Origin of the sequence: Pseudomonas pisciculturae (assembly GCF_015461805.1) — a bacterium.
In the GTDB taxonomy this organism is placed as follows: domain Bacteria; phylum Pseudomonadota; class Gammaproteobacteria; order Pseudomonadales; family Pseudomonadaceae; genus Aquipseudomonas; species Aquipseudomonas pisciculturae.
The window spans coordinates 110,932-165,783 of the sequence record NZ_JACVZE010000010.1 but is presented as its reverse complement, the minus strand read 5'-3'; the positions used below and the strand labels follow the sequence as shown (position 1 = coordinate 165,783).

At 59.9% G+C, this 54,852-nt stretch carries 60 protein-coding genes, 1 tRNA gene and 2 pseudogenes (1 of these 63 only partly in view); 34 read left to right on the top strand and 29 right to left on the bottom strand.

From position 1 onward, the window contains the following. Positions 1-97: 97 nt before the first annotated feature. Complete coding sequence (locus ICY20_RS24740; protein WP_159957476.1) at positions 98-592, bottom strand: hypothetical protein; 495 nt, start codon at positions 590-592, stop codon at positions 98-100. Between the two features lie 174 nt (positions 593-766). Here ICY20_RS24740 and ICY20_RS24735 point away from each other — a divergent pair, with 174 nt between their 5' ends. Further along, positions 767-1,459, top strand: coding sequence for an aspartate/glutamate racemase family protein (locus ICY20_RS24735; RefSeq protein WP_159957474.1), 693 nt, complete (start codon positions 767-769; stop codon positions 1,457-1,459). On the opposite strand, the gene ICY20_RS24730 is transcribed toward ICY20_RS24735, so the two are convergent. Beyond that, positions 1,456-1,968: a GNAT family N-acetyltransferase gene (locus ICY20_RS24730; protein ID WP_159957472.1), complete on the bottom strand. Its 513-nt coding sequence runs from the start codon at positions 1,966-1,968 to the stop codon at positions 1,456-1,458. The two genes, ICY20_RS24735 and ICY20_RS24730, sit on opposite strands and share 4 nt — an antisense overlap. Before the next feature lie 137 nt (positions 1,969-2,105). Here ICY20_RS24730 and ICY20_RS28195 point away from each other — a divergent pair. Continuing rightward, a pseudogene (locus tag ICY20_RS28195) lies at positions 2,106-2,213 on the top strand (hypothetical protein); the annotation flags it as partial. A 61-nt stretch (positions 2,214-2,274) separates the two neighbouring features. Next, positions 2,275-3,386: pseudogene (locus ICY20_RS24725) on the top strand (class II histone deacetylase). Here ICY20_RS24725 and ICY20_RS24720 read toward each other — a convergent pair. After that, complete coding sequence (locus ICY20_RS24720) at positions 3,376-4,524, bottom strand: glycerate kinase (RefSeq protein ID WP_194938849.1); 1,149 nt, start codon at positions 4,522-4,524, stop codon at positions 3,376-3,378. The pseudogene ICY20_RS24725 and the gene ICY20_RS24720 sit on opposite strands and share 11 nt — an antisense overlap. Before the next feature lie 106 nt (positions 4,525-4,630). Beyond that, positions 4,631-5,737 carry a sugar diacid recognition domain-containing protein gene (locus ICY20_RS24715; RefSeq protein WP_194938848.1) on the bottom strand — a complete coding sequence of 369 codons (1,107 nt, stop codon included), beginning with the start codon at positions 5,735-5,737 and terminating at the stop codon, positions 4,631-4,633. Positions 5,738-5,897: 160 nt separating this feature from the next. Here ICY20_RS24715 and ICY20_RS24710 point away from each other — a divergent pair, with 160 nt between their 5' ends. Then, entirely contained in the window at positions 5,898-7,208 is a 1,311-nt protein-coding gene (locus ICY20_RS24710; RefSeq protein WP_159957467.1) for an MFS transporter, read from the top strand. 112 nt (positions 7,209-7,320) lie between these two features. Here the strand turns inward: ICY20_RS24710 and ICY20_RS24705 are convergent, their stop codons facing one another. Continuing rightward, positions 7,321-8,025 carry an SDR family oxidoreductase gene (locus tag ICY20_RS24705; protein ID WP_194938847.1) on the bottom strand — a complete coding sequence of 235 codons (705 nt, stop codon included), beginning with the start codon at positions 8,023-8,025 and terminating at the stop codon, positions 7,321-7,323. 101 nt (positions 8,026-8,126) lie between these two features. Between ICY20_RS24705 and ICY20_RS24700 the strand changes: the two genes are divergently transcribed. The 3 genes from ICY20_RS24700 (at position 8,127) to rarD (ending at position 11,205) form a co-directional block, all read left to right on the top strand. Next, complete coding sequence (locus ICY20_RS24700) at positions 8,127-9,029, top strand: LysR family transcriptional regulator (RefSeq protein WP_194938846.1); 903 nt, start codon at positions 8,127-8,129, stop codon at positions 9,027-9,029. A gap of 81 nt (positions 9,030-9,110) precedes the next feature. Beyond that, positions 9,111-10,121, top strand: coding sequence for an aldo/keto reductase (locus tag ICY20_RS24695; RefSeq protein WP_194938845.1), 1,011 nt, complete (start codon positions 9,111-9,113; stop codon positions 10,119-10,121). Positions 10,122-10,323: 202 nt separating this feature from the next. After that, on the top strand, positions 10,324-11,205 hold the full coding sequence (gene rarD, locus ICY20_RS24690) for an EamA family transporter RarD (RefSeq protein ID WP_159957459.1): 882 nt from the start codon (positions 10,324-10,326) through the stop codon (positions 11,203-11,205). Between the two features lie 57 nt (positions 11,206-11,262). Here the strand turns inward: rarD and hppD are convergent, their stop codons facing one another. Both hppD and ICY20_RS24680 read right to left on the bottom strand, forming a co-directional pair. Next, positions 11,263-12,339 carry a 4-hydroxyphenylpyruvate dioxygenase gene (gene hppD / locus ICY20_RS24685; protein ID WP_159957457.1) on the bottom strand — a complete coding sequence of 359 codons (1,077 nt, stop codon included), beginning with the start codon at positions 12,337-12,339 and terminating at the stop codon, positions 11,263-11,265. Positions 12,340-12,584: 245 nt separating this feature from the next. Continuing rightward, positions 12,585-13,508, bottom strand: coding sequence for a DMT family transporter (locus ICY20_RS24680; protein ID WP_194938844.1), 924 nt, complete (start codon positions 13,506-13,508; stop codon positions 12,585-12,587). Positions 13,509-13,584: 76 nt separating this feature from the next. Between ICY20_RS24680 and ICY20_RS24675 the strand changes: the two genes are divergently transcribed. The 3 genes from ICY20_RS24675 (at position 13,585) to ICY20_RS24665 (ending at position 16,643) form a co-directional block, all read left to right on the top strand. Next, on the top strand, positions 13,585-14,496 hold the full coding sequence (locus ICY20_RS24675) for a LysR family transcriptional regulator (protein WP_194938843.1): 912 nt from the start codon (positions 13,585-13,587) through the stop codon (positions 14,494-14,496). Positions 14,497-14,548: 52 nt separating this feature from the next. Further along, the gene (locus ICY20_RS24670; protein ID WP_194938842.1) at positions 14,549-16,108 is read left to right on the top strand and encodes an EAL domain-containing protein; all 1,560 of its coding nucleotides are present in this window, start codon (positions 14,549-14,551) and stop codon (positions 16,106-16,108) included. A 169-nt stretch (positions 16,109-16,277) separates the two neighbouring features. After that, positions 16,278-16,643, top strand: a complete 366-nt coding sequence (locus tag ICY20_RS24665; RefSeq protein ID WP_194938841.1) for a histone-like nucleoid-structuring protein, MvaT/MvaU family — start codon at positions 16,278-16,280, stop codon at positions 16,641-16,643. A 111-nt stretch (positions 16,644-16,754) separates the two neighbouring features. Here ICY20_RS24665 and ICY20_RS24660 read toward each other — a convergent pair whose 3' ends face one another. Continuing rightward, a complete protein-coding gene (locus ICY20_RS24660; protein ID WP_194938840.1) occupies positions 16,755-17,291 on the bottom strand; it encodes a DUF4946 domain-containing protein in 537 nt (178 codons plus the stop codon). Positions 17,292-17,474: 183 nt separating this feature from the next. On the opposite strand from ICY20_RS24660, the gene gloA reads away from it, so the two are divergent. Continuing rightward, entirely contained in the window at positions 17,475-17,996 is a 522-nt protein-coding gene (gene gloA, locus ICY20_RS24655; protein ID WP_159957445.1) for a lactoylglutathione lyase, read from the top strand. Positions 17,997-18,058: 62 nt separating this feature from the next. Here the strand turns inward: gloA and ahpF are convergent, their stop codons facing one another. From ahpF to ICY20_RS24640, 3 genes are all read right to left on the bottom strand, one after another. After that, complete coding sequence (gene ahpF / locus ICY20_RS24650; RefSeq protein ID WP_194938839.1) at positions 18,059-19,624, bottom strand: alkyl hydroperoxide reductase subunit F; 1,566 nt, start codon at positions 19,622-19,624, stop codon at positions 18,059-18,061. Positions 19,625-19,756: 132 nt separating this feature from the next. Continuing rightward, positions 19,757-20,320 carry an alkyl hydroperoxide reductase subunit C gene (gene ahpC / locus ICY20_RS24645; RefSeq protein WP_003173835.1) on the bottom strand — a complete coding sequence of 188 codons (564 nt, stop codon included), beginning with the start codon at positions 20,318-20,320 and terminating at the stop codon, positions 19,757-19,759. A gap of 144 nt (positions 20,321-20,464) precedes the next feature. Continuing rightward, the gene (locus tag ICY20_RS24640; RefSeq protein WP_194938838.1) at positions 20,465-21,391 is read right to left on the bottom strand and encodes a site-specific integrase; all 927 of its coding nucleotides are present in this window, start codon (positions 21,389-21,391) and stop codon (positions 20,465-20,467) included. A 170-nt stretch (positions 21,392-21,561) separates the two neighbouring features. Between ICY20_RS24640 and ICY20_RS24635 the strand changes: the two genes are divergently transcribed. Further along, positions 21,562-22,569 carry a DNA-binding protein gene (locus tag ICY20_RS24635; RefSeq protein ID WP_194938837.1) on the top strand — a complete coding sequence of 336 codons (1,008 nt, stop codon included), beginning with the start codon at positions 21,562-21,564 and terminating at the stop codon, positions 22,567-22,569. On the opposite strand, the gene gorA is transcribed toward ICY20_RS24635, so the two are convergent. Both gorA and galU read right to left on the bottom strand, forming a co-directional pair. Continuing rightward, the gene (gene gorA / locus ICY20_RS24630; protein ID WP_159957437.1) at positions 22,570-23,928 is read right to left on the bottom strand and encodes a glutathione-disulfide reductase; all 1,359 of its coding nucleotides are present in this window, start codon (positions 23,926-23,928) and stop codon (positions 22,570-22,572) included. Between the two features lie 108 nt (positions 23,929-24,036). Beyond that, positions 24,037-24,876 carry a UTP--glucose-1-phosphate uridylyltransferase GalU gene (galU, locus tag ICY20_RS24625; RefSeq protein ID WP_003212579.1) on the bottom strand — a complete coding sequence of 280 codons (840 nt, stop codon included), beginning with the start codon at positions 24,874-24,876 and terminating at the stop codon, positions 24,037-24,039. Positions 24,877-25,154: 278 nt separating this feature from the next. On the opposite strand from galU, the gene ICY20_RS24620 reads away from it, so the two are divergent. After that, a complete protein-coding gene (locus tag ICY20_RS24620; protein WP_159957435.1) occupies positions 25,155-25,340 on the top strand; it encodes a hypothetical protein in 186 nt (61 codons plus the stop codon). Positions 25,341-25,483: 143 nt separating this feature from the next. Further along, positions 25,484-25,765 carry a hypothetical protein gene (locus ICY20_RS24615; protein ID WP_122488593.1) on the top strand — a complete coding sequence of 94 codons (282 nt, stop codon included), beginning with the start codon at positions 25,484-25,486 and terminating at the stop codon, positions 25,763-25,765. Between the two features lie 8 nt (positions 25,766-25,773). Here the strand turns inward: ICY20_RS24615 and ICY20_RS24610 are convergent, their stop codons facing one another. Together ICY20_RS24610 and ICY20_RS24605 are read right to left on the bottom strand one after the other, a co-directional pair. Continuing rightward, on the bottom strand, positions 25,774-26,004 hold the full coding sequence (locus ICY20_RS24610) for a hypothetical protein (RefSeq protein ID WP_159957433.1): 231 nt from the start codon (positions 26,002-26,004) through the stop codon (positions 25,774-25,776). 21 nt (positions 26,005-26,025) lie between these two features. Next, positions 26,026-26,376: a hypothetical protein gene (locus ICY20_RS24605; protein ID WP_159957431.1), complete on the bottom strand. Its 351-nt coding sequence runs from the start codon at positions 26,374-26,376 to the stop codon at positions 26,026-26,028. 211 nt (positions 26,377-26,587) lie between these two features. Between ICY20_RS24605 and ICY20_RS24600 the strand changes: the two genes are divergently transcribed. The 4 genes from ICY20_RS24600 to ada all read left to right on the top strand — a co-directional run bounded on the left by ICY20_RS24600 (position 26,588) and on the right by ada (position 28,875). Further along, positions 26,588-26,890, top strand: a complete 303-nt coding sequence (locus ICY20_RS24600) for a DUF1883 domain-containing protein (RefSeq protein WP_122488596.1) — start codon at positions 26,588-26,590, stop codon at positions 26,888-26,890. Positions 26,891-26,915: 25 nt separating this feature from the next. Further along, positions 26,916-27,083: a hypothetical protein gene (locus tag ICY20_RS24595; protein ID WP_167496692.1), complete on the top strand. Its 168-nt coding sequence runs from the start codon at positions 26,916-26,918 to the stop codon at positions 27,081-27,083. Positions 27,084-27,087: 4 nt separating this feature from the next. Further along, a complete protein-coding gene (alkB, locus tag ICY20_RS24590; protein ID WP_159957429.1) occupies positions 27,088-27,753 on the top strand; it encodes a DNA oxidative demethylase AlkB in 666 nt (221 codons plus the stop codon). Positions 27,754-27,828: 75 nt separating this feature from the next. Then, complete coding sequence (gene ada / locus ICY20_RS24585; RefSeq protein WP_194938836.1) at positions 27,829-28,875, top strand: bifunctional DNA-binding transcriptional regulator/O6-methylguanine-DNA methyltransferase Ada; 1,047 nt, start codon at positions 27,829-27,831, stop codon at positions 28,873-28,875. On the opposite strand, the gene ICY20_RS24580 is transcribed toward ada, so the two are convergent. Further along, positions 28,872-29,450 carry a CGNR zinc finger domain-containing protein gene (locus ICY20_RS24580; protein WP_228758563.1) on the bottom strand — a complete coding sequence of 193 codons (579 nt, stop codon included), beginning with the start codon at positions 29,448-29,450 and terminating at the stop codon, positions 28,872-28,874. The genes ada and ICY20_RS24580 overlap by 4 nt on opposite strands. A gap of 174 nt (positions 29,451-29,624) precedes the next feature. Between ICY20_RS24580 and ICY20_RS24575 the strand changes: the two genes are divergently transcribed. The 8 genes from ICY20_RS24575 (at position 29,625) to ICY20_RS24540 (ending at position 37,929) form a co-directional block, all read left to right on the top strand. Beyond that, on the top strand, positions 29,625-30,503 hold the full coding sequence (locus tag ICY20_RS24575; RefSeq protein WP_194938835.1) for an alpha/beta fold hydrolase: 879 nt from the start codon (positions 29,625-29,627) through the stop codon (positions 30,501-30,503). Positions 30,504-30,613: 110 nt separating this feature from the next. Beyond that, on the top strand, positions 30,614-31,678 hold the full coding sequence (locus ICY20_RS24570) for an NAD(P)H-dependent flavin oxidoreductase (RefSeq protein ID WP_159957421.1): 1,065 nt from the start codon (positions 30,614-30,616) through the stop codon (positions 31,676-31,678). 111 nt (positions 31,679-31,789) lie between these two features. Beyond that, entirely contained in the window at positions 31,790-32,542 is a 753-nt protein-coding gene (modA, locus tag ICY20_RS24565; RefSeq protein ID WP_194938834.1) for a molybdate ABC transporter substrate-binding protein, read from the top strand. Then, positions 32,543-33,223 carry a molybdate ABC transporter permease subunit gene (gene modB / locus ICY20_RS24560; RefSeq protein ID WP_194938833.1) on the top strand — a complete coding sequence of 227 codons (681 nt, stop codon included), beginning with the start codon at positions 32,543-32,545 and terminating at the stop codon, positions 33,221-33,223. Positions 33,224-33,228: 5 nt separating this feature from the next. Then, complete coding sequence (modC, locus tag ICY20_RS24555) at positions 33,229-34,308, top strand: molybdenum ABC transporter ATP-binding protein (protein WP_194938832.1); 1,080 nt, start codon at positions 33,229-33,231, stop codon at positions 34,306-34,308. Between the two features lie 63 nt (positions 34,309-34,371). Further along, a complete protein-coding gene (locus ICY20_RS24550) occupies positions 34,372-35,409 on the top strand; it encodes a DNA topoisomerase IB (protein WP_159957405.1) in 1,038 nt (345 codons plus the stop codon). Positions 35,410-35,532: 123 nt separating this feature from the next. Beyond that, positions 35,533-37,155, top strand: coding sequence for an ABC-F family ATP-binding cassette domain-containing protein (locus tag ICY20_RS24545; RefSeq protein WP_194938831.1), 1,623 nt, complete (start codon positions 35,533-35,535; stop codon positions 37,153-37,155). Positions 37,156-37,224: 69 nt separating this feature from the next. Continuing rightward, a complete protein-coding gene (locus ICY20_RS24540) occupies positions 37,225-37,929 on the top strand; it encodes a YoaK family protein (protein ID WP_194938830.1) in 705 nt (234 codons plus the stop codon). A gap of 145 nt (positions 37,930-38,074) precedes the next feature. Here ICY20_RS24540 and ICY20_RS24535 read toward each other — a convergent pair whose 3' ends face one another. Then, positions 38,075-38,428, bottom strand: a complete 354-nt coding sequence (locus tag ICY20_RS24535; RefSeq protein ID WP_159957399.1) for a hypothetical protein — start codon at positions 38,426-38,428, stop codon at positions 38,075-38,077. Positions 38,429-38,572: 144 nt separating this feature from the next. On the opposite strand from ICY20_RS24535, the gene ICY20_RS24530 reads away from it, so the two are divergent. After that, positions 38,573-38,788 (top strand): hypothetical protein, encoded by a 216-nt coding sequence (locus ICY20_RS24530; protein ID WP_159957397.1) that lies wholly within the window; start codon positions 38,573-38,575, stop codon positions 38,786-38,788. Between the two features lie 167 nt (positions 38,789-38,955). On the opposite strand, the gene ICY20_RS24525 is transcribed toward ICY20_RS24530, so the two are convergent. From ICY20_RS24525 to ICY20_RS24515, 3 genes are all read right to left on the bottom strand, one after another. Beyond that, positions 38,956-39,270 (bottom strand): AzlD domain-containing protein, encoded by a 315-nt coding sequence (locus ICY20_RS24525; RefSeq protein ID WP_159957395.1) that lies wholly within the window; start codon positions 39,268-39,270, stop codon positions 38,956-38,958. Then, positions 39,267-39,962 (bottom strand): AzlC family ABC transporter permease, encoded by a 696-nt coding sequence (locus ICY20_RS24520; protein WP_194938829.1) that lies wholly within the window; start codon positions 39,960-39,962, stop codon positions 39,267-39,269. The genes ICY20_RS24525 and ICY20_RS24520 overlap by 4 nt, the downstream gene beginning before the upstream one ends. Before the next feature lie 71 nt (positions 39,963-40,033). Further along, complete coding sequence (locus tag ICY20_RS24515) at positions 40,034-40,249, bottom strand: hypothetical protein (RefSeq protein ID WP_159957391.1); 216 nt, start codon at positions 40,247-40,249, stop codon at positions 40,034-40,036. Positions 40,250-40,389: 140 nt separating this feature from the next. Between ICY20_RS24515 and ICY20_RS24510 the strand changes: the two genes are divergently transcribed. Further along, entirely contained in the window at positions 40,390-41,673 is a 1,284-nt protein-coding gene (locus ICY20_RS24510) for an arsenic transporter (protein WP_194938828.1), read from the top strand. Between the two features lie 82 nt (positions 41,674-41,755). Continuing rightward, complete coding sequence (locus tag ICY20_RS24505; protein ID WP_194938827.1) at positions 41,756-42,373, top strand: LysE family transporter; 618 nt, start codon at positions 41,756-41,758, stop codon at positions 42,371-42,373. Positions 42,374-42,379: 6 nt separating this feature from the next. Here ICY20_RS24505 and ICY20_RS24500 read toward each other — a convergent pair whose 3' ends face one another. Next, positions 42,380-43,078 carry a tellurite resistance TerB family protein gene (locus ICY20_RS24500; protein ID WP_194938826.1) on the bottom strand — a complete coding sequence of 233 codons (699 nt, stop codon included), beginning with the start codon at positions 43,076-43,078 and terminating at the stop codon, positions 42,380-42,382. A 123-nt stretch (positions 43,079-43,201) separates the two neighbouring features. Here ICY20_RS24500 and ICY20_RS24495 point away from each other — a divergent pair, with 123 nt between their 5' ends. Both ICY20_RS24495 and ICY20_RS24490 read left to right on the top strand, forming a co-directional pair. After that, positions 43,202-43,729: a DinB family protein gene (locus ICY20_RS24495; protein ID WP_194938825.1), complete on the top strand. Its 528-nt coding sequence runs from the start codon at positions 43,202-43,204 to the stop codon at positions 43,727-43,729. Positions 43,730-43,854: 125 nt separating this feature from the next. Further along, positions 43,855-44,136, top strand: coding sequence for a hypothetical protein (locus ICY20_RS24490; RefSeq protein ID WP_159957381.1), 282 nt, complete (start codon positions 43,855-43,857; stop codon positions 44,134-44,136). A gap of 124 nt (positions 44,137-44,260) precedes the next feature. Here ICY20_RS24490 and ICY20_RS24485 read toward each other — a convergent pair whose 3' ends face one another. From ICY20_RS24485 to deoR, 8 genes are all read right to left on the bottom strand, one after another. After that, on the bottom strand, positions 44,261-44,935 hold the full coding sequence (locus ICY20_RS24485; RefSeq protein WP_194938824.1) for an HAD-IA family hydrolase: 675 nt from the start codon (positions 44,933-44,935) through the stop codon (positions 44,261-44,263). Between the two features lie 12 nt (positions 44,936-44,947). Continuing rightward, positions 44,948-45,976, bottom strand: coding sequence for an ABC transporter permease (locus tag ICY20_RS24480; protein ID WP_194938823.1), 1,029 nt, complete (start codon positions 45,974-45,976; stop codon positions 44,948-44,950). Positions 45,977-45,980: 4 nt separating this feature from the next. After that, positions 45,981-47,468, bottom strand: coding sequence for a sugar ABC transporter ATP-binding protein (locus ICY20_RS24475; RefSeq protein WP_194938822.1), 1,488 nt, complete (start codon positions 47,466-47,468; stop codon positions 45,981-45,983). Then, the gene (locus ICY20_RS24470) at positions 47,461-48,435 is read right to left on the bottom strand and encodes a sugar-binding transcriptional regulator (protein WP_194938821.1); all 975 of its coding nucleotides are present in this window, start codon (positions 48,433-48,435) and stop codon (positions 47,461-47,463) included. The genes ICY20_RS24475 and ICY20_RS24470 overlap by 8 nt, the downstream gene beginning before the upstream one ends. Beyond that, positions 48,432-49,952, bottom strand: coding sequence for an FGGY-family carbohydrate kinase (locus ICY20_RS24465; protein WP_194938820.1), 1,521 nt, complete (start codon positions 49,950-49,952; stop codon positions 48,432-48,434). The genes ICY20_RS24470 and ICY20_RS24465 overlap by 4 nt, the downstream gene beginning before the upstream one ends. An 81-nt stretch (positions 49,953-50,033) precedes the next feature. After that, entirely contained in the window at positions 50,034-51,050 is a 1,017-nt protein-coding gene (locus ICY20_RS24460; protein WP_324187963.1) for a galactitol-1-phosphate 5-dehydrogenase, read from the bottom strand. A gap of 43 nt (positions 51,051-51,093) precedes the next feature. Next, a complete protein-coding gene (locus ICY20_RS24455; RefSeq protein WP_194938819.1) occupies positions 51,094-52,068 on the bottom strand; it encodes a substrate-binding domain-containing protein in 975 nt (324 codons plus the stop codon). Positions 52,069-52,221: 153 nt separating this feature from the next. Next, positions 52,222-52,980 (bottom strand): DNA-binding transcriptional repressor DeoR, encoded by a 759-nt coding sequence (gene deoR / locus ICY20_RS24450; protein WP_159957367.1) that lies wholly within the window; start codon positions 52,978-52,980, stop codon positions 52,222-52,224. A gap of 142 nt (positions 52,981-53,122) precedes the next feature. On the opposite strand from deoR, the gene deoC reads away from it, so the two are divergent. The 3 genes from deoC to ICY20_RS24435 form a co-directional block, all read left to right on the top strand. After that, a complete protein-coding gene (gene deoC, locus ICY20_RS24445; protein WP_194938818.1) occupies positions 53,123-53,803 on the top strand; it encodes a deoxyribose-phosphate aldolase in 681 nt (226 codons plus the stop codon). Positions 53,804-53,940: 137 nt separating this feature from the next. Beyond that, a tRNA-Leu gene (locus ICY20_RS24440) sits at positions 53,941-54,027 on the top strand. Positions 54,028-54,476: 449 nt separating this feature from the next. Continuing rightward, positions 54,477-54,852: the 5' end (the start) of an ankyrin repeat domain-containing protein gene (locus ICY20_RS24435; RefSeq protein ID WP_159957363.1), read on the top strand. Its footprint extends 1,817 nt past the window's final position; 376 of the gene's 2,193 nt are visible here — the first part of the coding sequence; it begins with the start codon at positions 54,477-54,479; its stop codon lies beyond the right edge, outside the window.

Below are 54,852 nucleotides of genomic sequence, written 5' to 3'. Positions count from 1 at the left end.
GCTCCCACATTTGACCGCATTCTCATGTTGGAGCTCGGGCAAGTGTGGGAGCTGGCTTGCCTGCGATAGCGGCCTATGAGTCGACCAGGTAGTGTGCTTAACCGCGCTCGCGTGGAATCAGCGCCTGCAACTGGGACGCCAGGAAGTTTGCGTCAAAGGCCGAGGTGTCCGGGTCTTTGAGACCGTTGGTTTTCTTCCACACCCAGTCGTTTTTATCCGCTGGCAGCACCAGTGAAACACTCCCATGGCGCGCAGCGGTCAGGCCCATAACCGACACCGAAATCAACCCGCCTGCGCCCATCACCTCCGGCACGAATTCCACGGTCTTGCCAGTGATCTGCACGAGCAGCTTCTCAGTCTTGAAGGTCGAGGTCTCCACCGGCACGCTCGGGCCGCTGGCCACATAGGCTTCTCGATGAACGTCAAGCAACCCCACGCTTTTAACCGGCTCCAGCCAGTGCTCGACCTGCGTGAACAGCTCACCGAGCTTTTGCGCCCAGCGGGCCGACTGTACGGCCAATTGCTGCTTTTTATGCGCTTCGCTGTCGGCGTAGTGACGGAGCATCTCGCCCAGTTGCTGTACATCGTCCATTGCGGATTTCCTCCGGTGAGCCAAGTTGCGAGGGTCGATCATGGCAGATGCACGGGCATGGCGTATGAATAACGCCCGCAAGGGAACTGCTCCGGTCATTTGGTCGGCAACTGCGTATGACTAATCCCTAGTCAATGGGTAAGGTGAGGCGACATTCCTTGTCCGGAGCATCGCATGCGCACCATCGGCTTAATCGGCGGCATGAGCTGGGAGTCCAGCGCCGAATACTACCGCATCATTAATCAGCACGTGCGCGACAGGCTCGGCCCGCTGCGCTCGGCGCAGATAGTGATGTACAGCGTGGACTTTGGCCCCGTCGAGCAAGCCCAACATGCCGGGCGCTGGGACGACGCCGCGCTGATTCTCGAAGACGCCGCGCGCCGCCTGCAAGCTGGGGGCGCCGACTGTGTGGTGCTGTGTACCAACACCATGCACCGGGTGGCGCCGCGTATCGAGGCGGCAGTGTCGATCCCGTTTTTACATATCGCGGATGCGGCCGGGTTGGCCGCTGTCGAGGCGGGCACGCTGACGGTCGGTCTGTTGGGTACGGCGTTCACCATGGAACAGGACTTTCTTAAATCCCGCCTCACCGACCACGGCCTGACCGTGCTGGTGCCTGATGCGGATGAGCGTAAGGCCGTGCACCGGATCATCTATGACGAGTTGTGCGTGGGTGTCATCAGCGATGCCTCACGCCAGGTTTACCAGCGCGTGATCGCGTCGCTGGCCGCACGTGGCGCCCAGGCAATTATCCTGGGCTGTACGGAAATCGGCCTGCTGATCAAACCGCAACACAGCGACCTGCCGCTGCTGGACACCACCGAGCTGCATGCGCAGGCTGCGGTGGCGTTTGCGTTGCAGGGTTAAATCGAGGTGCGCAGGCGCGCCATGCTGACGGTGTCGACATACTTGCCATCGCGCACGGCGTAGTCGCGCAGCCGACCTTCAACCTCGAAGCCGAATTTGCGGTACAGGTTCTGCGCGGCCTCGTTGTCGGCATACACCGTGAGCTCCACACGGTGCAGGTTCATCCAGTTATCGGCCACGTCCAGCGCGGCGGCCAGCAGGCGCGAGCCCACGCCCTTGCCCTGCCAGGCCGTCGCCACCCCCATACCGAACGAACCGACATGGCTCTGGCGTACACGCAGATATTGCTCCAGGCCCAACTGGCCGATCACTTCACCGCCGTGCAGCGCTACCAGTTGCAGCCGCCGTTCGTTGTCCATCACCAGCTTCTTGCGCCAGGACTCAGCCGACTGAAAAGGCATTTGCAGCACCTGTCGGCACACCGCAGGTTCGTTATAGAGCGCTGCGACGCCCTCAAGGTGGGCCTCGTTAAAGCGCTGGATGACGATATGGGGCTCAGGCGTGTGCATTGTGTTTCATCCTTTGAAAGACAAGTGGCCTGCCAGTGTAGGGGCAACAGCATTGTTCTGACGAGTCCAGACACCTCCTACATGTCATTCGGCTGCATCCTGCAGCTGAACGATAGCGACCGCTCTCTGCTGCACCGATACTTGCCAGCCTGGCGGGCCTGGATCAGAGCGGCAAGCTGATGTATGCCTCCAACCTGATGATCGGTGGCGGCTTGGCCATCGGCGGGCGCCTGATCGAGGCTAGCTGTTGGCCCTGGTAATGGTCCTCGCCAGCCACCCCAAACCTGCCGTTGAAGTGGATGCCTTATGAACCGAAGCACCGCGTTTTTCTTTGATGAAATGAGCCTTTGGCACAGTGCCAGTGCCCATGCGCTGACCTTGCCGGTGGGTGGCTGGGTACAGCCGCCTGTCGGCAGTGGGCATGCCGAGTCACCTGAAACCAAGCGGCGCCTCAAAAGCCTGCTGGATGTGTCCGGCCTCAGCCATCACCTGCACATGCACAGCGCTGCTGTCGCCAATGAAGCAGACCTGCTGCGCGTCCACGGTCGTGAGTACTTGCAGCGTTTCAAGGCCTTAAGCGATGCCGGCGGTGGTGACCTCGGACCACAGGCGCCGATCGGCCCGGGCAGTTACGAGATTGCCCGGCTTTGCGCCGGCCTGACCATCGCAGCCGTTGACGCCGTGCTCAAAGGCCTGGCCGATAACGCCTATTCGCTATCGCGACCGCCGGGGCATCACTGCCTGGCGAGCGACGCCATGGGCTTTTGCTTTCTCGCCAACATCGCCATAGAAGCCGCCAAAGCCCGTAGCGGGCTGGGCAAGGTCGCAGTGATCGACTGGGATGTGCACCATGGCAACGGTACACAATCGATTTTCGAGGAGCGCGCTGATGTATTGACCATCTCCCTGCATCAGGACGCGTGCTACCCCCCCCCCCCGGCTACAGCGGCGAAAACGAATGTGGCCGAGGTGCTGGGCTGGGGGCGAACATCAATATTCCGTTACCGCCGGGGTGTGGTCACGACGCTTACCTGTATGCAATGACGCGCATCGTCGTGCCGGCGCTGGAGCGTTTCGAGCCAGAGCTGATCATTGTCGCCTGCGGCTTTGACGCCAACGCCGTCGACCCGCTCGCGCGGATGCTGCTGCACAGCGAATCGTTTCGGCTGATGACCCGTTGCGTGCGCCAGGCGGCCGAGCGCCTGTGCCAGGGGCGCCTGGTGTTGGTACATGAGGGGGGCTACAGCGAAGCCTACGTGCCGTTTTGCGGGCTGGCGACTTTGGAGGAATTGTCGGGTGTGCGCACGGCGGTGGACGATCCGATGCTGGCACTGGTTCAGTTGCAGCAGCCCAAGGCCGCGTTGCTGGCGTTTCAGAAACAATGGATCGAACGGCTGGCGCTGGGTGTCATTGATTAGCCCGCAGGGCTGCTAATCGCCACACTCGCGCAATAGCCGAGGCCCGTTCGCGCAGCAGGCGCGGCGCCTCATCGCACGCTTGTTCCAGGCTCATCGGCCCGCAAGGCAAGGCGAAGGCTGCGTCCACGCCATGGGCATACATCTGCTCATAACCCTCCCCCAGCGTACCGGCGATCACAATGACCGGCACGTTGTGCTGCCGAGCAATACGCGCCACACCAAAAGGCGTTTTACCGCGCAGGGTCTGGGCGTCGAAACGGCCTTCGCCGGTGATGACGAGGTCTGCGCCACGCACGACCGCCTCCAAACCTACCAGTTCGGCGACCACTTCCACACCGGCGCGAAATTGCGCACCAAGAAAGGCTTTGGCGGCGAAGCCCAGGCCACCTGCGGCGCCGCTGCCAGGCTCGTCGCGTACATCCTTGGGCAGCACCTTGGCGCAGTGGTCGGCGAAGTGGCCGAGAGCGGCGTCCAATTGTTGCACCTGCTGGGAGGTGGCACCTTTTTGCGGGCCGAAAATCGCTGAGGCGCCGTGGGGGCCGCACAGGGGGTTGTTCACGTCGGCGGCGATCTCGAAACGCACTTGCGCCAGGCGCGGGTCGAGTTGCTCAAGGTTGATATGGGCCAGTCGGGCCAACGCGAGGCCGCCCGGTGGCAAGGCGTGTTCCTCGCTATCGAACAAGCGCACACCAAGGGCCTGCATCGCGCCAGCGCCGCCATCGTTGGTGGCGCTGCCGCCAATCGCCAGGATGATGCGCTCGGCGCCGAGGTCCAAAGCCGCGCGAATCAATTCACCGGTGCCATAGGTGCTGCTGGTGCAGGCATCGCGCTGGCCCGGCGGCACCAATTGCAGGCCACTGGCTTCGGCCATTTCGATGAGTGCGGTATGGCTGTCGGCCAGCCAGCCCCAGTGGGCTTCAACGGTTGTGCCCAGCGGGCCTTTGACCGTCTGGCTGCGTAACTCGCCGTTACAGGCAGCGAGGACTGATTCAACCGTGCCTTCACCACCGTCTGCCATGGGGCATTGGACCAACTCGGCATCCGGCCAGACCTCGGCCAACCCTGCGGCAATCGCTTGGGCGACCCCTTCGGCACTCAGGCTGTCCTTGAACGAGTCGGGGGCGATGATGATTTTCATGGGCTTTCTCTCGGTATTCTGTTGCCGGTTTTTATAACGCCCATGCTGCCAGCTGGCACCAGCAATGACGCCGGTCCGATGCACAAGTGCGGCATAGGTTTGTTGTTCATTCCGACAAAGCCTGGGGCAAGAGCTGCACACCGAGATAAAGCGCGAGCATGCCATCGAGGGTCAACGGGTCGACGCCACTGAGTTCGGCGATGCGCTCCATACGGTAACGCAAGCTGTTGCGATGAATGCCCAGGGCATCGGCGCAGGCTTGGCTTTGCCCGTTGTGTTCACACCAACTGCGCAGGGTGGCCAGCAGTTGGCCGTTGTTGTCTTTGGCCAGTACTTTGCGCAACGGGTTGAGCAGCTCGTCGAGGGCGTCGTCGTTGCGATGGCGCCATAGCATCACGGGCAGACGATAACGGCTGAGGGTCAGCAGCCGCGACTGCGGCAAAATATCCCGCCCGTAGGCCAGCAGATCGCCGACACGACGATAGCAGCGGCGCAGCCCTGCCAAACCCTCGGCCTGCCCGCCGACGGCCACCCGTAGGATGTTCCAGCCCAGGCCGTCGAGTTTCTCCAGCAGGCGCGGGTTGTCCACCTGCACCGCCGCAGGCCTGCACCACAACAAGGAGAATTGCGCCGAGCTGACGCACCAGCTGTCCGGATAACGGGAGGTCAACCACGCGCTCAAGGCCTCTGCCGATTGCCCCGCGCCGAGTTCGAACAGGTAGGGTGTACGCGCCATCTGTGGCTTGAGCCCCAATTGTTGGGCTTCATCGACCAAACGCGGCGAGTCGCCGCTGTCGGCCAGTAGCAAGGCCAGCAGATCGTCGCAACGCTGGCGTCGCCATTGTTGCTCGGCTTGCTGGTGGCGATGGCTGACGAGCATTTCCGCCGTCATACGCACCAGTTCGGCGTAGGTGCGCAGACCGTCAGGCTCACCCGTGATGCCAAGCACGCCGATCAGGCGCTGGTCATGCAGTAACGGCAGATTAATGCCCGGTTGTACGCCCTTGAGGTGCTTGGCGGTTTGCCCGTCGATTTCCACCACACGGCCATTGGCCAAGACCAACTGCGCGCCCTCGTGGCGGGTATTGATACGCTCCGGCTCGCCGCTGCCGAGAATCAGCCCCTGACTGTCCATGACATTAACGTTGTAGGGCAGGATGGCCATGGTTCGATCGACAATATCCTGCGCCAAGTCGTGATCCAACTCGAACATGGGGCTAACTTCCTGGAATGAGTAGTTGTTCACCAGCACAGCGCAAAGGTTGCTTCACTGTGCGCAAGCACAAAGACAGTACCCCATGACGTCACCGAGACTGTTTGGGCGATCAACGTTACCCTCGCATCGCGAAAAATCATAATAAAGAGAGACTCCCATGTCACAGAGCGCCGCTGCCACACTGGCCACCGATGACGATAAAAACGCCATCTACAAGCGCATTACCCTGCGCCTGATCCCCTTCATCTTTATCTGCTATCTGTTCAATTACCTCGACCGGGTAAACGTTGGCTTTGCCAAGTTGCAGATGCTTGATGCGTTGAAATTCAGTGAAACCGTGTACGGCCTGGGTGCCGGCATCTTCTTTATCGGCTACGTGCTGTGCGGCGTGCCGAGCAACCTGGCGTTGACCAAGTTCGGTCCGCGGCGCTGGATTGCCTTGATGATGATCGTCTGGGGCACCTTGTCGACCTGCCTGCTGTTTGTTACCACGCCGACACACTTCTACACCTTGCGTCTGTTTACCGGTGCGGCTGAAGCCGGCTTCTTTCCGGGTGTGGTGTTGTACCTCTCGCAGTGGTTCCCGACGTTCCGCCGCGGGCGCATCATGGCGCTGTTCATGTCGGCGATCCCGGTGTCGGGTTTACTCGGCAGCCCATTCTCTGGCTGGATCCTCAACCACTTCGCCGCTGGCCAAGGAGGCCTTGCGGGCTGGCAGTGGATGTTCCTGCTGCAAGGCGTCCCGACTGTGATCCTGGGCGCCCTCGCCTACTTCCTGCTCAGCGACAGCTTTGCCAACGCCACGTGGCTCAAGCCTCACGAGCGCGCCGTGTTGGAAGCCGACCAAGCCACCGACTTGGCCAACAAGCCGAAAACCACCACAGACTCCCTCGCCGAGGTGTTCAAAAACCCGGCGATCTGGGCGTTCGGCCTGATCTACTTCTGCATCCAGAGCGGTGTGTACGCGATCAACTTTTGGCTGCCGTCGATCATCAAGAACCTGGGGTTCAGCGATAACCTGGTGATCGGCTGGCTGAGTGCGATCCCGTATCTGCTGGCCGCAGTGTTTATGTTGCTGGTGGGCCGCTCGGCAGACTTGCGCAAGGAGCGTCGCTGGCACTTGGTAGTACCGATGTTGATGGGTGCGATTGGCCTGGTGATTGCGGTGAACTTCGCCACCACGCCGGCCATTGCGATTCTCGGCTTGACCATCGCCACCATGGGCGCCCTGACCGGGCTGCCGATGTTTTGGCCGGTGCCCACTGCCATGCTGAGCGCGGGTGCTGCGGCCGGTGGTTTGGCGTTGATTAACTCCATGGGCCAGATGGCGGGGTTTCTCAGCCCGTATATCGTTGGGTTTGTGAAGGATGCCACCGGCTCGACGGATATGGCGCTGTACCTGTTGGCGGCGGTGATTGTGGCCGGCAGTGTGTTGGCGTTGCGCATGACCCGTACCTTGAAGGCGTAACTCGGTCCCTGTGGGAGGGGGCTTGCCCCCGATGGCGGGGTATCAGTCAATGACGATGTCGACTGACACTCTGCTATCGGGGGCAAGCCCCCTCCCACAGTTTGGCCTGTGTTTACAGCTGGCCGCCGCCGTCGATGTCGATCACGGCACCCGTCATAAAGCCATTTTCCATGGCCAGCACATACCCCGCCGCCACTTCCTCTGCCTGCCCTACCCGCCCAACCGGCAATGCGCCGCCGGTCTTGGCAAACATCGCCAGCCGCTGTTCCTCAGCCAACCCTGCATAAGCGGGCGTATCAATCACCCCAGGGCAGATGACATTGACCCGACGCGGTGCCAACTCCTTGGCCAATTGCTTGCCCAGGGCTTCCGTCGCGGCGTTGATGCCGACTTTGACGAACTGCCCAGGCACTAATTTACGCCCCAGTTGCCCGGAGGTCAGGCTGATGCTGCCGTGCTCGTCGAGGTACGGTAGCGCCTGTTGGATCGCACGCAACGAGCCCCAGAGTTTCACATTGAAATTTTCCTGGGCCTCATCCAGGTCGGTCTCAACCAATGTCTTGGCGCGTACCGAGGGGCCGGAGGTGTAGACCAAGTGATCGAAGCGCCCCACCGTTTCGAACAGGCGTTGCAGGGACGCGGCATCGGTCACGTCTACGGGTTCGCTGCGCAGGCCGTTCTCGATGCCCGTGGCCAGGCGCCGCCCGGCGAGTACCACCTTGGCACCGCGAGCGGCTGCGGCCTTGGCCACGGCGGCGCCGATACCGCTGCTGCCGCCGATCACGATGACGGTTTGGCCATTAAGGGGTGAAGTCATGGGAAAAGATTCCGAGTGAGTAAGTGAGCGCTCATCCTCTCAGCTTGGCAATCAGCGAAAAATCCCGGTAAAACGACAAGATCTTTAAAGGATTTTTACAAATGAGCTCTACCCTCGACCTTGAAGTCTTCGTGCGCACCGCCGACACCGGCAGCCTCTCAGCGGCGGCGCGCGGCCTTGACCTCACGCCCGCAGCGGCCAGTATCGCCCTCAAGCGCCTGGAAACCCGGCTGGGCATTCGCCTGCTGGCGCGCTCGACCCGCAGCATGCGCCTCACCGAAGAAGGCGCGCGTTATCTGGACAGCGTGCGCCTGGCCCTGGAGGCGTTGTCGGAAGGCGAACGTGCGATCAAACAGCAAGGCCAAAGCCTGAGCGGGCTGATGCAGTTGTCGGCGCCTTCGGATTTCGGGCGCAATGTGCTGCTGGGCTGGCTGGATGAGTTTAAGGTGCTGCACCCTGAGATCCGCATCCAGTTGTTGCTTAACGACAGCAACGCCGACCTGTTCCGCGACACCGTCGACATCGCTTTGCGTTTTGGCGTGCCCAGGGACTCCAGCCTGGTGGCGCTGCCGGTGGTGCCGGGCCACCATCGCATTCCCTGTGCCAGCCCCGACTACCTGGCGCGGCGCGGTACACCGCGCACGCCGGCGGATTTGGCGCAGCACAGCACGCTGCGTTATATGCGCCGGGGCCAGGCGAACAGCACCTGGAATTTCTATCGGGACGGGTTGCACCAACAGGTCGAGGTGACAGGTGATTACCTGAGCGACGACGGTGAAATCGTGCGGCGCTGGGCATTGGCCGGCCACGGCATCGCCTATAAGGCCAACCTGGATGTGGCACGTGATTTCAAGGCCGGGCGCCTGGTGCCGTTGCTGCCCGAGTGGCAAGGCGAACCCACGCCGTTCAACCTGATGTGCCCTCATCGCCTGCAAGTGTCAGAGCGGGTGAAGGTGCTGCATCGATTTGTGCAGGCGCGTTGCGAGGCGTTGCTCAAACCATGAACAAATGCGCCAAGGGCTTGTTCCAGAGCCTCTGAGTCTGGTATTGCATAGGGCACGTTTTTCGGCCAAGAGGAGCTTTGCATGATTTACCGCACATTGGGCCAGTCCGGGTTGAAGGTCAGCGCCTTGACCTTGGGCACCATGATGTTTGGCGAACAGACCAGCACCGAGGACTCGCTGCGCATCATCGACAAGGCCTGGGACCATGGCATCAACTTTATCGACACGGCGGATGTGTACACCGGCGGGCGTTCGGAAGAAATCGTCGGCGAAGCCATTGCCCGTCACCGTGAAGATTGGGTGCTGGCGTCCAAAGTCGCGATTGGCCCCATCGACGGCCTGCCCAATCGCAGCGGCCTGAGTCGCAAGCGCATTTTCAACGCACTGGAAGCCAGCCTCACCCGCCTGGATACCGATTACCTGGACATCTACTACCTGCACCGTGAAGACCACGACACGCCGCTGGAAGTGACGGTGTCGGCCATCGGCGACCTGATTCGCCAAGGCAAGATCCGTTATTGGGGCCTGTCCAACTACCGTGGCTGGCGCATCGCCGAAGTGATTCGCGTGGCTGAGCGCCTGGGTGTCGATAAACCGGTGATCAGCCAGCCGTTGTACAACATCGTCAACCGCCAGGCGGAGGTCGAACAGATCACCGCCGCTGCCGCCTACGGTTTGGGTGTAGTGCCTTACAGCCCGCTGGCTCGAGGCGTGCTCAGCGGTAAATATGCACCGGATGTCACCCCCGAAGCCGGCAGCCGTGCCGCCCGCCAGGACAAGCGCATCCTCGAAACCGAATGGCGCATGGAGTCGCTGCGCATTGCCCAGCAGATCCAGCAGTACACCCAGGGCCGTGGCGTGGGCATTGTCGAGTTTGCGATTGCCTGGGTGCTGAACAATGGTGCGGTCAGCTCGGCAATTGTCGGGCCACGTACCGAAGCACAGTGGGATGCCTACACCGGTGCCCTGGCGGTGAAGATCACGGCTGAAGATGAGGCGTTTATCGACTCGCTGGTGACGCCGGGGCATTCGTCTACGCCAGGCTTTAACGATGTGGGGCATTTTGTTTCTGGTCGCATCGCTCGCCCATAAACCGATCCCCTGTGGCGAGCAAGCTTGCTTGCGCTGGGGTGCGAAGCGCCCCCAATAATGCCGGGGGCTGCTGCGCAGTTCAGCGGGAGCAAGCGCCCTCGCCACAATTTCGCGCAAACCGCCCCAAAACAGCGCAACACGCCTGCGCTAAAAGCACCATAATCCTCTCCTCTTTGTAACCATCTGTTTTCGCGAGGACAGCGTGTCTAAAGGTGTTGTGTTATCGGTTGCGGCTTCGACGTTGTTTGCGGTGATGTATTACTTCACATCATTGCTCACGCCCCTGAGCGGCCTGGAAATTTTTGGCTGGCGCATGCTGCTGACCATGCCGTGCATGACGGTGTTCATGATCGTCAGCGGCGAATGGCGACGGGTGTGGGAGCTGTTGCGCATCCTGGCGGCCAAGCCTGCGTTGATCGGCGGCGTGGTGCTGTCTTCCGCCCTGCTGGGGGTGCAGTTGTGGCTGTTCATGTGGGCGCCGTTGAACGGGCGCAGCCTGGATGTGTCGGTAGGTTACTTTCTGCTGCCGCTGACGATGGTGCTGACCGGTCGCCTGGTGTGGGGTGAGCAGCTTTCGTATCTGCAGAAGATCGCCGTATTTTTCGCCGGGCTCGGTGTATTGAACGAGTTGTATCAGGCCGGCGGTTTCTCCTGGGCGACGCTGGTGGTGATCGTCGGTTACCCGGTCTACTTCATCGTGCGCAAATACCTCAAGACCGATCATCTCGGCGGGCTGTGGCTCGACATGGCATTTATGCTCCCCGTGGCCTGGTGGTTCGTGCAAAGCGGCGAACAGGGTTTTGCGGTAATGGACGCCCACCCCAAGCTGTATGCGTTAATTCCCTTGCTCGGGCTGATCAGTGCTTCGGCGCTGGTGAGCTACATCATTGCCAGCCGTTTGCTGGCCTTCAGCCTGTTTGGCCTGCTCAGCTACGTTGAGCCGGTACTGCTGCTGGGCGTGGCACTGCTGCTGGGCGAAGGGATCAAGGGCGGCGAATGGCTGACCTATATCCCGATCTGGTTGGCGGTGATGGTGCTGGTGTATGAGGGCTTCAAGCACTTGGTACGACAGCGCAAAGCCTGATGTGCACGCAATAAAAAGCCCGGCCGGGGTCACCTCGGCCGGGCTTTTTTACACGTATCAGTCGGTGGTCAGTACGCCACGACGCACCTGGTCACGCTCGATGGACTCGAACAAAGCCTTGAAGTTGCCCTCACCGAAGCCATCATCGCCCTTGCGCTGGATGAATTCGAAGAACACCGGGCCCATCAGGGTTTCCGAGAAAATTTGCAGCAGCAGACGCTTGTCACCTGCGATGGACGAACCGTCCAGCAAAATACCCCGTGCTTGCAACTGGTCCACGGGCTCACCATGGTTCGGCAGGCGGCCTTCAAGCATTTCGTAATAGGTGTCTGGCGGCGCGGTCATGAAGCGCATGCCGATTTTCTTCAGCGCGTCCCACGTCGTGACCAGGTCGTCGGTGAGGAACGCGACGTGCTGAATGCCCTCGCCATTGAACTGCATCAAGAACTCTTCGATCTGGCCAGCGCCCTTGGACGACTCTTCGTTGAGCGGGATGCGGATCATACCGTCCGGCGCGCTCATGGCCTTGGAGGTCAGGCCGGTGTACTCGCCCTTGATATCGAAGTAGCGCGCTTCACGGAAGTTGAACAGCTTCTCGTAGAAGTTGGCCCAGTACGCCATGCGGCCGCGGTAAACGTTGTGAGTCAGGTGGTCGATAACCTTGAGGCCTGCGCCCTGCGGGTTGCGGTCCACGCCTTCGATAAAGACGAAGTCGATGTCATAGATCGAGCTGCCCTCACCGAACCGGTCGATCAGGTACAACGGCGCACCGCCGATACCCTTGATGGCCGGCAGATTCAGCTCCATCGGGCCGGTTTCGATATGGATCGGCTGGGCGCCGAGTTCCAGGGCACGGTTGTAGGCTTGTTGCGAGTCCTTGACGCGGAACGCCATGCCGCACACTGACGGGCCATGCTCAGCCGCAAAGTAGGAGGCGATGCTGTGGGGCTCGTTGTTGAGGATCAGGTTGATCTCGCCCTGGCGGTACAGGTGTACATTCTTGGAGCGGTGGGTCGCGACTTTGGAGAAGCCCATGATCTCGAAGATCGGCTCCAGAAGGCCCGGTGTCGGCGAGGCGAATTCGATAAATTCAAAGCCCATCAGGCCCATTGGGTTTTCGTATAGATCTGCCATGGAGGCACCTCATCATTCTTGTCATAAACACAGTGTTAATTGCGAGCAAGGATGAACTGCGAGGGTGGCGCACAGGAAAGGCCCCGCACACTGCGGGCGAGGAAGTCACCAAAGATGAGGGGGGAGCCGAGTAGCTTCATGATTACATCAGTCTCTGACGGCTAAGGCTTGCGTGAGCGCAAGTCCGTATTCTTGTATGCGTAAATCGATTCTACACAGCGTAACCGAGTTTGTCCGTACTCTTATCAAATCCCCATTAGCCTGGCTCGCGCAAGGGGTTTGTTGCACAGGTAAATGCCCAGCAGGATCACGGCCCCACCCAGCAGCATAGGGCCCGTCATGCGCTCGTCCAGCAGCAGCGCACCACACACCACCGCGGTCAGCGGGTTAAGGGCGATAAACGCGCCGGAACGGGTGGTACCGATACGCCGGATACCGTCGTAATAGCCGATATAGGCCACGGCCGAACCCAGTACGCCGAGGTACATCAAGCTCAACCACTGGGGTAAATGGAACACGCTGAGGGATTGCACCGACACCCGCCCCATTGCAAACGTGGTGAGTGTAAGCATCGCGGTTCCAAGCAATATCGACCACGTCACTGTCTGCAACGGCCCAAGGCTCTGGTTAAGCCTTCGAGAACCCAATGAGTAGACACCCCAGGCCACCACGCAGCCGAAAATCAACACATCTCCCAGCCAACTGCTCGCCGCACCCTGCACCTGTTGCGCGTCGCGACTGACAATAACCGTAACAGCACCGCCCAGGCATAGGCCAATGCCCAGCACTTTGCTCGCGCTCAAGCGCTCTTTGAACAACAGCCAAGAGGCGAGGCCGATAACCGCCGGGTTCAGCGCCACGATCAACGCTGCCCGAGACGCGTTGATAGAGAGCAGACCGTAAAAAAAGCACAGGTTGTAGAAAAAGATCCCGAAGAACCCCAGCACCGTCAAACGCGCCATCTGTGCCGCGCTCGGACGCGCCAGAGGCGTGCGCGACACCCCCAAAAAAAGCAGCAGCGCCAGGCTCGCCAGTATAAAACGCAGGCTCGCGGCCAACAGCGGGTCTACCCCTGCAGCCAGGTAGCGCCCGGCCACAAAGGTACCGCCCCAGATCATGGTGACAGCGGTCAGCTTAAGGTAGGTCAAACGGTCGGAGGATTCGTGCATGCGGTATGGCTCAATCGGGACAGGATTGCCGTATTCTTCGCGTAATACTTCATCATCGTAAAATGAGTGATTGCTCATGACCCTGACTCAGCTGGAAATATTCTCTCTGGTTGCCGAGCTGCAGGGTTTCACAAGCGCAGCCCATCGCTTGGGTATCAGCCAATCGGCGGTGTCCCATGCAATCAAAGCATTGGAGCAGGAATTGGGGGTGGAGCTGTTTCGACGCCACCAGTCGCTGGTGGAACTCAGCGATATCGGCCAACAACTGCTGCTGCGCGCACGCGCCATGCTGGGGCTGGCCAACACGCTGCTGCAAGAAGCCGCCGATGCTCGAGGCATGAAGCGTGGCACCCTGCGCATCGGTTCATTCGGCCCCACAGCGTCCAACCGCCTGCTGCCGCGCATCCTGAAGGCGTTTCGGCGCGATTACCCGGGCATTGAGGTGCATGTGGACGAAGGGCCCGATCGTCAAGTCATACAATGGCTGGATGATCGGCGTATCGACGTGGGTTTTGTGGTGATGGGGCACGAGCGCTTCGACACCTTTGCGTTGTACAAAGACCAGATGGTCGCCCTCCTGCCCACTGACCACCCGCTGGCTACAAGGCCTAGCCTGACGTTGCAGCTGCTGTGCGACGACCCGTTCATACTCACCGAGGCTGGGTCGCTGGAGCTGGTCTCGCGGTTGTTCAGTGCCGCACAGCTGACGCCTAATGTGCGCTACCGCTGTTCGCAACTGCTCAGCACCTTACAGGCGGTGAGCCGAGGCGACGGTGTGAGTATCGTGGCAGAAGGGTCGCTGCCCGAGACGCCCTTTTTGCCTTACCAGGTGCGCCCGCTTTCTCCGACGGTCAGTCGTGAAATCGGCTTGGCGGTATTGGACCAGCGGCAGGCAACTCCGGCTACCTTGGCTTTTATTCGCCTGGCCCAACGCCTGTCGTTCACGGACGGCGAGCTTAATTGCGTGTCGCAATCTATTATCGGATAAACCTGATATGCCCGACGGCGCGACTCTCACCTTGTAACAGGCCGCTCTCCCAATGCCCCTGACCGTCAACGGCCCGCGAAAGCGCGCCACGCGTTACCTGATTATCGCCATCAGCGGCCTGCTGCCGATTGCCTTGGGTGTGCTTATCCTGCACTGGCAAGCCGAGCGCAGCCTGCAACAAAGCACCGCGCAAACCGCTGAGGAGGCGGTTCGCCAATTCGACTTGATGCTCGACAATACCGCCCTTGCCGCCCAGGCGTTACTGCCCCTGGCGGGGCAAACGTGTGACAACGGGGCGCAATTGGCGTTGCGCGAACAAGTTACACGACGCCCGTTTGTGCGGGCGACGACGCTGTCCTGGCAGAGAAAAATTTATTGCAGTTCACTGTTTGGCGGCGATTACCTGTCAGCGGTGAACCCGGACAACTACGTTAACGGCCAGTTGTGGTTAATGAATGGCAACCCGGTAACGCCCGATACCGCACTTTTAGTTTACCGACTGGTCGACGGCGATCGCGGCGCTTTCGCCTCGATTGACGGCTACCACCTGACCAACGCCTTACGCCTGATCAGCCGCTATGCGCACCTGGTGTTGCACGTTGGCCCCCATTGGCTGGCGGACGATGGCAAGGTGCATGATGGCGCTGTGCCGGTATTTGCCGTCGCCCACCATCATCTGGCGTCCCAGCGTTATGACTACAGCGTTGATGCTGGCATGCCGGCGGGCGAAGTGTGGCGCTATATGAAGGCGCGCTACCCGGCCGTGTTCTGCCTGGTGGTGTTCTTTGGCGTACTGGCGGGTGCCCTCGCCCACTGGCTGCAAAAGCGTTCGTCTGCGCCGACTCACGAGTTGCAGCGGGCGCTCGGCGCCAATGAGTTCATCGCGTACTACCAACCGGTGGTGCGCGGCGATACCCGTGAGTGGGCGGGCTGCGAAGTGTTGATGCGCTGGAATCATCCGAAAGAAGGCTTGGTGAGGCCTGATCTGTTTATTCCCCTGGCCGAACACTCGGGCCTGATCGTACCGATGACGCGTGCACTGCTGCGCCAAACGGCGGCGCAACTGGCGCCGCACGCCGAGCGCTTCGCCCCCGGGTTCCATATTGGCGTGAACATCACCGCCCGGCATTGCCAAGACCTGGAGCTGGTTGAGGACTGCCGCGAGTTTCTTGCCGCTTTCTCGCCGGGCCAGATCACGTTGGTGCTTGAGTTGACCGAGCGTGAACTGATCAAGCCTACCGATATCACGCGCCGGTTGTTCGATGCCCTGCATCAATTGGGGGTGATGATCGCCATTGACGACTTCGGCACCGGGCATTCAAGTCTGGGCTACTTGCGAAACTTCAATGTGGACTACTTGAAGATTGATCAGAGTTTTGTTGCCATGATCGGTGCAGACGCATTATCCAGACATATTCTTGACAGCATCATTGAACTCTGTGGGAAGCTCGATCTGGGCATCGTCGCCGAGGGTGTGGAAACCGCCGAGCAGTGCGAATATCTGGCGGCGCAAGGGGTAGATTTCTTGCAAGGCTACCTGTTCGGCAAGCCATTACCGTGCGATGAGTTCATTCAATCGCTCAATAGCCATACACTTGGCACGCTCAGATAATGTTATTTTGGCTAAGGACGTGATTTACTCTTAGCGGATTAACTACTACAATTTTTCCTGCCTGTGCAGCACCCGCAGGACGGCCACTTTCTCGAGTCGCCTTAACGCTTTTGGCTTTTAGCTTTGTGTGTAGTTGATAACAGCCAAATACACTATTGGAGTACAGATTTTGTCCAGACTCGCCGAATTTCGCGCAGCAGAAAAAGCCCTTCAAGAGCAGCTTGCCCAGCTCGAATCCTTGAAGAACGATGCCGGCCTGAAGAAAGAAATCGAATTTGAAGAAAAGCTTCAAGGCCTGATGAAGACCTACGGCAAAGGTCTGCGCGACATCATTTCGATCCTTGATCCAAACCCTGGCAAGTCCAGCGCCTCTAACGTTGCTGCACCAAAGCAGCGCCGCGCACGTGTGGTCAAGGTTTACCAGAACCCACACACTGGCGAGCTGATCGAAACCAAAGGTGGCAACCACCGCGGCCTCAAAGCCTGGAAAGAACAGCACGGCGCCGCCACTGTAGATTCCTGGTTGCGCAAGTGATCCGAGCGCACTAACAAAGAGCCCCGCCTTCGCGGGGCTTTTTTATGTCGGTGTTCGAAACCGAACTTAAATAACATTTCACTTTGTTCACTGTCGATGCAGACAGCGCATTTAAAGTTTCAAGCTATCGCGTACAGAGCGGACTTCATCCTTGCTGGTTTCGTACGCATCTGCTTGACCGGCGTATGAAAAAACATAGGCCTTATCATTATCTACAGCCCCCACCAGTGTTTGTGACAGCACGTGACGTCCGTTTTCGGTAATCACGCAAGTAGTCTCCAGCGCTTCAAGGCGACTCAATGTTGCGGGGTGCATCTTATTGCACACACTTTGATAACCCCCTTGGGCGAAATCTTTCTGAATGGACTTGCGCATCTCCAGCAATACGCCCTGAAGATTAACGTTGTGCCCCACCTCAATAGGCGTCGCCGTCAGCTCCATCACCATCAATGTCGCACCGTTTTCGTCAGGCTTGATTGCACGCTGGCGGGAAACCGATTGGTTTGTTGGCTCGGCGTCGTTGCCTGGCGCTACCTCTTCGACTTGCCAACCGCTGGGCCACTGGATTTGCGGGTCGGCCGCCAACACAAAAGGGCTGGCCAGCAGCAAGCCCGTTAAGGTCAAAAACAGTTTACGAAATTCGATCATTACGAAAAGCACCCAAGGTTCGAACCACAAAGTCTGAGCCCCGCCCCTGCAGCTCGCAAGGCTTGCGTGACCTTTTTCATTTGGCGCAGCAGGCGGGCGTTGCGTATCATGGCCCCGCTGCACGGATGCCAGCCGCAAGCCAAGGGACCGCCCGTACTTGCCCCATTTTTCTTTGGAGGGCCCATGAGCCTGCACGATTTGAACACTTTCCCTGGCGTCACTGCCCAACCTGATACCGCCACGTCGAACTTCGTCTTCAACCACACGATGTTGCGGGTCAAAGACATTACCAAGTCGCTGGACTTCTACACCCGCATCCTGGGCTTCTCCCTGGTTGAGAAGCGCGACTTCCCGGAAGCGGAATTCAGCCTGTATTTCCTGGCCTTGGTGGACAAATCCCAGATCCCGGCTGACGCTGCCGCGCGCACCCAGTGGATGAAGTCGATCCCAGGCATCCTGGAGCTGACCCACAACCACGGCACCGAAAACGATGCCGACTTCGCTTACCACAACGGCAATACCGACCCGCGTGGCTTTGGCCATATCTGTATTTCGGTGCCGGATATCGTTGCCGCGTGCGAACGATTCGAAGCCTTGGGTTGCGACTTCCAGAAGCGCCTGACTGATGGCCGTATGAAAAGCCTGGCATTCATCAAAGACCCGGATGCGTACTGGGTCGAGATCATCCAGCCAGCACCGATGTAAAAACCTGACGCAATAAAAAACCCCATGATCACTCATGGGGTTTTTTATTTCCGGGCCCGAATTTACGCAGGCGCAGACGTACGGATCAGGTGATCAAAAGCGCTCAGTGAAGCCTTGGCGCCCTCGCCTACTGCGATCACGATCTGCTTGTACGGCACAGTGGTCACATCGCCGGCGGCGAATACACCAGGCAGCGAAGTCTCGCCACGGGCATCGACAATGATTTCGCCGCGAGGCGTCAGTTCGACAGAGCCTTTGAGCCAGTCGGTGTTGGGCAGCAAACCGATCTGCACAAAGATACCTTCCAGGTCGACAGTCTTGAACTCGCCACTGTCACGGTCTTTGTACGCCAGACCGGTAACTTTCTGGCCATCACCTTTGACTTCACTGGTCAGCGCACTGGTGATCACGTCCACGTTTGGCAGGCTGTAGAGCTTGCGCTGCAATACGGCGTCGGCGCGCAGCTTGCTATCGAATTCAAGCAAGGTGACGTGGCTGACGATACCGGCCAGGTCAATGGCCGCTTCAACGCCGGAGTTACCGCCACCAATCACCGCGACGCGCTTGCCTTTAAACAACGGGCCATCGCAATGTGGGCAGAAGCACACGCCCTTGGCCTTGTATTCCTGCTCGCCCGGCACACCCATTTCGCGCCAGCGGGCACCGGTGGCCAGGATCACGGTCTTGGACTTGAGCGTCGCACCGCTTTCAAAGCGAATCTCGTGCAAGTCACCGGGGTTTTTCGCAGGGATCAGGCTGCTTGCACGTTGCAGGTTCATGATGTCGACATCGTATTGACGCACATGGGCCTCAAGCGCGCTGGCCAGTTTCGGTCCTTCGGTTTCCTGTACCGAGATGAAGTTCTCGATGGACATGGTGTCCAGTACTTGCCCGCCAAAACGTTCAGCGGCAACGCCGGTACGAATACCTTTGCGTGCGGCGTAGATAGCGGCTGCCGAACCGGCGGGGCCACCGCCAACAACCAGTACATCAAATGCATCTTTGGCGCTGATTTTCTCAGCCGCTTTTTCGATGCCACTGGTGTCGAGCTTGGCGAGAATTTCTTCCAGGCCCATGCGGCCTTGGCCGAAGTTCACACCGTTCAGGTAAACACTCGGCACCGCCATGATCTGGCGCTCATCGACTTCAGCCTGGAACAGCGCGCCGTCGATGGCGACGTGGCGGATGTTAGGGTTGAGCACGGCCATCAGGTTCAGCGCCTGCACCACGTCCGGGCAGTTCTGGCAGGACAGCGAGAAGTAAGTCTCGAAGCTGAACTCGCCTTTGAGGGCGCGGATCTGTTCAATCACTTCGACACTGGCCTTCGACGGGTGGCCACCGACTTGCAGCAGGGCCAGCACCAGCGAAGTGAATTCATGGCCCATTGGTATGCCGGCGAAACGCAGGCTGATCTCGGCACCCGGGCGGTTGATGGAGAACGACGGCTTGCGCGCATCATCGCCATCGGTTTTCAGGGTAATCAGCGTGGTGAGGCTGACAACATCCTGCAAAAGGGCAAGCATTTCCTGGGATTTCGCACCGTCGTCGAGAGAGGCGATAATCTCGATCGGCTGGGTGACCCGCTCCAGGTACGACTTCAACTGAGCTTTAAGATTGGCGTCCAACATACGGGCGATTCCTTTAATTCTGGTACTTCTGGGTATAAAAAAACGCCCGAGCGAATCTCGCCCGGGCGTTTTTGAGGGCGGTTGCAGCTTACTTAAGGTGCGGTGATATCCGCCCTGAGGTGTTTCACAGACTTAGATCTTGCCGACCAGGTCCAGGGACGGAGCCAGAGTGGCCTCGCCTTCTTTCCACTTGGCTGGGCACACTTCGCCTGGGTGGGCAGCGACGTACTGAGCAGCCTTGATTTTGCGCAGCAGCTCGGAAGCGTCACGGCCAACACCGCCGTCGTTCAGCTCAACGATCTTGATCTGACCTTCTGGGTTGATCACGAAAGTACCGCGGTCTGCCAGGCCAGCTTCTTCGATCAGTACGTCGAAGTTGCGGGAGATGGTCAGGGTTGGGTCGCCGATCATGGTGTACTGGATTTTGCCGATGGCTGGCGAAGTGTTGTGCCAGGCAGCATGGGCAAAGTGGGTGTCGGTAGAAACGCTGTAGATTTCGACGCCCAGTTTCTGGAATTCGGCGTAGTTGTCAGCCAGGTCTTCCAGCTCGGTTGGGCAAACGAAGGTGAAGTCGGCTGGGTAGAAGAACACCACGGACCACTTGCCTTTCAGGTCAGCGTCGGTCACATCTACGAAGTTGCCGTTTTTGTAGGCGGTAGCTTTGAACGGTTTTACTTGGCTGTTGATGATAGGCATCGTTGACTCTCCGTCAGGTTTTGTAGAAGGGTTAATAAGTTGATGGAGTGAATCCTACCCACTCTGCGCGCTGATGGCTCATTGGCAAACCTGATGCTGACGATTGGTTTTCCCTATCAGGTGACTGTATTAATAGAAGAAATCTCAAATCAGCGGTTGCGTCGCCAAGGTCATGCCGAGAAAGGGTGTCGATTCAACATAGCGCATGGCCGATTTCATGTCGCTCCAGCCGACGTAAGTCATCAACGACTTCAAATCCCATCCACTGCGATGGGCCCAGGTGGCAAAGCCGCGCCGCAGTGAATGGCTGGTGTATTGCTCGGCAGGGATGCCTGCGCGCTCTAACGCCTGGCGCAGTAGCGGGATCACGCTGTTGGCGTGCAAGCCCTCCTCTCCCAGGTTGCCCCAGCGGTCTATTGCACGAAACACCGGGCCGCGCACCAACGCAGATGCACTGAGCCATTCGGTGTACGCCTGCACCGGGCAAAGCCGCAGCAACGCCGGGGTGTGATACGTCTTGCCGAGGTTGTTGCGGTCACTTTTGCTGCGGGGTAGATACAGGCTGATACCGGCGCCGGGGGTGGCCTGCACATGCTCGATGCTCAGCCGGCACAACTCATCACTGCGAAAGCCGCGCCAGAATCCCAGCAGGATCAATGCCGTGTCGCGCTTGGCGCGCAGCAGACGAGCCGGGTCGTGGGCGGCATCCCTCGCCTCGCTCTCCAAAGAAGCAACCACCTGTTCCAGATGCTTGAGCTGCAATGGCTCGGCCTGCTTTTCCTGCGCGGGGTGTACGGCACGGATCCCCTTGAGCACCTTGCGCACTACGGGCGCCTTGGTCGGGTCGGGGAAACCCTGGCTCGTATGCCATTGCGCCAAGGCCGAGAGCCGCAACTTCAACGTGTTAACCGCCAACACCCCGGCATGCGCCACCAGGTATCGCGCCACGCTATCGCTGGTGGCGGGCAGGAACCCACCCCAACTCACCTCGAAATGTTCGATGGCTGCGCGGTAGCTGCGCCGCGTGTTATCGCGGGTTGCGGCGTTCAGGTAACGGTCCAGATCGCTCATAGGAGGCCTATTCGTACTGCTGGCGGGCGTTTGCGCGCCTGAAACGGTTATGACACGGGATAATACGCCAATATCCCATCTGTTAAATCATGAATTTAAATAAATATATAATCATGATATAGTACGTATATACGTAATACATACCACAGTACTAAATCGACGGAGACCCCATGGCTCGCGGTGGCATTAATAAAGCAGTCGTTCAAACAGCACGTCTGGCAATCCTCGCTCGCGGCGAGAACCCAAGCATCGACGCCGTTCGCATCGAAATGGGCAATACCGGCTCAAAAACCACGATTCACCGCTACCTGAAGGAGCTGGACGACAGCGAAACCCGACTGACCATCACCCAGGCACCCCTCGATGACGAGCTGGGTGAATTGGTCGCCCGCCTGGCTCAACGCCTGAAAGAAAAAGCCCAAGAGCCAATTGATCTGGCTCTGGCGCAATTTGAGCAGCACAAAGGCGCCCTTCTCTCTCAGCTGTCCGCGCTTGAAGAGGCCCATGGCCAACTAAAACAACGATTCGATATCCAGGCGGCCGCGCTGGCAGACGAAAGCGCCGCCCTGCAAACCGCCAGCACTAGCCTGCAGACCGAACAAACCCGTAATGCCGGGCTCAGCCAGGCCTGCAGCGATTACGAGTTGCGCCTCAACGACAAGGACGAACAGATTCGTTCGCTGGAAGAAAAGCACCTGCACGCCCGGGACGCGCTTGAGCACTACCGCAACGCGATCAAAGACCAGCGCGAGCAGGAACAGCGCCGTCACGAAGGCCAGCTCCAGCAAGTGCAGGCAGAATTGCGCCAGGCGCAACAAAGCGCGCTGGTGCGTCAGGATGAAATCACCCAACTGCATCGCGACAACGAACGACTATTGATTGAACATCGGGTGACGACAAAGGAGCTGGCCGCGCTGCAGGAGCAAACCCGCAAAGACCAGATTGCGCACCACAAGCTGAACGAGCAGGTGAGCAAGATCGACGGCGAGCGCACCCTGCTTCAGGAGCGCCTGCGAGTTGCGGTGCTGGAAAGCCAGTCGCGCCAAGAGGCGCTGACCGAGCACCAGCACACCACCAAAACCCTGGAACTGGACCTGATCAAGGCCCAGGCCAGTATCGAGGCGCTGCGCCTGGCGGCCGTCGTTGCAACGGCGCCAGACACCACCCCAGAAGGCTGATCAGTCGGCCACAGGCGTGCGCATGGTGACGAACTCTTCCGCCGCTGTAGGATGCACGCCAATGGTTTCGTCGAAATGCCGCTTGGTCGCGCCCGCCTTGAGCGCGATCGCCAGGCCCTGGACGATCTCGCCGGCATCCGGACCGACCATATGGCAGCCCAACACCTTGTCGGTGTCGGCATCGACTACCAGCTTCATCAAGGTTTTTTCCTGGCAGTCCGTCAGGGTCAACTTCATCGGCCGGAAACGGCTTTCGAAAATCTGAACCTTGTGGCCTTTCTCTTTGGCCTCTTCTTCCGTCAGGCCAACCGTGCCGATGTTCGGCAGACTGAACACCGCCGTCGGGATCATCGCGTAATCCACTGGCCGGTATTGCTCCGGCTTGAACAGGCGGCGCGCCACAGCCATGCCTTCGGCCAGCGCCACTGGCGTCAGCTGCACGCGACCGATCACATCACCAATCGCCAGGATCGACGACTCGGCGGTTTGGTACAGGTCGTCCACTTCAACAAAGCCACGCTTGTCGAGTTTGACGCCGGTGTTTTCCAGCCCCAGGTTGTCGAGCATCGGGCGGCGCCCGGTAGCGTAGAACACGCAATCTGCCTCCAGCACGCGCCCGTCTTTCAGGGTGGCCTTGAGGCTGCCATCTGCCTGCTTGTCGATGCGCTCGATATCGGCATTGAACTGCAAGTCCAGCCCGCGCTTGGTCAGCTCTTCCTTGAGATGGGTACGTACTGAGCCGTCGAAACCACGCAGGAATAGGTCGCCGCGATACAGCAGCGAGGTCTGTGCGCCCAGCCCGTGGAAAATACCGGCGAACTCGACGGCGATATAACCACCACCCACGACCAGTACACGCTTAGGCAGCTCCTTGAGGAAAAACGCCTCATTGGAGCCAATAGCGTGCTCACTCCCTGGAATCTCCGGGATCTGCGGCCAGCCGCCGGTGGCGATCATGATGTGCTTGGCGGTGAAGCGCTCACCGTTGATCTCAACCTGGTGCGGATCGACCAGGCGCGCATGCCCTTCGTGCAAGGTCACACCGCTGTTGACCAGCAGATTGCGGTAGATGCCATTGAGGCGGTTGATCTCGCGGTCTTTGTTGGCGATCAGGGTCGCCCAATCGAAGTTCGCTTCACCCAGCGACCAGCCAAAACCGCTGGCCTGCTCGAAATCCTCGGCAAAGTGCGCGCCGTAAACCAGCAGTTTTTTCGGCACGCAGCCCACATTTACGCATGTGCCACCCAGGTAGCGGCTTTCCGCAACGGCTACCTTGGCGCCAAAACCCGCAGCGAAACGCGCTGCGCGAACACCGCCGGAACCGGCGCCAATTACATACAGGTCAAAATCGTAGGCCATTTCACTCTCCTCGGCAGGCAATCAGCATACCGACTTACATGGGGCTGAAAAACGAAAAAGCCACCCGAAGGTGGCTTTCTTTCTACTCAACGTGGGGGCTACCGTGAATCAGTAAGCCTTGCCAGTCTTGTAGAAGTGCTCGTAGCAGAAGTTGGTCGCTTCGATGTAGCCTTCAGCGCCACCGCAGTCAAAACGACGGCCTTTGAATTTGTAGGCAATCACGCAACCGTCTTTGGCTTGCTTCAGCAGGGCGTCAGTAATCTGGATCTCGCCACCCTTGCCTGGCTCGGTTTCTTCGATCAGCTTGAAGATGTCCGGGGTCAGGATGTAACGACCGATGATCGCCAGGTTCGACGGGGCATCTTCCGGCGCTGGCTTCTCAACCATGTCACGCACGCGAATCAGGCCATCGCCGATATCGTCGCCAGCAATCACGCCGTACTTGTTGGTCTCTTGAGGATCAACTTCCTGAACGGCAACGATGGTGCAGCGGTATTTCTGATAGAGCTTGACCATCTGGGTCAGTACACCATCACCTTCGAGGTTGACGCACAAGTCGTCCGCCAGTACCACGGCGAATGGTTCGTCACCGATCAGTGGGCGACCGGTCAAGATCGCGTGACCCAGGCCTTTCATCTGAGTCTGACGGGTGTACGAGAACGAACACTCGTCCAACAGCTTGCGGATGCCGACCAGGTATTTTTCCTTGTCGGTGCCCTTGATCTGGTTTTCCAGCTCGTAGCTGATGTCGAAGTGGTCTTCCAGTGCGCGCTTACCACGGCCGGTCACGATGGAGATTTCGTTCAGGCCGGCATCCAATGCCTCTTCAACGCCGTACTGAATCAGTGGCTTGTTCACCACCGGCAGCATCTCTTTGGGCATGGCTTTGGTCGCTGGCAGGAAGCGAGTGCCGTAACCGGCTGCTGGGAACAAGCATTTCTTGATCATATAAGTCCTTACAAAGGGCTGTGCGTACGAAATTCGGCGCAGTCTAATCAGGCCGCAGCCACCTTACAATGGGGGCTGCTGGCGTTGCGATGTCATCATAGAGAAAAAATGTCGGCGTAAGTTCCGCGAATCTTACGAAGAGCTTCACCGTCGACACGGCAATAACCTTTTTAGCATGCTTTTTCAGGCAGGACACTGGCCTGGAATAACTTGCGCCGCCCCGCGACGTTTGGCGCTATCATTAGCGTCTTTGAAACAGACCACGAGATTCATATTAGATGTCAGAACCAAAAGGCGTGAACGGCTACCTGATCACAAAGCGAGCGGACGGCTGGCACCTGATCAACTTCCACGGTGATAGCGTCGCCGGCGTATTCGAGAGCGAAGCCCAAGCTATCGCAGTGGCCGAAGTCTTTGTCGATGAAGCTGGCCACGCATCAAGCAAGCGCCCCAAGGTCAAGTAAACCTCGCGCCCGCTACTATAAAGCCCCGATCAAGGGGCTTTTTTGTGTTTGTCTGTACGTTGATGGCCGTTCGCTATAATCTGCCGCAGACGCCCCACGACAGTGTCAGCGCCCTCCTCCAACACCCTCGACGACGACCTACCATGAATAAATTACTGGCACTGACTGCGGTACTGGCGCTCGCCGGCTGCACTACCACTTCTGACGTCTACCTGAAAAACGGTGAGCAAGGCCTGACCATCGATTGCTCGGGCGAAGCCAACTCCTGGGCCAGTTGCTACGAAAAAGCCGATGCGTCCTGCGCAGGTACCGGCTACCGCATTGTTGGGACTGAGGGCACGCCCTCGCTCAAGGAGGCCGACAAGACGCTTGGCCAAGACGTGGGCAACTTTAAAAGTCGCAGCGTCGTGGTGGTTTGCAAGTAACCCACGCGCTACAGGTGGATCTCGGCAAACTTGATCCCCAGCCCGCGCAAGGTCTCGGTCAGCGTATCAACGCTGGCAAAAGATTCGACTTCGTCCTGATCGTCCACCAGGAAAAAACTGCGCCCATCGCCCTTCTTGAAGAAGACGATCCATTCGTCAAGGTCAGCGGGGTTCTGGATGACATGGGTGGCCGTAATATGACCTTCGGCCTGGCGGGCTTTGACGTGTTCACGCTTCATATCTGATTTTCCGTCACGGCATCAGCCGGAAATACACTCTTCGCCTGCCTTTTTCACATCAGCCGGGCGGATAGGCACATTGGACATGCTCTCGTAGAGCTTGATACTGCTGCCGCTAGAACGTTCTTCAATCACAAAAATAGCTGACGGGTCAGCCGAGAATTTCTGCGGGACGATGACCTGTACGCCTTCCTTGTGGGGCTCGATCTGCGGCGGCCGGCGAGTAGCAGACAGCTTCTGCACCACACACGCGGCGTATTCCTGAGGTTTCTTCCCGGAAATCACCGCCAAGGTCGGCGGGGTCTGCTTGATATCTGCAACCGAAGCACACCCACCTATCGCCAAGGCTAGAACCAACACACTCCACTTCATACATAACCTCCAATAAAGACCCTACGACAGCGGGGATGGTAAATTTCTCCCGCAAACGTAGGATTTATCCCTGATAACTCGGTAAATAACTGTTTTAAATTGTCGATGTCGTCGAAGACGACGCGATAATAAACGCGCTGGGGCTGATAAACTCCATCTTAACCTACGTATCGTTCTGATTTTTCAGAAAAAGCCCTTCTGGAGACACCCCATGAAATTCATCCACCAGCGCGAGCACCTCAACGAGGGAGACATTGTTGTCATCGAATGCTCGCAAACGTGCAACATCCGCCTGATGAGCGACGCCAACTTTCGCAGCTTCAAGAACGGCGGTCGCCATACTTACCACGGCGGCGCATTCGACAAGTTCCCGGCCAAGATCACCGCGCCCAGCACCGGGTTTTGGAACATCACCCTGGATGTGGTGACACGCCGCGCCATCAGCGTGACCAAAAAGCCGACCTTGTCCCACAAGATCCGCATTGTGCGTCGCACCAGCACCAAGTTGAGCTGAGCTGACCACCCAACAGGAAAGAGCCGTGACTACCACCACTAAATACGTCATCAAGTACAAACTCAACGGTGAACGCCGCTTCGAGTTCGCTCAACTGCAAAGCAACAGCGTCGAAGAAGCCAAGCAAGCGCTGGCGAAAATTCACGATGCGTCGGATGAAATCACCGACATCAATGTGAGCAAGGCGCTCTAAAGCCATGCCCGGCCCCACTGCGGACTTGTTCGCCGACGACGCCCTGCAACAACCGGCCGGGCGTGAGCAGATCGGCGAAGAGTCCTACGTGCTAAGGGGCTATGCCCTGCCCTGGATTGAGCGTCTTCTCCCTGAGTTACGGCACGTGCTGGCCCAATCGCCATTTCGACAGATGGTCACTCCCGGTGGCTTCACCATGTCGGCAGCCTTGAGCAGTTGCGGCGCGCTGGGTTGGACCACCGACCCTCGCGGCTACCGCTACAGCCCGATCGACCCGCGCAGCCAGCAGCCCTGGCCGAGCATGCCGGATGCCTTGCGCCAACTGGCGATTCAGGCGGCAGCCGACGCTGGCTTTGCCAATTTCGCCCCCGACGCCTGCTTGATCAACCGCTATGTGCCAGGCGCCAAAATGTCCCTGCACCAGGACAAAAATGAACGCCGCTACACTGCGCCAGTGGTTTCGGTGTCTTTGGGTTTGCCGGCGATTTTCCTGTTTGGTGGCCACGCGCGCAGTGACAAGACTCAAAAAGTCTCGCTGTTTCACGGTGACATAGCGGTTTGGGGTGGGGTTGATCGCCTGCGCTTTCATGGCGTAATGCCCATCAAGGAAGGCGTGCACGCCGTCATGGGGCCGCAACGCATTAACCTCACCTTCCGCACCGCCGGCTGATTTGACCGCAAGCTTCGGAGTGCCCGTGGCGTGCAACCCCGTTAGTCTGCTCAACATCCGTCAAGAGTGCTGACCATGACAACCGAACACGACACCCGCTGGGCCGCGATCCTGGCCCGCGACCCCAAGGCCGATGGCCTGTTTGTGTATGGCGTGAAAACCACCGGCGTGTATTGCCGCCCCAGTAGTACATCCCGCCTGCCGCGCCGCGAAAATGTCGAGTTTTTCGACTCTGCTGCCCAAGCTGAGGCCGCCGGTTACCGGGCGAATAAACGCGCCAACGCTGACCGCACGCAAGTGGCAGCCCATCACGCCCTACTGGTGGCCAATGCCTGTCGGCACATCGAGCAGGCCGACGCCCCACCCAGCCTTGAAACCCTCGCCGCCCAAGCCGGCCTGAGCCCCTTCCACTTTCATCGCGTGTTCAAGGCCGTTACCGGCCTGACGCCCAAGGGTTACGTCAGTGCCCATCGTTCGCGCAAGGTGCGCGATGGGCTAAAGGGCCAACACTCGGTGACAGATGCGTTGTATGACGCAGGCTTCAACTCCAATAGCCGCTTCTACGAGTCAGCCAACCAGGTGCTCGGCATGAAACCGGGTGATTACAAAGCCGGCGGCACCAACAGTGAAATCCTGTTTGCCGTCGGGCAGTGTTCGCTGGGGGCCATTCTGGTGGCGCAGAGCCGTCGCGGCGTCTGCGCGATTCTGCTGGGGGATGAACCGGATAAATTGGTACGCGACCTGCAAGATCAGTTTCCCAAGGCCAATCTCGTGGGTGCCGACCGCAGCTTCGAACAGGTGGTTGCCCAAGTGGTGGGGTTTGTCGAAGCCCCCGCCCTCGGCCTGAACCTACCGCTCGACCTGCGTGGCACTGCCTTTCAGCAGCGGGTTTGGCAGGCTTTACGTGAGATTCCATTAGGGAGCACCGCCAGCTACGGGCAAATTGCCGAGCTTATCGGCGCGCCGACATCCTTTCGTGCCGTGGCACAGGCCTGCGGCGCCAACAGCCTAGCGGTGGCGATTCCGTGCCATCGCGTAGTGCGCAGCAACGGTGACTTGTCGGGTTATCGCTGGGGGGTTGAACGCAAGCGGCAGCTGTTGGAACGCGAACGCGACACTTAAAGCTGCTTGCGCTTGCGGAATTCAGCAACCTTATGCCGGTTGCCGCATAGCGCCATGCTGCACCACCGGCGTTTATGGGCCTTGGTGCGATCATAAAACCACAACACGCACTCGGGATGCTCGCAGGTGCGGATCAGATTGAAGTCACCGTCCACCAACAAGACGGCAGCGGCTTCGGCAATCGGCGCCAGGAACTGCTCCGGCGTCTGCAATTTGCGCTGACGCTCCAAGCGTAATTCGCCCGGCGCCGGCCACGTCAATTGCGGGTGGCTCACGGCCTTGCGCAAAAAGCTGTTGAGCGCAGCGGGATCGCCCTGCTTGCCAGCCTTGCGCGGTTCCAGCACCCCACGGATCACTTCGCGCAATGCCTTGGCCGCAGCGAGCAAGCTGCCGGCCTCGAATGTCGGTATCTCACCCTGCGTAACCCACCCCAAGCGCACCAGCCAACGCTCTACATCCGCGTCGCTTTGCCAGAACTCAAAGGGCTCGCCGTCGACGTTGGCGCGGGTGTTGAGCATGTCCAATACCGGGTCATCGGCAAGCACGTAGGGTTCCAGCGGTTCAGTGGCAATCATGTTCATTCCTCGTAAGCGCGCAGGGATCGTAACCGCTATTGGCTTCAAATAATAGTTACTCGAGCATAAAAAATAACCCGAATAAATCATTTGACAGGTTACATGTATGAGCGCAGATTTTGCTTCGAGTAACCCCTATACACAGTTATTCAAGTTACGCGAGGCGAGACCAAAATGATCACCCCCACTCCCGTTGTCCACTATCGCCACATCGACGCAGATGGCGTGCGCATGTTCTACCGCGAGGCCGGCGACCCGACAGCCCCGGTGATGTTGTTGCTGCATGGTTTCCCCAGCTCATCCCATATGTACCGCAACCTGATCCCCTTGCTCGCCACGCGCTTTCGCGTGATCGCTCCAGACCTACCAGGGTTTGGCTTCACCGAAGTACCAGCTCAGCGCAATTATCACTACACATTCGACAACCTGGCGCTCACCGTAGGGCATTTTGTCGAGGCGCTCGCATTGAGCCGCTACGCCCTGTACGTGTTCGACTATGGCGCACCCGTGGGTTTACGCCTGGCGGTGGCGCATCCTGAACGGGTCAGCGCACTGGTCTCGCAAAATGGCAATGCCTACCTCGAAGGCCTGGGGGATTCCTGGGCACCGATTCGCGCTTACTGGGCTGATCCAAGCGCCGCCAATCGCGAGGTGGTTCGCAACGGCGTACTCGGCCTGGAAGGCACGCGCTATCAGTACCTGCAGGGCGTCAAACAGCCGGAGTTAGTGGCGCCGGAGTCCTACATGCTCGATGTGCTGCTGATGCAACGACCGGGCAACGAAGATATCCAGTTGGACCTGTTCTACGACTACCGCAACAACCTGACCCTGTACCCGGCATTCCAGGCATTTTTCAAGGCCACACAAGTGCCGGCGCTGGTGATCTGGGGTCAGAACGACCCGTTCTTCATCCCGCCAGGCGCCCATGCCTACCAGGCCGACAACGCCAACACCGTGGTGGAGTTGCTCGACACTGGCCACTTCGCCCTGGAAACCCATGCGGCCCACATTGCCCAGCGTATCCACGCGGTACTGGGCCACGCCATCGACTGACAGTCGCTGCACGAAACATCCGCGTCGTCCAGTGAATAAAACAGACTGGCCGGGTGCCGAGGGCCCTGTTAAAACAGCGAAAAGCCTCACTAACGCTGGAGACGCATCCCATGAGCACCTGGCCAGACACCCGCCTTCTTGACCTGCTGGGTATCGAACTGCCCATCATCCAGGCCCCCATGGCCGTGGGCACCACCACCGCCATGGTCATCGCCGCGAATAACGCCGGCGCGCTTGGCTCGCTGCCAGCGGCGGCGTTGAGCAATGAGCAGCTGCGCGAAGCGTTGACCACCATCCGCCAGGCCAGCACACGGCCGATCAATGTCAACTTCTTCTGCCATCAACCGCCCAAGGCCGACCCCGCCCGCGACCGTCTCTGGAAGGCGCTGCTTGAGCCCTACTATCGTGAGCTGGGCGCGGACTATGACGCACCTACGCCCGTGTCCAACCGCGAGCCATTCAACGAGGCGGCCTGCCAGGTGGTCGAAGCGTTCCGCCCCGAAGTCGTCAGTTTTCACTTTGGCTTGCCGGAAAAGTCACTGCTTGACCGGGTAAAAGCAACGGGTGCGAAAGTGCTGTCTTCAGCAACCACCGTAGAGGAGGCCATCTGGCTGGAACAGCACGGTTGCAACGCCATTATCGCCATGGGCATCGAGGCCGGTGGGCATCGCGGTTTGTTTCTCAGCGACGATCTCAACACCCAGATAGGCCTGTTCGCCCTGCTGCCGCAAATCGTCGACGCTGTCAGCGTGCCAGTGATTGCCGCCGGCGGTATTGCTGACGCACGCGGGATCGTCGCCGCGTTTGCGTTGGGCGCTTCTGCGGTACAAATCGGCACTGCCTATTTGTTTACGCCCGAAGCCAACGTCACCCCTTCCCATCACCATGCGCTGCGCAACGCCCAGGCCAGCGAAACGGCGTTGACCAACCTGTTCACCGGGCGGCCAGCGCGAGGCATCGTCAACCGGGTCATGCGCGAATTGGGCGCAATCAACCCGAGCGCCCCGGCGTTTCCTACGGCGGGTGGCGCCTTGATACCGCTCAAGGCCAAGGATGAAGCCGGTTTCAGCAACCTGTGGTCAGGCCAGGCATTGCGCCTGGGCAAAGACATCTCCACTTATGATCTGACTCGCGAATTGGCCGAACAGGCGCTGGCCAAGTTCAATCACCACTGACATCTGAGGCAACGTTGGGCTGTACCGGCAATGGCGAACCGCTATATATTCCCGTAAATAGCGGTATCACCTTCTACCTATAACAAGCCGTACATCCCAAGGAGCTGCTTCATGATGATTCGTGTCTCACGCCTGGCCGCAATGGTCGCCGCCCTCGCTTTCGGTTCAGCCCACGCCGATGAAGTCCAGGTGGCCGTCGCCGCCAACTTCACCGCACCGATCCAGGCAATTGCTGCCGACTTCGAGAAGGACACCGGCCACAAACTGGTCGCAGCGTATGGCGCTACCGGGCAGTTCTATACGCAGATCAAGAATGGCGCGCCGTTTGAAGTATTCCTGAGTGCCGACGACACCACCCCGCAAAAACTCGAAAACGAAGGCGACACCGTCAAAGGTTCGCGCTTCACTTACGCAGTGGGCACTCTGGCGCTGTGGTCTGCCAAAGAGGGCTATGTGGACGCCAAGGGCGACGTCTTGAAGCAGAGCGCCTTCAAGCATTTGTCCATCGCCAACCCGAAAGCCGCGCCGTATGGCCTGGCGGCTACCCAAGTACTGGCCAGGGAAGGCTTGACCGACAAGGTCAAAGACAAGATCGTCGAAGGCCAGAACATCACCCAGGCCTATCAGTTTGTATCCACCGGCAATGCCGAGTTGGGCTTTGTGGCCTTGTCGCAGATCTACAAAGACGGCAAAGTCACCAGCGGTTCGGCGTGGATCGTCCCGTCGTCGATGCACGACCCCATCAAGCAGGACGCCGTCATCCTCAACAAGGGTAAAGACAGCGCCGCGGCCAAGGCGCTGGTTGAATACCTCAAGGGGCCAAAAGCCGCTGCTGTTATCAAGTCCTACGGTTACGAGCTCTAAATGCCCCTATCGAGTGCCGATTTTTCCGCCATCTGGTTGACCATCAAACTGGCGTCACTGACCACGGTGATCCTGCTGATCATCGGCACTCCGATTGCCCTGTGGCTGTCGCGCACCCGTTCGTGGTGGCGTGGCCCCATTGGCGCAGTCGTGGCCTTGCCGTTGGTGTTGCCGCCGACGGTCATCGGCTTCTACCTGCTGTTGACCATGGGGCCCAACGGTTACTTCGGCCAGTTCACTCAGTGGCTGGGTTTGGGCACCCTCACCTTCAGTTTCGCCGGGCTGGTGATTGGCTCGGTGATCTATTCCATGCCGTTTGTGGTGCAGCCGTTACAGAACGCCTTCTCCGCCATCGGCACACGCCCCTTGGAAGTGGCGGCTACGTTGAGAGCCAATCCTTGGGACACGTTTTTCAGCGTGATCCTACCCCTGGCCCGCCCAGGCTTTATCACGGCGTCGATTCTGGGTTTCGCTCATACCGTCGGTGAGTTCGGCGTTGTGTTGATGATCGGCGGCAATATCCCCGACAAGACCCGCGTGGTTTCAGTACAGATCTATGATCATGTGGAAGCCATGGAATACGCCCAGGCCCATTGGCTGGCGGGCTCGATGGTGGTGTTTGCGTTTCTGGTATTGCTGGCGCTGTACTCCAGCCGTAAAACGAAGATGGGCTGGAGCTGATAGCGATGATTGATGTGCGCCTGCAACTCAAGTATTCGGGCTTTGCCCTCGATGTGGATTTGCACTTGCCCGGTCGGGGAGTGACCGCACTTTACGGGCACTCCGGCTCGGGCAAGACCACCTGCCTGCGCTGCATCGCGGGGCTGGAGCGGGCTGAAGACGGGTTTATCCAGATCAACGATGAGGTCTGGCAAGACAGCCGCAACGGGTTGTTCGTAGCGCCACACAAACGGGCGCTGGGTTATGTGTTCCAGGAAGCCAGCCTCTTCCCGCACTTGTCGGTACGTGCCAACCTGGAATTCGGCCTCAAGCGCATCCCGCGTCAGCAGCGCCGCGTGGACATGGCCCATGCCACTGAGTTGCTGGGCATCGGCCACTTGCTCGACCGCCACCCTCAGCACCTCTCCGGCGGTGAGCGCCAACGCATCGGTATCGCGCGCGCGTTGCTCACCAGCCCCAAGCTGTTGCTGATGGACGAACCCCTGGCAGCCCTGGACAGCCAGCGCAAAAGTGAAATCCTGCCGTACCTGGAACGTTTGCATGATGAGCTGGACATCCCCGTGCTGTACGTCAGCCACGCCCAGGATGAAGTGGCGCGCCTGGCCGATCACATCGTATTACTCAACGACGGCAAGGCCCTGGCGAGCGGCCCCATCGGCGAAACCCTGGCGCGCCTGGACCTGCCCATGGCCTCGGGCGATGACGCTGGGGTGGTCATCAATGGCACCGTCAGCGCCTACGATGAGCATTACCAACTGCTGACTCTGCAACTGCCCGACAGCCCCCTGCATATGCGCGTGGCCCACGCGCCACTGGTGTTGGGCAAAGCGTTGCGGGTCAAGGTGCAGGCACGGGACGTGAGCCTCAGCCTGCAAGCCGAGGAACACAGCAGCATCCTCAACCGCCTGCCGGTGACGGTCGTTCAGGAGCTAGGCGCAGACAACCAGGCCCACGTCCTTGTGCGTTTGAACGCAGGCGGCACGCCGTTGCTGGCACGCATCACCCGCTTCTCCCGCGACCAGTTGCAACTGCGCCCTGGCCTTGCGCTGTGGGCACAGATCAAGGCGGTGGCGGTACTGGCGTAGAAACCTTTTGGCACGACCGCACACGGCTGCGGTCAATCAAACATGCCTTGAGGATCGCCTGCCATGCCCGACGCCGACTTGCCCCGCGATTTACATTACGTTGATGACACCCAGCCCGGAATTCGCCGCAAAACGCTGCGGGGCAAGTTCCAGTATTTCGATGCGAAGGGGTCACGCATCCAAGACCCCAAAGAGATCCAGCGTCTGAACGCACTGGCAGTGCCGCCCGCCTACACCGATGTGTGGATCTGCGCCGACCCTCGCGGCCATTTGCAAGCTACCGGGCGTGATGCTCGCGGCCGTAAGCAATACCGCTATCACGAACGCTGGCGTGAGGTCCGCGACAGCGATAAGTATTCGCGCCTTCAGGACTTTGGCAACGCGCTGCCCAAACTGCGTAAACAGTTGGAGGCGCAAATGGCTGAGCCCGGGTTTACCCGCGAAAAAGTGTTGGCCACGGTGGTGATGCTGCTGGACGCGACGCTGATCCGCGTCGGCAACGCCCAGTATGCACGGGACAATAAATCCTACGGGCTAACCACCCTGCGCACCCGCCATGTGGACGTCAAAGGCAGCGAGATCAAGTTCCAGTTTCGTGGCAAGAGCGGGGTTGAGCACCAGATCAGCGTCAAGGACCGGCGCCTGGCCACGGTGGTCAAGCGGTGCCTGGAGTTACCGGGGCAGAACCTGTTCCAGTACCTGGACGAAGACGGTGAGCGCCATACCGTTAGCTCCCACGATGTGAATGCCTACCTGCATAGCCTCACTGGCGCCGACTTTACCGCCAAGGACTACCGCACGTGGGCGGGTACAGCGATGGCGCTAGCGGTATTGCGGGAGTTGGAGTGGCAGCCGGAGTCCGATGCCAAGCGGCATGTGGTGGCGATGGTCAAGGACGTCGCCAAACAGTTGGGCAACACCCCGGCGGTGTGCCGCAAGTGCTATATACACCCGGCCGTGCTGGAGCATTTCAGCCTCGGCGAACTGTCCAGGCTGCCCAAGCCCCGACTGCGCAAAGGGCTTAAGGCAGAGGAAGTGGCCTTGGCTATGTTCCTTGAACAACTGACCGCCGACTTGAAGGGTAAAGCCAAGGCACGTTAGTCTTGGCCACCTTTATTCCCACGGGATGACCGCCGACGTGAATCACTAAGCCTTCCAAAATGTATCTGCAACAAGCCGCCTGGCGAGCTTGTTGGCCTGTTCGACATTTTTTTGGAGGTGCTGATGACTGACTTCAAACGGCTGCCCGCGCTGGTTTCCTTGCAACACCTGTCCTTTCAGTTCGCCAATGGCGAAACTCTGCTGGATGACCTCAACCTGTCCATCGACCACACCCCCACCGGTATCGTGGGGCGTAACGGTCGGGGTAAAAGCATTCTGGCGAAGTTGATCGTCGGCCGGCTTTCACCCACCTCTGGCACAGTGCATGTGACGGCCAGCGTGGCATACGTCCCACAACGTGTGGGGGTGACGCCGGGGGACACCGTCGCCGACCTCACCGGAACGGCGCCGATTCTGGCCGCACTTGAACGCATGGCCAACGGCACAGCCGAGGTGGATGACCTTGAACTGATCGATGCGCGCTGGGACCTCGCCGAACGCTTGCGAACTGCGCTGGACAACGCAGCGCTGGCACATCTGAAGACTGACTCGCCGGCGGATCAACTCAGTGGCGGTCAACTGGCTCGCGTCATGATCATCGGCGCCATACTGAGCTCACCTCAATTGCTGGTGTTGGATGAGCCCACCAACCACCTCGATAGCGCGGGCCGCCAGTGGTTGCTGCGTGTGCTGGCGGACTGGCGGGGCGGCTTGGTCGTGGTCAGTCATGACCGGCAGCTGCTCAACACCCTGGGCCGCATCATCGAACTTTCACCCCAGGGGGCCCAGGTCTATGGCGGCAACTACGACGCCTATCGTGCGCAACGCGAAATTGAACAGCGTGCGGCCATTGCCGCCTTGGACCATGCGCGCTTGGAGCGCAACCGCGAGCAACGACGTTTGCAAAAAAACCACGACACCCTGCAACGCACTGCTGCTCGCTCGCGTAAGAACGCCGAAACGGCCAACGTCGACCGCTTTACCCGGTCGAGGTGGAAAGCCGCGGCTACCGAGATCAACAGCACCGTGCGCAGCGCTCACAGCGAACACAAGCGTGAGCTCGACACACGGGTGCGCCAGGCATACGAGCGCGTATCGCAAGACTCCCCGACCTTGCTGGCGCTCCCGGCCTCAACGGTGCCTAACGGCCGACAGTTGCTGAGCCTCGTGGATGTGCAACTGCCCTGGTTGCCACCCGCGAGCCTCAATATCCACCTGACGGGCCCCGTTCGCGTCGCCGTGCGTGGGCCAAACGGTTGCGGTAAATCCACGTTGCTCAAGGTGCTGTCAGGCCAATTACAGGCGGTGAGCGGTGAATCCAGCGTGCATGTGCCCAGCGCCTACATCGACCAATATCTTGGGCTGCTCGATGATCAGCGCTCCCTCATCGAACAGCTCAACCTGCTCGACACACCGCTCGTCGAAGCCGAACTGCGTACGCGCCTGGCCTTGTTGCAACTGGATGCCCGGCGGGTGACGCAACCTGCCGGGCAACTCAGCGGCGGCGAGCGCCTGAAAGCGGCGATGGCCGTTGCCCTGTGGCGCGCAGCCCCCGCGCAACTGCTCTTGCTGGATGAACCCACCAATCACTTGGACCTGGAATCGGTGGTCGCCTTTGAACAGGCGCTGCAAGGGTTTACCGGGGCGGTGATAGCCGTGTCCCATGATGAGGCGTTCAGCCAGGCGATCCGGCCAACGCACACCTTGAGCTGGGCCAATGGAGAGTGGCAGCTCAAGCGCGTCTAAGGTTATTGCGTACGTCGCCGAAGCGTCCTACCGTGATGGCCGGATAGTCTCACCGAGGAGCCCGGCCCCATGCTGCCTTTGCCCCGCAAGCCCGTTACGAACACCGTACTTGCCCGCCATCAGCGCTGGCGTGGCCGGGTGGGCTTGATGCTGGTGGCGAGCCTATCGGTATTGGCCGGCATGACGGATGCCATCGGTTTTATGGCCACCGGCGACTTTGTATCCTTCATGAGCGGTAACACCACACGCCTGGCGGTCGCGATCAGTGCCGCAGACCTGGGCCTGACGGGGCGGTTGCTGTTGCTGATAGCCACCTTTGTACTGGGCAATGCGCTGGGCGTGCTGGTTACCCGGCTGGGGCGACGACACGCCCTGCCCTTGTTGCTGTGCATCGGGGCATTGCTGTGCGGCGGCGCCTTGTTGCCCGCTACTGACGCCTTGCCTGCGCTGCTTGCGGCGATCATTGCGATGGGGATGCTCAATGCGGCCGTAGAAGAGGTCAACGGCTTGCCGGTGGGCCTCACTTACGTAACGGGGGCGCTCTCGCGCTTCGGGCGCGGATTGGGACGATGGATGCTCGGCGAGCGCCGCAACGGCTGGCGGGTGCAACTGGTGCCGTGGGCGGGAATGTTCGTGGGTGCGGTGATTGGCGCGCTGCTAGAGCAGCAAATGGGCCTTCAAGCGCTGTGGGTCAGCGGTGTACTGGCGGGTTTATTGGGCGTGGTGTCATTGAAAATCCCCAGGCGTTGGCATTTGGGTTTCATGCCTCGCTGAGAAAGAGGGGAAGCTCGCCCGACCTTCCAGCCTCGACATCCGTGTACTGGTAAAGAGCCATCATGCCGGGCGAGCGGTGTGAATCATAAGCGAATGTGCCACGCGTGTCGTGCCGGGCATTTCCCAAAAGCACTAAGGCAAAGGACTACAGACAGGTTGCGAGTGCCGCCAAACGGCGCTTGGCAGGCATCGTGTCTTCGATTGCGTAGTACTTCACGCTCGAACCGGCGCCAGCGCTTTGCACATCGACAAAGTAGTCACCGCCCGTGGTGTACACGGTATAACCGCCAGCGCCGACAGGCTCCTTGAAACCACCGGCGTCCACACCAAACACCGTCTCGTCCTGCCAGCCAAACTGGATGCATTCGGCAACCACCAGGGTCGCCTTGTCCGAGGCCAGGGTTTTGTAAGGTGTGCCTGCGCGGGCGTCCTGCATCTTCGATCCCGCGCAACCGGCCAGTGCTGCCAGTACCAATGCGCCAACTACCACCTTATGCATGCCATCGCTCCGTTGGAAAAAAACGCGACTCTACCATCTTTACTTGAGCAGCAATCAGGCTGGCGCCGCCCTCGGGCATGGCATTATGATGTCGCCGTTGGTCTCACTGAGGAGGCCACGGGATATTTTCTACAAGGAAGCGTCATGAAAGATTTCGTCATCAGCGTCAACAACTCCGTTCTCTACATCGCACTGGGCTTCGTATGGCTCATTGGCTTGGTTACGATGTTCAGCGCGAGCTTCCTGTCGGGCCTGGCGGTCTTGGTGGGCGGCACTTTGACGTGGTGCATCATTTCGGGTTTCTGGTTCGTCCAGTCGGCCACTTACGAAGAACTACGCAAGCTCAACGCGAAAAGCTGATGCAGTATGGCAGCCCCGTCTGGGGCTGCTTTGCTGTCTGCACGATGAATTTTGTTTCACTGTAAAGTGAGAATGCGCCGCCTATAGTGGCCTGGCTCATTTTTAGAAGTCTCCCTTGATGCCCGCCCTCCCGCGGGCTTTTTTTTGCCCAGGCTTAGGGGGGAGCATCAGAGCAGCCAACGAAACAGGTAAAACAACGCCATGCTCAGCAGTACGGTGAGCAGCACGTTGCGCGTCCAGTACATCAATGCCACCGCGCTGATACCTGCCAACAGGTAAGGGTTGGTCGGGCTGAGGTTGAGGTGCTGGTGATCGGCCAGAAAAATGATCGGCCCGCAAATCGCTGTGAGCATCCCCGGCACGGCAAACCCGAGAAACTCGCGTGCGCCACGATTAAGGCGTACCGGCAGGCGTGGTTCGATAAACAGGTAGCGGTTGAGAAACACCACTAGGCCCATCAGCACAATCATGATGTAGATCATCGCTGCCCCACTCCCAGCCGCTTGCACACATAGCCCGCGCTCATGCCCAACAAGCCAGACACCACCACGGCCGACTCCCAATGCAGGAAGCTCAACCACACCGAACACAGCAAAGAGACCGCCACGCAGACCACCGTCGGCACATCGCGTACCACCGGGGTGATCAGCGCAATAAACGTGGCGGCAATGGAGAACTCCAACCCCAACTGATCCAGCCCGGGAATGCTTTTACCGAGCACGATGCCGGCCAGCGTGAACAGGTTCCAGGCGATATAAAACGTCAGGCCGACGCCCAAGGCATACCAGCGATTAAAGGTCTGGCGGTCATAGTGGCTGACCAACGCGAAGAATTCGTCGGTGAGCAAAAAGCCCAGGCTCATGCGCCAGCGCGTATTGAGCGCCGACAAGGTCGGTCGCATGTGCATGCCGTAGAGCAAATGCTGGGACGTCAGCAACAAAGTAGTCAGCACGATAGAAATCAGGCTGGCGCCACTCTTGACCATGCCGATGGCAACCAGCTGCGCGGCGCCGGCAAACACAATGGCGGACAACCCTTGGGCTTGCAGTGGCGTAAATTGCGCATCGATAGCCATGGAACCGGCCAACAGGCCCCATGGCGCGCACGCCAGAGACAGTGGAATAACAGCGATTGCGCCACGCGCGAACGCGTAGTGAGGTAAGGCGGTAGGCATGGAGACGGCTCATCGACAGACAGTCGGCAAGCATGCCAGTCACTTAAGGGGCTTGTCTTGAACGATCTTGCTCAGGCAAGCCTGACCGACACCAGCTCCAGCGAATCCCGTGCCTCGCGCAGTTCGTAGGCATCCTGGTTCAATCGGTGGATGGTATTGAGCAAGCGTTGGCGCAGCACCTCGTCACCAAGCTTTTCGACGGCGCGCATCAGGTCAAATGCCGCCGTTTCGTTATTTTCTGCGACGGCATCGAGGGTCTTGCGCAAATTGCGAGTGGCACGGGTCACGCGGTTACTTCCTTTATCATCAATGGTCGGGCACTTTAGGACACGCGTGTTTCATTTTAATTTCAGATACTTGTGGCTGAATTAATAGACGTTGGCGCAGGTCAATCTTTAGGCTCTTTTTAGCCTTCTCGGGGACATTCATGCTTATTGCCGTTGGCATCTTCTTGCTCACCATCGTGCTGGTCATCTGGCAACCCAAAGGCCTGGGCGTAGGCTGGAGCGCCAGCCTGGGTGCAATCCTGGCGTTGGCCTGTGGCGTGATCAGCCTGGCGGATATTCCAGTGGTGTGGCACATCATCTGGAACGCCACCGGCACTTTTGTCGCACTGATCATCATCAGCCTGCTGCTGGATGAGGCGGGCTTCTTTGCCTGGGCAGCGCTGCATGTGGCGCGTTGGGGCCGTGGCCGGGGTCGGCGGCTGTTTGCTTATATGGTGCTGCTGGGCGCGCTGGTGTCAGCGCTGTTTGCCAATGACGGTGCAGCGTTGATCCTGACCCCTATCGTCATGTCGATGCTGCTGGCGCTGCGGTTTTCCCCGGCGGCGACCTTGGCCTTTGTGATGGGCGCGGGGTTTATCGCCGATACCGCGAGCCTGCCGCTGGTCGTGTCGAACCTGGTGAATATCGTCTCCGCGGATTATTTCAAGATCGGTTTTAACGAGTACGCGGCGGTGATGGTGCCGGTCAACCTGGTGAGCGTGGCAGCGACCTTGGCGGTGCTGCTGTGGTTTTTCCGCCGTGATATTCCAGCGACCTACGACCCGGCCGACCTGGATGACCCCGCCAGCGCCGTGCACGACCGCGCCACCTTTCGCGCCGGCTGGTGGGTGTTGGGCATCCTGTTGATCGGCTGTTTCGCCCTGGAACCCCTGGGTATCCCCATCAGTGCGATTTCTGCGGCGTGTGCCCTGCTCTTGCTGGTGATCGCCGCCAAGGGCCACAAGATTTCAACCCGCAAGGTGCTCAAGGAAGCACCTTGGCAGATCGTGGTGTTCTCCCTGGGTATGTACCTGGTGGTCTACGGTTTGCGCAACGCGGGGCTCACCACTTACCTGGCGACGTGGCTGGATACCTTCGCCGCCCATGGCGTGTGGGGCGCAGCACTGGGCACCGGCCTGCTGACGGCGCTGCTGTCGTCGGTGATGAATAACCTGCCAACAGTGTTGATCGGTGCGCTTTCGATCGAGTCCAGCCATGCCGTGGGCGTGATCAAGGACGCAATGATCTACGCCAATGTGATCGGCAGCGACCTGGGCCCGAAAATCACCCCCATCGGCAGCCTGGCGACGTTGTTGTGGTTGCATATCCTGGCGCGCAAGGGCATCACCATCACGTGGGGTTACTACTTCAAAGTGGGGATCGTGCTGACGTTGCCCGTGTTGCTCATCACCCTTGCCGCTCTCGCGTTGCGCCTGACGCTCTGAATCAGGGGTTTTGATCATTCAGCAGTCGATTTGCTGGCCGCTGCCAGCGTATGCTTTCGCACTTTCCTGAAAGGACGCGGGCATGCTGTCGATCTTCTTTTATGCGCTGGTATTCGGTTTTGTCTTTTGCCTCTCCCCCGGCGCCGTGCTCGCCGAAACCCTGCGCCGCGGCTTGCTGCATGGCTTTACTCCGGCGCTGCTGGTACAGGTCGGTTCGCTGGTAGGCGACGCCGTTTGGGCGGTGATCGGCCTCACCGGCATCGCTTTGTTGATCCAACATGACGCCGTGCGCGTGCCACTGACTGTTGCCTGTGCGCTGTACCTGGCCTGGCTTGGCGTGCAAAGCCTGATGGATGCACGGCGCCTGCCCCAGGCAGACAGCGTGTCGGCTGGGTCCAGCAAAAATGCGTTGGCAGTGGGCGCCGCCATCTCGCTGGCCAACCCGAAGAACATTGTCTATTGGGGCGCGCTGGGCAGCGCGTTGTCAGGCATCGTCGGCGCCACCCCGAGCCACGGGCAAACCCTGATGTTCTTTGCAGGTTTCATGTTGGCCTCGGTGCTTTCATGTTTCCTGATCGCAGGGTTGGTCAATCTATTACGCAAGAATGCATCTCCAACCTGGCAACGCGTCAGTCATGGCGCTTGCGGGCTGGTGTTGATCTATCTGGCCGTGTTGGCCGCCCAAGGCATCGCCAATTAAAGATAGCTAGACCGTTTGATGGGCTTGTTGCTCCAGATGCACTTGCAATTGCGGGTCGATTTGCAATTGAGCCGCGAGGTCGTCGAGGTAATTGCGCTCCGCGTCCTGCTGGTCGTCTACCAGCATCACGCTGGCCAGGTAGACCTCGGCCGCCACTGCCGGGTCATTGGCGAATTCGGCGAAGTCTGCCGCATCCAGGGGCTTGGCGACTTCGGCGTCGAGCCACTGCTGCAACTGCGGGTCATCCGTATGTCGGCCCAACTCACTGGAAATCAGCTGCTGCTCTTTTTCATCAATGCGCCCGTCGGCCTTGGCAGCCGCGATCAAGGCGCGCAACACCGCATGGCTGTGGGCTTCGGCTTGCGCGCCATCGAGTTGGTCCACGGTCTGCAGAGACTGCTGCGGCGCACTCGCCTGCTGACGCTGCCAGGCTTGATAGGCCTGGAAGGCCGCCATGCCAAGGGAGGCCAGCGCTGCGTAATTCATGCCGCCAGACCGCCCCTGGGTTGGGCGCGACGCAGCGCCACCGCCAAGCATGCCGCCCAGGCCGCCCAATAAATCACCCAAACCACCACCCGCTGAGGCATTGCCGGTACGGTTGCTTTTCAATAGCCCCCCGAGCAACCCGCCCAGGCCACCGCCCGAAGAGGCCCCTCCCGATTGCCCGGCGCGCAAGAGCTGTTCGAGTAGATCGCTGGTGTTCATGGTGTCACCCTCCCAGGGCGCAGTGTTGGCGTCTAACAACCATAGCCCGCACCAGCCGGAACACCATGACCGCCGAGCGGCCGCGGCTTATGATGGCATCACTTGCCTTCGAGGGAACCTCGCGTGAACCGGACCGAACACATCATGCTGCTGGCGCGCTACAACCAATGGATGAACCGCAAGCTCTACGATGCGGCCGGCAAGCTGAGCGACGCGGATCTGCGTCTGGATCGACAGGCATTTTTCGGCTCGATCCTCGGCACGCTGAACCACCTGGCCTTGGGTGATACCGTTTGGCTCAAGCGCTTTGCCCGGCACCCGGCGGGCTATGCAAGCCTGAGCCCGCTGGACGCTATTGCTGCGCCTGCCGATCTCAAGCACCTGGCCTTTGCCGATATCCGCGAGCTGGCCGCCTATCGCGGCTGGCTTGATCAGTTGATCATCGACTGGGCTCACACCGTGCAAGCGCCCGATCTTGACCAGCGCCTCACGTACCACAACATGCGTGGCATGGCGGCAGACAAGCCCTTCTTCAGCCTGTTGGTGCATTTTTTCAACCATCAGACGCACCACCGAGGCCAGGCGACCACCCTGCTGTCCCAAGCTGGGGTGGATGTGGGCGACACTGACCTGTTGGCGCTGATCGACTGAAGATCGAACGTCGTCACCCTCGTGGGGTCGTAACTTCAGGTGCCGGGGCTTTTGCTGCTCCCGCCCTCCCCGCGTGCATTGTGGGTCTACCGATGCGCGCCCCCCCACAAGAAGGAGACGCTTACATGGTCATTCACTTCAAGGTCGCTGGTCACTTAGCCTGTGGCCACCACGGCACCAACCTCCCTTCCAGCACTGAGCTGAACCGGGTCAAATGCCGTACCTGCCGCAATACCGATGCCTACAAGGAAGCGCGCCGCGTACAGCGCAATGCGGCGCGCCGAGCGAACCGTAAGGCCAAGGCCCATCCCGCCGGTGATTGGCGCAGTGTGTGGACCCAGCGGCTGACTGACCTGCCAGGGTTACAGCGGGTGCCTCGTGGGTTTCATGGGCAGCCATTCGTTTAAGGTCACACCTGGCCAAATGTGGGAGCGGGCTTGCTCGCGAATGCGGTGTATCAGTCGACAGATTCAGTGGCTGATGTACCGTATTCGCGAGCAAGCCCGCTCCCACATTGGTTCTGCATCGGTCTCAATATTGCGGTAAGCCCCACTGCTCTGGCTCGAAAGCTTCGAGACTGAGCAGCCGCCCGTCAGCATGTCGAAACTTCTCTTCAGGCATCGCCGGGTCCGGGATCGCGACCGCATACATCCCCGCCGCCTTCGCCGCCGTAATCCCAAACGGTGAGTCCTCAAACACCAGGCAATCGGCCGGATCGACACCCAAGCGTCGGGCCGCCACCAGGAAGATATCCGGAGCTGGCTTGGCAGCACCCACCTGCGGATCGTCCGCCGTGACAATCGCGTCAAACAACCCAAACCATTCCCGATGCCGGCTGATCTTCAAGTCGAAGTAATCCCGCGATGAGCTAGTGCCCACGGCAATCGGCACACCCTGGGCCTTTAAATGCCGCACCAGTGCTTCGGCACCCGGCATGGCGCCAGCGTGGGGAAAACGCTCGTTCATCAACGGAGTACGCAGCTCCAGAAACGTCTCGGGGCTGATGGGTAACTCCAGCGAGCGCACGATATAGCTCGCCAGGTCGTACGCCCCCAGGCCAATGGTGTTCTGCTTGAACTGCCAGTCAAATGCCCGGCCGCCGTAGCGGTCGGAAATGATTTGCGTGACCTCGGTATAGACGCCCTCGGTGTCGAGCAACAGGCCGTCCATATCGAAGATGACGGCCTTGATCTGTGGTGCATTCATCCGTTTCTGTCCTCAGGTGCGCCCAGCGTAATGGTCGATCAAACGGTTGAGCAAAATCGCCAACACAATGATCACGCCGGTAATCGCCATTTGATAAAACGAACCCAGCCCGAGCAAATTGAAGATATTGCGCAGCACTTGCAGCAACATCACCGCAACCGCCGTGCCCACCACGCTGCCTCGCCCACCGAACAGGCTAGTGCCGCCCAGCACCACGGCGGCGATGGCGTCCAGTTCCAGGCCCTGGGCCGCCGTGGGTTGGCCGACGTGCAGGCGCGAGGTCATCAGCAGGCCGGCAAATGCCGCCAAGCCGCCGCAGATCGCAAACACCCCAATGGTCACCGCCCGCACCGGCACACCGGACAAGCGCGCCGCTTCGAGGTTGCCCCCGGTGGCCAGCACGTACTCGCCAAACACCGTGTAGCGCAGCACCAGCCAGGCAATCACGGTGATCAGGATAAAAATCAGCCCCAGCACCGGAAACACAATGCCGGCGCTTGGCAAAATATCGATCATCGACGAGCCAAAACCGGTGAAGCTTGCCGGCAAGCCACCAATGGGCGCGCCGTCCGAGGCCAGAAAGGTTGCGCCCCGTAACGACACCAACCCGGCCAGGGTGATGATAAAGCTCGGCACTTTACCGAACACCGTCAGGCTGCCCATCAAGGTGCCAATCGCCAACCCCACCAACAAGGTGGCCGGCACCGCCAGCCAACCGCTGACCTGGTTTTGCAACAGCACCGCCACCAGGATGCCGCCGAAGGCGCACAAACTGCCCACCGACAGATCGATATTCGCGGTAAGAATCACAAAGGTCATGCCGATGGCAACAATGCCGACAATAGCCCCTTGCTGAAACAGGTTGGCGATGTTGCCGAAGGTCAAAAAATCATCCGACAAGAACGTTGCTACCACCACGGCGAACAAAAAGATAAATACGAAGTTGTAGCGCATCACCCATTCCAGCACTGCGCTGCGACGGTGGGTGGTAAGGGCTATAGGCTTGTCGAACACGGGTGTCGGGTTACTGGCGATAGTCATGGTTCTACACTCTTTTACCAATAAGGATGGCCTGGTCGATCTGGTCACGACTGGCACTCAGTGGGTCGAAACACACCGCGTTGCGCCCTTCGTGCATGACCCAGATCCGGTCACAATTGACGTACAACTCATCCAGCTCGCTGCTGGCCACCAGCACGCCCGCGCCTTCCTGCGCGAGGCTGCGCGCCAGGGCGTAAAGGTCGGCCTTGGCGCCCACATCGAGGCCACGGCTGGGCTCGTCGAGCAATAACAAGCGCGCACCGTCGATCACCCACTTGGCCATCACCACCTTTTGCTGATTGCCACCCGAGAGCTGGCGCACCGGTTGCTCCAGGTTGTCGAGCTTGGTTTGCAGGCGTTGCAGCACCGGGCCGGCGCGGTCCTTGGCTTGGCGGTGGGAATACCAACGCAAATGGCGCGCATGCACCAGGCAGGCGTTGCGGTAGATCGGCGCGTCCAGCAGCAGGCCTTCGGTCTTGCGGTTTTCCGGGACCAAGCCGACGCCCTGGCGGATCGCCTGGCGCGACGTCAACGGGCGATAGGTTTCGCCAAACAGTTCGACATCGCTGTCATTGCGCCCCACGCCAAACAAGGCCTTGAGCAAGGTGCTGCGGCCTGCACCGTTGAGCCCCGCCAGGCCGACGATTTCACCCTGGCGTACCTGCAAGTCGCGCACGTCCAGGCCTTGGGCGCCTTGCAAACGCCGGATATTCAGCGCCAATGCCTCTCGTGGCGGCTGGCGCGGGCTGCGCTCCAGCAGGTCGCGGTGCTCGCCGACCACAGCGGCAATCAGCGCCTGATCATCGATCTGCGCCAGTTCATGGGTTTGCAACGTGCACCCGGCACGCAGCACGGTGACCCGGTCACCAATCTCACGGATCTCGTTAAGTCGATGGCTCACATACAACACCGCAACGCCCGCAGCGGTGATTTCGCGAATCACCTGGAACACCTGCTTGAGCTCAGTCTCATTCAGCGCGGCCGACGGCTCATCCATCACCACCACCTTGGCCTCGCAGGTCAACGCACGGGCGATCGCCGCCAATTGCTGATTGGCAATCGACAGGCTGCCAACCCGGTCGGTACTCGCAAAATTGGCCCCGACCCGCAACAGCGCCGCCTTGGCCAACGCGCTGCGCTTGCCCCGGTCGATCATGCCGAAACGCCGTGGTGCGTAGCCGAGCATCAGGTTTTCTTCGACGGTCATCTGCGGGATCAGGTCCAGTTCCTGGTAGATCATCGCGATGCCAGCCTGGCGCGCCTGCTGTGGGTTCTTCAGCTCCACCGGGCGACCTGCGATGGACATATCGCCGCCATCCGGGCGATGGGCACCGGCGACGATTTTCAACAGCGTGCTTTTGCCCGCGCCATTGGCGCCGAGCAGGCAATGCACTTCGCCGGGCCGCACGTCCAGGGATGCATCGGTAAGAGCAATCACGTTCGGCGGAAACCGTTTGCTGACGTGGCGAATTTCCAGGGCCAACTCATTCATGATCCTGCTCCAGCAAATAGCGGGCGGTAGCGGCGTCGGTAGCCAGCACGTTGACGTAACCGGCCTTGACGCTGGCGTGCACGATGCGGTGCTTGTGGGCACCGACGCACACGGCAATTGACCAGGTTTTTTCACGCAGGGCCGATAGGCGCAGGCCCAGGGTGCGTTCGTCCAACTCCGGCAGCACGGGCTCGCCGTCCATGCCGATAAAGCGGCCCATGATGTCGCCGACCGCGCCGAGGCGCTCCAACTCGGCAAGCAAAGGCCGGTCGATATAACCCGACTCCATCAACACCGAATGATCAGACAACTCCCCCAGACTGAAACACGCCACCGGCGCTTGCTCGCCAAGCCGCATGACCTGGGCGATGACCGGGTCTTGCTCCAGCGCTTGCCGGGTGTGGGCATGGCCGAGGATCGCCGGCACCGGCAGCAAGGTGGCTTGGCCTCGCGCCGCCTGGGCAAAGCGTTCGGCAACGTTATGGTTGGGCTCTCCGGTAGAGCGCGTATTGATCGCGCCATTGAGCAGCACCACATTGACCCCTTCGTTCCAGCGCGGCACCAGCCATTGGGCCATCTTGGTCAGGGTGCGCCCCCAGGACACGCCTATCAGCGCGGGCTGAGGTTGCAAGTTGCACAGGTAGCGCGCAGCGGCTTGGGTAACCACGTTCAGCGCATCGTCATCTTCCACGTCCAGCACCAAGGCTTCGCGCAAGCCGAAGCGGCGCTGCAAGGCCACTTCGAGTGCAGGCACTCGGGCCGAATGGGCAACGATGTCGATACGCACCACCCCACAATCCCGAGCATCGCGCAGCAGGCGGCTGACTTGCCAGCGGGTCAGGCCGGTTTCCTTGGAGATCTCGCTCTGGGTCTTTTCCAGGTCATAGTAGAGCTTGGCGACCTGCACCATCAGGTCATCGCGCTGGGAGTCGCCGGTGAGTTTGGGGGACAGCGATTCGGCGCTCATGCTGCTGGCCTTACACCGAGCACGCGGTTCGCCGGTGGCTTGCAGCTGATGGGCGCCACGCTGTCGGTGGCGGCACGGTAACGGTCGAGCAGTTCGATGTACTGTTCGTGGGCGTACGGGTCCGGATCGATCAGGCGGCCAACGGTGGTGAAATCGGTGGCGGCTTGCTGCAAATCGCTGAACTCGCCAAGGGCGCAGGCAGCCGCGGCAGCGGTGCCGATCAGGGTGAGGTTGTCGTGAGGCACCATTTCAAAGGGCACGCCGGTGGCGTCGACCGTTGCCTGCAACCACAGCGGGTTCTTCTGGAACCCCCCGGCAGCGACCACGCGGGTAATCTCGATGCCTTCGCTGCGCCAGGTATGAAAGATGTTGGCCGAACCCAGTGCGATGGCTTCAACCGAGGCGCGGTAGAGGTCATGCCGGTCATGGTTGAGGGACAAGCCCATGATCGCCCCGCGCATATCCGGCGAGCGATACGGCGTGCGGTTGCCCATCCAGTAATCAAGCACCAACAGGCCGGTGGAGCCCGGCTGCAACTCGGCCGCCTGACGGATCAGCTTCTGGTGGCCAGCATCGTCCAGGCCGAACATCTTTTGTGCCAGCCAGTTGAGGATCGACCCCGCCGAGACCTGCCCGCCTTCCATCAGCCATTGGCCATCGAGCAACGCGTCGGGGTAAGGCCCCCAGATACCCGGTACGTCGATACGCTTGGGCGTGTGCATTAGTTGCACCACCGATGTGCCGCCGATGAACAGCAGCTCACCGGCGCCCGTAGTGCCCGCGCTCAGCATGGCCATATGAGCATCGATACCGCCTTGCGCCACCAACGTTTCACGGCTCAGGCCCAGGTGATTGGCCGCCTCGCCGGTCAACGGGCCGATACGCCCGCCGACCTTGATCACCTCCGGTGGCAGTTTTTCTGCAAGCTCCGGGATGCCCAGTTCGGCATAGAGCTCAACAGGGAAGCGTTGTTGCAGGGTGTCGTAGTTCCATTTGCAACTGGCGTTGAGTTGTGACGCCACCCAGCGGCCGGTGAGCTGAAAGTTGATCCAGTCCACCGCTTCGCAGATACGTGCGGCGCGCCGATAGATCTGGGGCTCATGCTCGGCCAGCCACATGGCCTTGGGCACCAGCCACTCCACCGCATCGCCGCCCTGATTCATCATCGGGTGCGTGATATGAGCGGTGCGCGCCGATTCCACCGCCGCGCGGCAATCCATCCATAACAATGCAGGGGCCAGGGGCTGGCCGTCGGCCTGGGCAGCCACCACTGTAGATGCAGTGGTTGCGACGCACACCGCTGCCACTTGCGGGTGCCCAGCCTGGCTCATCAGTTGCCGGCACGCCTTGCCCAGTGCCGACCACCAGTCGGCCGGCGCCTGCTCGGCCCAGCCCAACTGCGGGTATTGCGTGGTGTAGGACGCCTCGGCCACCTGCACCAGTTTGTGGCTGTGCAGGTCGTATAAGCCAGCGCGCACACCACCTGTTCCGAAATCCAGTCCCAACAACAAGGTCATCGGTAGTCCTCCTGCGTCTTTAAGTGCCGACGCTTTTTGTTTTTAGCCCTGCAACACGAGGGTTGCAGGGCTGGCGTTGCATCACGGGCGGAAAATGACCTTGGCAGCCACTTCACTGCGGTCTGCGTAACGCTGGAACATCGACGGCAGTTCAGCCAGTGGCAGGTCGTGGGTGATCATGAACTTCCACTTCAGCTCACCCGTGGCCAGCTTGTCGATAGAGGCGGTCCACTCGTCCCCTGGGAAAGGTGCGGAGAACGAGTTCCAGGCGCCGTGCAGGGAGATTTCCTGGCGCAGGAAGTGGGAAAAGGTCGCGGTGCTCAGCGGCACTTCGCCAGCAGGAATACCGATAAACACCACGTGACCACCGGCCTTGGTCAGCTGCACAGCCTGGTTGATGGAGCTAGGGTGGCCCGCGGCTTCGATCACCAGTTGGCAACGCGGCAAGTCCGCATCCGAGGCGCCACTGAGTAAGGTGTGGGTCGCACCGGCCTCTCGGGCCATGGCGAGTTTTTCTTCAGCGATGTCGATGGCGACGATGTCCTTGGCGCCCATGATGCGCAGCCACTGGATCACAAACAGGCCAATCGGCCCGCAACCCACCACCGCCCCGCTCTGCCCGGCCTTGAAGTCCGACTTCCAGATGGCATGCAGGGCAATCGCCGCAGGGTCTACCAGCGACGCGGCAATCGGGTCCATGCCGACGGGCACTTTGATCAGGTTGCTCAGCGGCACGTTGACGAATTCGGCGTAGGCGCCATCACGGCGGCTGCCAAAATAGTCGTAGCGCTCGCAGCGCGACGGAAAGCCACGGGCGTACTGGTCGCTGGTGACATCGGGGATCATCGGCGGCACGGTCACCAGTTCGCCGATCGCGTAACCCTCGATGCCGCTGCCGATCTCTTCGATATAGCCGGCAAATTCATGGCCGCAAATCAGCGGCATCACGTGGGCGCCCTTGCTCAGCATCCGTGGAATATCCGAACCGCACACCCCGCACGCAGCAACGCGCACCAGTGCGTGGCCAGCTTTTACCGTAGGTTTTGGAACGTCTTCGACCCGGATATCACCCGGTTTGTACATGACGGCAGCTTTCACAGTGAAATCCCCTGTTGAGTAGACAATGCAGTGGTGGGCTCGCTTAGAGCGCGCCGGGGCGGTATTCGCCAAAGGTGGCGTCGTGCTTGACCTCGGCCGCATTGGCCTTGGTCACGACTGTGGTGCCGGCATCGACGAACGCCGGGATGGTCTTGCCGCTCACCAGGCCGCGGGCCGCTTCAATCGCGACTTCGCCGAGGTAGCGTGGGTCATTGAGGGCGGTGGCGACGTATTGGTCGCCATTCTGGATGGCGTTGATGGCTTCCGACAGGCCATCCACACCGGCGACCAGTACGTTTTTCTTGCCGCTTTCGTTAAGCACTTGCAGGGCACCCATGGCCATGTCGTCGTTATGGGCGATAACGGCCTTGAGGTCGGGGTGGGCTTGCAGCAGGTCTTGCATCGCCGTTACCGCGTTGGCGCGCATATATTCGCTGTAGGGGCCGTCGATAATCTTGAAGTCAGTACCGGCCAGCGCCGTGTGGAAGCCTTTGCGGCGTTCCTTCATGACAGTGCCGCCAGCATCGCCCTGAATCTCGATGATCTTGCCGGTGACCACGCCTTTTTGCTTGAGTGCTGCCACCAGCGCCTTGCCGGAAAGCTCGCCCATCTCTGCATTGTTACGGCCAATGGTCGCGGCGACGGGGGCATTGATGGCGCGGTCCACAGCGATGACCGGCACCTTGGCGCGCTTGGCCGCTTCGAGCGAGGCACCAACCGCATCCGGGTTGACTGCGTTGATGATCAACACATCGACCTTACGGGTCAGCAGGTCCTGGATATCATTGTTCTGCTTGCTGATGTCGCCGTTGGCATCGAGGAAAATCAGCTCGTCGCCGTCTTTGGCTGCAGCGGCTTTGGCACCGTCGCGCAACTGCACATAGAAGGGGGATTGGAGGGTGACCTGGCTGAAACCGATCTTCAGGTCCTTGGCCTGGGCATTCAATGCCAGCACCGAGGCCGCGACAGCCAGGGCAAGGGACAGCACATGAACAGGTTTACGGGCTATCTGTAGCATGGTGATTCCTATTTTTATTGTTGTCTGGATTCGGGCGCGGCCTTCAGCGAGGCCGTGCTCACAAATGTGAACCGCGATCACATTTGAAAACTATGCCTTGTGCCCGAAGGTGTCAAGGCTATTTTGTTAGAATCCAAACATACGATATAAAAATCACACCATCAGTATTGCGCCGCCCTCCTGGATGACTTTCTGCTGGGCGGGGGACAAGCCTGGGTCGCTGACCACCCGCTGAAAATCCGCCAGCTCGGCGAAATGCGCGGCGCGCACCTGGTCGAACTTACTGTGGTCGGCCACCAATACACAGGTCTGCGCCCGCGCCATCACACGCTGTTTAACGTCCACTTCATTGAGGTTGTAACAGGTCACGCCATGGGCCGAGCTGACCCCGGCAGCAGAGATGAACGCCCAGGCGACGCGTATGCCATCGATGATTCCAGCCTCGGCGCGGCTTTCGAAAACGAGGTTGCGCCGATCCAGCATACCGCCGCAAAGAATCAGCGTGCATAGCGGCTTTTGCTGGAGTTTGAGCATTACGTTGAGGGAGTTGCACAGCGCGGTGAACTCCAGATCATCGGGCAACGCATCGACGATAAACGGCGTGGTGGTACCGCAATCGATAAAAATCGTATCGCCCGGACGCACCAGGCTGGCGGCCTGCTGGCCGATCTGGCGCTTCTCGGCGATGTTGCGCAGGTCCTGCTCGGCCACTTGGTAATCGGGCTCCGGTGCACCGCTGCGCGTAACGTGGCCGCCCAACAGACGCAGGCCTTGGGCGTTGCTGACGAGGTCGCGGCGCAGGGTCATTTCCGACACGCCGAGCAACGCGGCCATATCCCGCAGGTGCACCGCTGCCACCCCTTGCAAGGCTTTGTGCATGGCTTTGAATCGTTCGGTTTTCTTTGAATCCACTGCGTACTCACCCTGATTGAATGCGGCCGAGTGACAAAACGGCTCACAAAATCCATTTACAATGTTATTTAGTTCACATTTAATGCATTCAACTTAACACAAACAGGCTTTTGCCAGCACCCTCCCCCACAGGACTTCTGCCATGCCCCAAGACACCGCGTCCCTCGCTGCCTATATCGACCACACCCTGCTGGCGGCCGATGCCTCCCAGGCAAGCATCCGCCAACTGTGCGAAGAAGCCCGTACTTATGGCTTTAAATCCGTGTGCGTCAACAGCGCCAACGTGCCGCTGGCCGTCGAGTGTCTGGCGGATGCACCGTCGCTGGTGTGCGCCGTCGTCGGCTTCCCGCTGGGAGCAGGCCTAAGCGGCGCCAAGGCCCATGAAGCTCACTTGGCCATCCAGGCCGGTGCGCGGGAAATCGACATGGTGCTGAACATCGGCTGGTTGAAAGACGGCCTGCTGGACCTGGTACGCGACGACATCGCCCACGTGCTCAAGGCCTGCGGCACGGTGCCGCTGAAAGTGATCCTGGAAACAGGCCTACTCAACGATGACCAGAAGACCCAGGCCTGCGTGATTTGCCGAGACTTGAACGTCGCCTTCGTCAAGACCTCCACCGGCTTTGGCCATGGCGGCGCCACATTGGCGGACGTGCGCTTGATGCGCGACGTCGTCGGCCCGCTGATCGGCGTGAAAGCCTCCGGCGGCGTGCGCGACGTGGCCACGGCCCTGGCGATGATCGAGGCAGGCGCCACTCGGCTGGGCAGCAGCTCCGGGATTGCGATTGTCAGTGGTGTGGCTGCGGTAGCGGGTGCTTACTAAGCGCTCTCTTAAACCCGGCGTAGATCACTGATCTATCAAGCTTTTTCCTGCACGTGCCGACGCAACAATGCAGCCATTCGACCTTGCATCAAAGCGCCTGGGTCTATATATTCCCAACCCTGCAACATCGCGCTGCCGCCCGAATGGCGAAACTGGTAGACGCATGGGACTTAAAATCCCCCGCTCGTAAGGGCGTCCCGGTTCGATTCCGGGTTCGGGCACCATCATTACGTTTCACGACCTCCTAGGAAGTCGCTGAAACCCACAGAGAACCTGCCTTGCGCAGGTTTTTTTGTTTTCAGGATTTTCTTCCGTATTCACTGCTGCCCAACATGTTTAGTACATCAACTTGTACATCCTGAGTTCGATTTTTGGTGATGTGCTAGATCGCACTCACTGACACGGCGCAGCATCGCGCCAACGGCTTGGCGGTGCCTGCAAGGGACCGTGCAATTTCGCTCAGGTGAATCCTACGCGCTCCCTCCTTGAGCTCTTCAGCCTGCGCCCAGATATCGCTGATGCTCGGCCCTAATTCCAGAGCAAGCGCCGCATGTTGGGTTGGTGCTGGTAACTGCTAGTGTGACGGTGAAAAGATCGCTCGGTAGATTGCCGCCACCAGCGGCTGGCCATTACTCTGCAATATCAGCAGCTGCTCTATGTTTAAGGATCAAGGATGAACCACTCTCTTCTGCCGAAACCTGGTGCGTCGCTTCGTTCACTCATTACCTCCACTGGATATCGGCCTCACTTTGTTCAGCGCGGTACCGTGAAAGACCTGGATGACCAGGCCGTGGAGGCGCGCCGAGGAAGCAACTATGAGTTGCTAACGCAGAGTGCAGAGCAATGGATCGCAGCGATAGACAAGGACGGCGGCCACGAATGGCGGCACCTGGTACGCTCAGGTTGGGCGCGTTATGCGATGGTCCTCAGGTACATGGCCCGCCAGGTAGATACCCGCACGCTCGGACGACCTGCTCGGCCGATCGCCTTGAGGCTTGTGCTCATTGAAATTGCGGCGATCATCAAGCGAGCGACGGCAAACATTCCTT

Coding starts and splice junctions, on each gene's coding strand:
- ICY20_RS24740 (WP_159957476.1), bottom strand. CDS start 592: ATGGACGATGTACAGCAACTGGGCGAGATGCTCCGTCACTACGCCGAC.
- ICY20_RS24735 (WP_159957474.1), top strand. CDS start 767: ATGCGCACCATCGGCTTAATCGGCGGCATGAGCTGGGAGTCCAGCGCC.
- ICY20_RS24730 (WP_159957472.1), bottom strand. CDS start 1,968: ATGCACACGCCTGAGCCCCATATCGTCATCCAGCGCTTTAACGAGGCC.
- ICY20_RS24720 (WP_194938849.1), bottom strand. CDS start 4,524: ATGAAAATCATCATCGCCCCCGACTCGTTCAAGGACAGCCTGAGTGCC.
- ICY20_RS24715 (WP_194938848.1), bottom strand. CDS start 5,737: ATGTTCGAGTTGGATCACGACTTGGCGCAGGATATTGTCGATCGAACC.
- ICY20_RS24710 (WP_159957467.1), top strand. CDS start 5,898: ATGTCACAGAGCGCCGCTGCCACACTGGCCACCGATGACGATAAAAAC.
- ICY20_RS24705 (WP_194938847.1), bottom strand. CDS start 8,025: ATGACTTCACCCCTTAATGGCCAAACCGTCATCGTGATCGGCGGCAGC.
- ICY20_RS24700 (WP_194938846.1), top strand. CDS start 8,127: ATGAGCTCTACCCTCGACCTTGAAGTCTTCGTGCGCACCGCCGACACC.
- ICY20_RS24695 (WP_194938845.1), top strand. CDS start 9,111: ATGATTTACCGCACATTGGGCCAGTCCGGGTTGAAGGTCAGCGCCTTG.
- hppD (WP_159957457.1), bottom strand. CDS start 12,339: ATGGCAGATCTATACGAAAACCCAATGGGCCTGATGGGCTTTGAATTT.
- ICY20_RS24680 (WP_194938844.1), bottom strand. CDS start 13,508: ATGCACGAATCCTCCGACCGTTTGACCTACCTTAAGCTGACCGCTGTC.
- ICY20_RS24675 (WP_194938843.1), top strand. CDS start 13,585: ATGACCCTGACTCAGCTGGAAATATTCTCTCTGGTTGCCGAGCTGCAG.
- ICY20_RS24670 (WP_194938842.1), top strand. CDS start 14,549: ATGCCCCTGACCGTCAACGGCCCGCGAAAGCGCGCCACGCGTTACCTG.
- ICY20_RS24660 (WP_194938840.1), bottom strand. CDS start 17,291: ATGATCGAATTTCGTAAACTGTTTTTGACCTTAACGGGCTTGCTGCTG.
- gloA (WP_159957445.1), top strand. CDS start 17,475: ATGAGCCTGCACGATTTGAACACTTTCCCTGGCGTCACTGCCCAACCT.
- ahpF (WP_194938839.1), bottom strand. CDS start 19,624: ATGTTGGACGCCAATCTTAAAGCTCAGTTGAAGTCGTACCTGGAGCGG.
- ahpC (WP_003173835.1), bottom strand. CDS start 20,320: ATGCCTATCATCAACAGCCAAGTAAAACCGTTCAAAGCTACCGCCTAC.
- ICY20_RS24640 (WP_194938838.1), bottom strand. CDS start 21,391: ATGAGCGATCTGGACCGTTACCTGAACGCCGCAACCCGCGATAACACG.
- ICY20_RS24635 (WP_194938837.1), top strand. CDS start 21,562: ATGGCTCGCGGTGGCATTAATAAAGCAGTCGTTCAAACAGCACGTCTG.
- gorA (WP_159957437.1), bottom strand. CDS start 23,928: ATGGCCTACGATTTTGACCTGTATGTAATTGGCGCCGGTTCCGGCGGT.
- galU (WP_003212579.1), bottom strand. CDS start 24,876: ATGATCAAGAAATGCTTGTTCCCAGCAGCCGGTTACGGCACTCGCTTC.
- ICY20_RS24620 (WP_159957435.1), top strand. CDS start 25,155: ATGTCAGAACCAAAAGGCGTGAACGGCTACCTGATCACAAAGCGAGCG.
- ICY20_RS24615 (WP_122488593.1), top strand. CDS start 25,484: ATGAATAAATTACTGGCACTGACTGCGGTACTGGCGCTCGCCGGCTGC.
- ICY20_RS24610 (WP_159957433.1), bottom strand. CDS start 26,004: ATGAAGCGTGAACACGTCAAAGCCCGCCAGGCCGAAGGTCATATTACG.
- ICY20_RS24605 (WP_159957431.1), bottom strand. CDS start 26,376: ATGAAGTGGAGTGTGTTGGTTCTAGCCTTGGCGATAGGTGGGTGTGCT.
- ICY20_RS24600 (WP_122488596.1), top strand. CDS start 26,588: ATGAAATTCATCCACCAGCGCGAGCACCTCAACGAGGGAGACATTGTT.
- alkB (WP_159957429.1), top strand. CDS start 27,088: ATGCCCGGCCCCACTGCGGACTTGTTCGCCGACGACGCCCTGCAACAA.
- ada (WP_194938836.1), top strand. CDS start 27,829: ATGACAACCGAACACGACACCCGCTGGGCCGCGATCCTGGCCCGCGAC.
- ICY20_RS24580 (WP_228758563.1), bottom strand. CDS start 29,450: ATGATTGCCACTGAACCGCTGGAACCCTACGTGCTTGCCGATGACCCG.
- ICY20_RS24575 (WP_194938835.1), top strand. CDS start 29,625: ATGATCACCCCCACTCCCGTTGTCCACTATCGCCACATCGACGCAGAT.
- ICY20_RS24570 (WP_159957421.1), top strand. CDS start 30,614: ATGAGCACCTGGCCAGACACCCGCCTTCTTGACCTGCTGGGTATCGAA.
- modA (WP_194938834.1), top strand. CDS start 31,790: ATGATGATTCGTGTCTCACGCCTGGCCGCAATGGTCGCCGCCCTCGCT.
- modB (WP_194938833.1), top strand. CDS start 32,543: ATGCCCCTATCGAGTGCCGATTTTTCCGCCATCTGGTTGACCATCAAA.
- modC (WP_194938832.1), top strand. CDS start 33,229: ATGATTGATGTGCGCCTGCAACTCAAGTATTCGGGCTTTGCCCTCGAT.
- ICY20_RS24550 (WP_159957405.1), top strand. CDS start 34,372: ATGCCCGACGCCGACTTGCCCCGCGATTTACATTACGTTGATGACACC.
- ICY20_RS24545 (WP_194938831.1), top strand. CDS start 35,533: ATGACTGACTTCAAACGGCTGCCCGCGCTGGTTTCCTTGCAACACCTG.
- ICY20_RS24540 (WP_194938830.1), top strand. CDS start 37,225: ATGCTGCCTTTGCCCCGCAAGCCCGTTACGAACACCGTACTTGCCCGC.
- ICY20_RS24535 (WP_159957399.1), bottom strand. CDS start 38,428: ATGCATAAGGTGGTAGTTGGCGCATTGGTACTGGCAGCACTGGCCGGT.
- ICY20_RS24530 (WP_159957397.1), top strand. CDS start 38,573: ATGAAAGATTTCGTCATCAGCGTCAACAACTCCGTTCTCTACATCGCA.
- ICY20_RS24525 (WP_159957395.1), bottom strand. CDS start 39,270: ATGATCTACATCATGATTGTGCTGATGGGCCTAGTGGTGTTTCTCAAC.
- ICY20_RS24520 (WP_194938829.1), bottom strand. CDS start 39,962: ATGCCTACCGCCTTACCTCACTACGCGTTCGCGCGTGGCGCAATCGCT.
- ICY20_RS24510 (WP_194938828.1), top strand. CDS start 40,390: ATGCTTATTGCCGTTGGCATCTTCTTGCTCACCATCGTGCTGGTCATC.
- ICY20_RS24505 (WP_194938827.1), top strand. CDS start 41,756: ATGCTGTCGATCTTCTTTTATGCGCTGGTATTCGGTTTTGTCTTTTGC.
- ICY20_RS24500 (WP_194938826.1), bottom strand. CDS start 43,078: ATGAACACCAGCGATCTACTCGAACAGCTCTTGCGCGCCGGGCAATCG.
- ICY20_RS24490 (WP_159957381.1), top strand. CDS start 43,855: ATGGTCATTCACTTCAAGGTCGCTGGTCACTTAGCCTGTGGCCACCAC.
- ICY20_RS24485 (WP_194938824.1), bottom strand. CDS start 44,935: ATGAATGCACCACAGATCAAGGCCGTCATCTTCGATATGGACGGCCTG.
- ICY20_RS24480 (WP_194938823.1), bottom strand. CDS start 45,976: ATGACTATCGCCAGTAACCCGACACCCGTGTTCGACAAGCCTATAGCC.
- ICY20_RS24475 (WP_194938822.1), bottom strand. CDS start 47,468: ATGAATGAGTTGGCCCTGGAAATTCGCCACGTCAGCAAACGGTTTCCG.
- ICY20_RS24470 (WP_194938821.1), bottom strand. CDS start 48,435: ATGAGCGCCGAATCGCTGTCCCCCAAACTCACCGGCGACTCCCAGCGC.
- ICY20_RS24465 (WP_194938820.1), bottom strand. CDS start 49,952: ATGACCTTGTTGTTGGGACTGGATTTCGGAACAGGTGGTGTGCGCGCT.
- ICY20_RS24455 (WP_194938819.1), bottom strand. CDS start 52,068: ATGCTACAGATAGCCCGTAAACCTGTTCATGTGCTGTCCCTTGCCCTG.
- deoC (WP_194938818.1), top strand. CDS start 53,123: ATGCCCCAAGACACCGCGTCCCTCGCTGCCTATATCGACCACACCCTG.